Source organism: Serratia sp. 22278 (assembly GCF_052045405.1).
Lineage (GTDB): Bacteria > Pseudomonadota > Gammaproteobacteria > Enterobacterales > Enterobacteriaceae > Serratia > Serratia marcescens.
Genome location: NZ_JBQEOW010000001.1, coordinates 612,403 through 666,446 on the forward strand (window position 1 = coordinate 612,403; position 54,044 = coordinate 666,446).

Here is a 54,044-nt window from a genome sequence, read left to right on the forward strand (position 1 = left end):
GGCTGGCGGAACGCGAATTAAGCGATCGCGGCCGGGCGTTGCTGGCGGTCAGCCATACGCCGCACACCAGCCGCCAGGCTTCGCTGACGCCCTCGCTGGCGGATCTGCGGGCGTTTCCCATCGATTCATGGCTGCAGTGGGAAAAGCAGGCGCTGCGGCGCCACGGCGAGCGGCTGTTGGGGTATGCCGATCCGCAGGGCTTGCCGGAACTGCGCGCGGCGATCGCGCACTATTTGCAGCGGGAGCGGGGCGTCAAGGCGTCGGCGGAGCAGGTGATCGTGGTCACCAGCTCTCAGCAGGCGCTGGCGCTGTGCACCCAGGTGCTGTTCGATCCCGGCGATGCGGTATTCGTCGAAGAGCCGGGCTACCAGGGGGCGAAAAAGCTGGTGCAGTCGGCGGGGCTGCAGGCGCGGCCGATCGGCATCGATGAGCAGGGGATGGACGTCGGGCAACTGATGCACGCCACGGGCGGCGGGCGGGGCGTTTACATCACGCCGTCCCATCACTACCCGCTGGGGTATTCGCTGAGCCTCGAGCGGCGTCTGGCGCTGTTGCAGTGGGCCCAGCGTCGGCGGGCCTGGATCATCGAAGACGATTATGACGCCGAGTTCAACTACGATCGACAAACCAAGGCGGCGCTGCAGGGGCTGGACAGCGGCGGGCGCACGCTGTACATCGGTACCTTCAGCAAGACGCTGTTTCCGGGGCTGCGCATCGGCTTCATGATTGCGCCGCCGCAGCTGGTGCGGCCATTGGTCGCCGCCAGGCAGTTTCAGGACGGCTACACGTCGGCGCTGGCGCAGATGACGCTGTTCCACTGCTTGCATGAGGGCGGCTACGCCGAGCATCTGCGCAATATGCGCACGCTGTACAAGGCACGGCTGGATGTGCTGTACGACGCGGTGCAACGCCATCTCGCGCCCTGGACGCACCCGGCCTTGCCACAGGGTGGGCTGCAGCTGGTTTGCCCGTTGGCGGATGCGGCGACGGAGCGGCGGCTGGTGGCGGCGGCGGCCGAACGAGGAATACGGTTGTACGGCCTGGCGGATTTCTACACCGGCGCGCCGCAGCGCGGGGCGCTGGTGCTCGGTTTTTCGGCCTATACGCCGGACGAGATCGTGCGCTTTATCGCCACGCTGGCGCAGGTGTTCAACGCGCTGCCGCGGGAAAGCGGCGGTTAAAATTGGTCTGCTCGGCGTTTTGAATTGGTCCGTATTACGCCGCCGCTGCGCGGTGTATCCTGCCGCTATTCGGTTATTTCCCTAATGGAAATAATATGTTAACCCCGTGAGGCGCTATGAACCCATCAAATCGTGAAGTGACCATCCGCAGAATCAATGGCGACGACAGAGCGCAATGGCTGGCGTTGTGGCAGGGCTATCTCGACTTTTACCGCGCCGACGTGGCGCCGCAGGTGACCGATCGCACCTTCGAACGGTTGGGGCAGGATGAACAGGTGTACGGGCTGGTGGCGGAGGATGCCGACGGCCGGCTGCTGGGGCTGATGAACCTGGTATTCCATCCGTCCACCTGGAGCGCGATGGGCTATTGTTATATCGAAGATCTCTATGTGTCGCCGCAGGCGCGCGGCCATAAAGTGTCGGAAAAACTGTTCGAACAGGCGTATCGACTGGCGGAGGCGCGCGGCAGCGATCGGGTCTATTGGATGACTCAGGAGTACAACGCGCCGGCGCGTTCGCTGTACGACAAAATCGGCAGAAGAAGCTCGTTTATCGTTTATACCCGTTAACCGCAGGAGGCGCGTATGGCAATGAATCGTTATGGTCAGCCGATTGGCGAACCGATGCCGGATTGGCAGCCGGCTCGTCGCCCGGGCGGCGCAACGCTCGGCGGGCGTTTCTGCTCGCTGGCGCCGCTCGAGCCGCAGCGGGATTACGCCGCGCTGTACGACGCTTTCCAGCTGGCGCCGGACGGCCGCGACTGGACCTATCTGTCTATCGAACGGCCCGACACGCCGGCGGCGATGCTGCTGCATCTGGAGACGCTGCAGGCCAACCCGACGCTGGTCAATCTGACGGTGTTCGATGCCGCCAGCGACGCGCCGGTGGGGACGGTGGCGCTGATGCGCATCGACGAGGCCAACGGCGTGCTGGAGATCGGCCACGTCAGCTGGTCACCGTTGATGAAACAGCGTTCCAGCGCCACCGAGGCCATCGCGCTGCTGCTGCGTTACGCCTTCGACACGCTGGGCTATCGCCGCTGTGAGTGGAAGTGCGACAGCCATAACGCGCCATCGCGCCAGGCCGCGCTGCGCTTTGGCTTCCGTTACGAGGGCAACTTCCGCTTTGCGGTGATCGTTAAAGGGCGCAGCCGCGATACCGACTGGTTCGCCATCACCGCTGACCGTTGGCCTGCGGTGCGGCAGGCGTTTGAGCGCTGGCTGAGTGCGGACAACTTCGATGCGCAGGGGCGGCAGATTGCCCGGCTGCAGGTGTTGCGCGGCGAATAATAAGCAACAAGGCGGCCCGTGGGCCGCCTTGTCGTTGTGGGTCTAACGCGCTTACTTCAGCTCGTCGACCAGGGTAGTGGCGCGGCCGATGTAGTTGGCCGGGGTCATCGCCTTCAGACGGGTTTTCTCTTCTTCCGGCAGCGCCAGGCCATCGATGAACGCCTGCATGCCGGCGGCGTCCACGCGCTTGCCGCGGGTCAGTTCTTTCAACTTCTCGTAAGGCTTCTCGATGCCGTAGCGGCGCATCACGGTCTGGATCGGCTCGGCCAGCACTTCCCAGTTGTGATCCAGTTCGTCCAACAGGTGCGCCTGGTTGACTTCCAGCTTGCTGATGCCCTTCAGGGTGGCCTGATAGGCGATCAGCGCATAGCCCAGGCCCACGCCCAGGTTACGCAGCACGGTGGAGTCGGTCAGATCGCGCTGCCAGCGGGAAACCGGCAGTTTACCCGCCAGGTGGCCCAGCACGGCGTTGGCCAGCCCCAGGTTGCCTTCGGAGTTTTCGAAGTCGATCGGGTTGACCTTGTGCGGCATGGTGGAAGAGCCGATTTCGCCGGCGATGGTCTTCTGCTTGAAGTGGTTCAGGGCGATGTAGCCCCAGATGTCGCGGTCGAAGTCGATCAGAATGGTGTTGAAACGCGCTACGCAGTCGAACAGTTCGGCGATGTAGTCATGTGGTTCGATCTGCGTGGTGTACGGGTTCCAGGTGATGCCGAGCGAGGTCACAAACGCTTCGCTGAACTGATGCCAGTCCACTTCCGGGTAAGCGACGATGTGGGCATTGTAGTTGCCGACCGCGCCGTTGATTTTACCCATGATCTCCACGCGCTCCAGCTGGCGGTACTGGCGCTCCATGCGGTAAGCCACGTTGGCGAACTCTTTGCCGACGGTCGACGGGGTTGCCGGCTGGCCGTGGGTGCGCGACAGCAGCGGGATATCGCGGTATTCCTGCGCCAGCCCTTTCAGCGCGTCGATGATCTTGCGCCAGTAAGGCAACACCACGTCCTGACGGGCGCTTTGCAGCATCAGCGCATGCGACAGGTTGTTGATGTCTTCGGAGGTGCAGGCGAAGTGGATGAACTCGGACACCGCGTGCAGCGCAGGCACCGCCGCCACTTTTTCCTTCAGGAAATACTCGACCGCTTTCACGTCGTGGTTGGTGGTGCGTTCGATGGTTTTGATGCGCTGCGCGTCTTCTTCATTGAATTCCGCGACGATTTTGTCGAGGAAAGCGTTTGCGTCGGCGTCAAAAGCGGGAACTTCCTTGATTTCTGCGCAGGCGGCCAGTTTTTGCAGCCAACGTACTTCAACCTGTACGCGGAATTTCAGCAGACCGTATTCGCTGAAAATGGGGCGCAGTGCGCTGACTTTATCACCGTAGCGTCCATCAACGGGGGAAACGGCGGTCAGTGAGGATAATTCCATCGGTAGCAACTCCTGGGATCGATTAACAATGAGCAACGATATTTTGCGCCTGCTTGAACAGACGATTACGGGAAAACATTAACTGCAGGCGGCTGCCGCCGACCTGTTGCCACAGCACGGCGGCGCGAATGCCGGCCAGCAGCGTGGCGCGCACCTTGGCCTGCACCTGCGGATTCTGCAAGATCGCCGGCGAGCCGGTCACCTGAATGCGCGGCCCGAGCGGGCTGACCACGTCGACGTAAATGCCGGCCAGCGCGCTGATGATGGTGTCTGACTCAAGATCGAAGTGCGCCAACTGGCGCTCAAGCTGGCCGAGGCGTTCGCCGAGCGTGTTCATCGCCTGTTTGTTGGCGTTGAGCTTGCGCTCCAGCACCATCAGGCTGATGGTGTAGCGGGTCAGTTCCGCGCCCGGCCCTTTGTTGTTGGCATTCAGCACGCCCATCAGGGTTTCGAGGCCGACCATCAAATTGCGTTCTTCGCCGCCGAACACCGCCAGCGTGGAGGGCGGATCCATTTGCAGCAGGCTTTTCAGCGAGGTCTGAAACGCTTCGCGGTCGCATTGCCCTTCATGGGCCAACTGCTGAACCAAACGCGCCGACTGGCTGATGCCCGCCATGGCCAGCGTGATGTCATAATAATTCTTCGCCACGATGACTCCTGTAAACGCGGTGAACGGTACATGGCTTACTGCATAAGGTTGTGTGTATCGCAGGGGCAACGGCGGCGGCCGCGAACGGTAACGCTCGGGCGTGGCTGTAACAACGATGACAACGAATGCCGCGGATCATGCCACAAAATCGAGGGTAAACCCAGCGTCTAATACGTCTGTGACGAGGCGGAGGCGCCGTGCGGCGCAGAACTGCGCAATAAGGCGGCGAAAATCGCCAGCGCGGCGGCGCGAACTTATTGTTGCGGCGGCAAATAAAGTGCGGCGGCTGCATCTATACTGCCAACGTGAACCCTTAAATAAAGACCTTTATATGCACGTAAAAAACAAGCAGCCGCTGCCGGCGGTGACGCTGGCGGCCATCGGCGTGGTGTACGGCGATATCGGCACCAGCCCGCTGTATACCCTGCGCGAATGCCTGACGGCGGAGGAGGGCATCACCCTGACGCCGGCCTCGATTTACGGCTTTTTGTCGCTGATTTTCTGGCTGCTGACGCTGGTGGTGTCCATTAAATACATTTGTTTTGTGATGCGCGCCGACAACGACGGCGAGGGAGGCATTCTGACGCTGATGTCGCTGGCGATCCGCAAGCTGGATGCGCGCTGGGTGCCGGCGGCGGTGCTGATCGGGCTGGTGGGCGGCAGCTTCTTTTACGGCGACGGGGTGATCACCCCGGCCATTTCGGTGCTCTCGGCCATCGAGGGGCTGCAGATTATCGCCCCCGAGCTGGACAGCTTTATCGTGCCGCTGTCGCTGCTGGTGCTGACCGCGTTGTTCGCGATCCAAAAACGCGGCACCGGCAGCGTCGGCAAACTGTTTGCCCCGGCGATGGTTATCTGGTTCCTGACGCTGGCGCTGCTGGGCATCGGCGGCATTCTGCATCACCCCGGCGTGCTGCGGGCGCTGAACCCTTACTGGGCGGTGAATTTCTTCCTCGAATACAAGGCGGTGTCATTCTTTGCGCTGGGCATGGTGGTGCTGTCGGTCACCGGCGCAGAAGCGTTGTACGCCGATATGGGCCACTTCGGTAAAAAGCCGATCCGTCTGGCGTGGTTTACGCTGGTGGCGCCGGCGCTGGTGTTGAATTACTTCGGCCAGGGGGCGCTGCTGCTGGCCAATCCGGCGGCGATCAACAACCCGTTCTTCCTGCTGGCGCCGACCTGGGCGCTGATCCCGCTGCTGGTGATCGCCACGCTGGCGACGGTGATCGCCTCGCAGGCGGTGATCTCCGGCGTGTTCTCGCTGACGCGGCAGGCGGTGCGGCTGGGCTACCTGCCGCCGATGCGCATCATCTATACCTCCGATCAGGAGTCCGGGCAGATCTACATTCCGGTGGTGAACTGGCTGCTGTTCGCGGCGGTGCTGATCGTGATTATCAGTTTCAAACACTCCAGCAACCTGGCGTCGGCTTACGGCATCGTGGTGACCGGCACCATGCTGCTGTCGTCGATTTTGCTGAGCATCGTGGCGGTGAAAAACTGGGGCTGGCCGCGCGCGCTGGGCGGGTTGATGCTGCTGGTCATGCTGTGCATCGACGTGCCGCTGTTCGGCGCCAACCTGATCAAGCTGGCGACCGGCGGCTGGCTGCCGGTGGCGCTTGGGCTGACGATTCTGCTGATCATGCTGACCTGGAAGACCGAGCGTTCGCGCCTGATCCGCCGGTTGCGCGACAACCAGGAAGGGCTGAGCGCGCTGATCGAATCGCTGGAGAAGGCGCCGCCGAAGCGGGTGCCGGGCACCGCGGTGTTTATGGAGCGCACGCCGCATGCGGTGCCGCTGGTGCTGTTGCATAACCTGAAGCACAACAAGGTGCTGCACGAGCGCGTGGTGCTGCTGACCATCGTCACCACCGACATGCCGTACGTGCACAATGTGCAGCGGGTGGCGATCGAACAGCTGTCGGCGAGCTTTTGGCGGGTGGTGGCGAGCTACGGCTGGCGCGAGACGCCCAACGTGACGGATATCCTTTATCGCTGCGGGCTGGAGGGGATGAGCTTCACCATGAACGAGACCTCGTTCTTCATGTCGCGCGATACGCTGGTGCTGGGCAAGCGGCCCTGGTATCTGCGAGTGCGCGGCAAGGTGTTCCAGCTATTGCAGCGCAACGCGCTGCGGGCGCCGGATCTGTTCGAAATCCCGCCGAATCGGGTGATCGAGCTGGGCGCGCAGGTGGAATTTTGAATAAAAAAACGCTGCGGTAAACGCAGCGTTTTTCTTGGGCGGCAGGCGAATTACGCCAGGCGCTGTTCGATGATGCCGCCGCCGAGGCAGATTTCGCCCTGGTAGAACACCGCCGACTGACCGGGGGTGACGGCGGAGACCGGCTCGTCGAAACGCACTTCGATGCGTTCGTCGTCGAGCGGGGTCACGGTGCAAGGGATGTCCTGCTGGCGATAGCGGGTCTTCACCGTACAGCGGAACGGGCCGGTCAGCGGCAGACGATCCACCCAGTGCAGCTGCTGCGCGATCAGGCCGACGGACATCAGACGCGGGTGATCGTGCCCCTGCGCAACCACCAGCACGTTGTTGGCCACGTCTTTATCCACCACGTACCACGGATCTTCGCTGCTGTCTTTCAGGCCGCCGATGCCCAGCCCTTTGCGCTGGCCCAGGGTGTGATACATCAGACCCTGGTGTTCGCCGACGGTCTGGCCGTCGACGCTGACGATCGGGCCCGGCTGCGCCGGCAGGTAGCGGCCGAGGAAGTCGCGGAACTTGCGTTCGCCGATGAAGCAGATGCCGGTGGAGTCTTTCTTCTTGGCGGTGACCAGCTCCAGTTGCTCGGCGATGCGGCGCACCTCCGGCTTCTCCAGCTCCCCGACCGGGAACAGGCTCTGCGCCACCTGCTCGTGGCTCAGGGTGTAGAGGAAGTAGCTCTGATCTTTGTTGCCGTCGACGCCGCGCAGCAGGCGGCTTTTGCCGTCCACGTCCTGGCGGCGCACGTAGTGGCCGGTGGCGATGAAATCGGCCCCCAGATCTTCGGCGGCGAACTCCAGGAAGGCTTTGAATTTGATCTCTTTGTTGCACAGGATGTCCGGGTTCGGCGTGCGGCCGGCCTTGTACTCTTCCAGGAACAGCTCAAACACGTTGTCCCAGTATTCCGCCGCAAAGTTCACCGTGTGCAGTTCGATGCCCAGCTTGTCGCAGACCGCTTGCGCGTCGGCCAGATCGGTCGCGGCGGAGCAGTACTCTTCGTCGTCGTCTTCTTCCCAGTTTTTCATGAACAGCCCAGCGACCTGATAGCCCTGTTGCTGTAACAGATAGGCGGTAACGGAAGAGTCGACGCCGCCGGACATACCGACGATTACTTTTTTCTGGCTGTTGTCTGACATGGGGATCTCACGAACTTGAACACGAACCGTGCTGATAAAAACAAGCGCAGGATTTTACCACGTTGCCCGCGCCGGCGCACTGTTCATCTTGTGCTGCCCGGCGCCCTCAATGTGGCCAGGCGAAGCTGCCGACTAGCGACAGCGGGTAACGCTCCGGCTGCTGATAACTGCGAATGCTCTCGGCCACCAGCGCGGAACGCAGGTTGGGCGCCTGCAAAATCTCGTCGGCGCTCAACCACAGGCAGCGATCGATGTCGCTGTCGTGCGGCTCGGTCGGCAACGGCTGTTCCAGCTCGATGACGAAGCAAAAACGCAGGAACGGCGTGTGATCCGGCGCAATCCATTGGTGCAGGCGTAAAAACGCCTGCGGCGTGGCGCGGATGCCGGTCTCTTCCCACAGCTCGCGCTCGGCGGCCTGCACCAGCGTCTCGTCGGCCTCCAGGTGGCCGGCCGGCTGATTCCACAGCGCTTTGCCGTTGATGGTCTCTTCGACGACCAAAAATTTGCCGGCGGCGTGCACCACGCAGGCTACGGTGACGTGCGGTTTGAACATGCGGTCTCCTTACAGCGGTTTGTCGATGCGCCGGTAGATGTCGTCCAGCTCGGCGATGCGGGTGCGGTAACTTTGCAGCAGGCAGGCGGTGTCGCCGCCGCACCGCTGGCGTTTGGCCAGCCAGGCCTGCTGGCTGTCCTGCATCGCGCCGCGCGCGCCCATGGCGAACAGGCCGCGCAGGAATTGGTACTTGGTGGCCATTTGCACGTCCAGATCGTTCAGCGTGCGGTTGGCGCAGATGGTGCGTTCATCGCTGCCTGCCGCCTTGGCGCAGTCGAAGCTGGCGGCCGGGGCGGCGAACGGGGCCGCCAGAGCGGCGAGCAGCAGCGCGATCGGAGTAGATTTCATGGCGCCTCCATCAGTTATCGGTCTACAGGGAATCGATGGTTTTCCATTCACCGGGCTGCAGTGAACCCAGCGAAAGATTACCCATACTGTAGCGAATCAGGCGCAGGGTAGGGAACCCGATATGCGCCGTCATGCGACGCACCTGGCGGTTTCGCCCTTCATACAGGGTGATTTTCAGCCAACTGGTGGGGATGGATTTACGCTCGCGGATCGGCGGGTTGCGCGGCCACAGCCACTGCGGCTCGGCCACCAACTCAACACCGGCGGGCAGCGTCGGGCCGTCTTTCAGCGTGACGCCGCTGCGCAGCGGCGCCAGATCGCTCTCCTGCGGCGCGCCCTCGACCTGCACATAATAGATTTTGCCGGTGCGCTTGCCCGGCTGGGTGAGCTGCGCCTGCAGCTGGCCGTCGTTGGTCAGCACCAGCAGCCCTTCGCTGTCGCGATCCAGGCGCCCGGCGGCGTAAACGTCGGGAAAGGGGATGTATTCTTTCAGCGTGGCGCGGCCGGCTTCGTCGGTGAACTGCGGTAGCACGTCGAAGGGCTTGTTGAATAACACAATGCGGCGCGGCCCCTTCGGCGCGGCGGGTTTGGCGGCATTCGGCTTGCTGAATCGTTTAACGCTGTGATTTCTAACAGAGAATTTTTTCATAACGGTTGAGATTACGGATGATAAGCGCATTATAACCGAATCCGTTTCGGATTGGCGCGGACCGAATATTCAAGTAGTATCTACACGCATCTTACAAAGCATTAACAAAATTGCGCTTGAAGGAGAGGTTGATGGAAAGCAAAGTAGTTGTTCCGGCAGAAGGTAAAAAAATCACGGTTGACGCCCAGGGTAAACTGGTTGTTCCTCATAACCCGATCATCCCGTTCATCGAAGGCGACGGCATCGGCGTTGACGTGACTCCTGCCATGATCCACGTGGTTGATGCGGCCGTTAAAAAGGCTTACCACGGCGAACGTAAAATCTCCTGGATGGAAATCTACACCGGCGAAAAATCTACCCACGTTTACGGTAAAGACGTGTGGCTGCCGGACGAAACTCTGGACCTGATCCGCGACTACCGCGTCGCCATCAAAGGCCCCCTGACCACCCCGGTCGGCGGCGGCATCCGTTCTCTGAACGTGGCCCTGCGCCAGCAGCTGGACCTGTACGTGTGCCTGCGCCCGGTGCGTTACTACCAGGGCACCCCAAGCCCGGTGAAACAGCCTGAGCTGACCGACATGGTGATCTTCCGCGAAAACGCCGAAGACATCTACGCCGGTATCGAGTGGAAAGCCGGCTCCGCCGAAGCGGACAAAGTGATCAAATTCCTGCGCGACGAAATGGGCGTGAAGAAAATCCGCTTCCCAGAGCAGTGCGGTATCGGCGTGAAGCCATGCTCCGAAGAAGGGACCAAGCGTCTGGTGCGCGCGGCGATCGAATACGCCATCACCAACGACCGCGACTCCGTGACTCTGGTTCACAAAGGCAACATCATGAAGTTCACCGAAGGTGCCTTCAAGGATTGGGGCTATGAGCTGGCGCGCGAAGAGTTCGGCGGCGAGCTGATCGACGGCGGCCCATGGCTGAAGATCAAGAACCCGAACACCGGCAAAGAGATCGTGGTTAAAGACGTGATCGCCGACGCCTTCCTGCAGCAGATCCTGCTGCGCCCGGCGGAATACGACGTGATCGCCTGTATGAACCTGAACGGCGACTACATCTCCGACGCCCTGGCGGCCCAGGTAGGCGGCATCGGCATTGCGCCGGGCGCCAACATCGGCTCCGACTGCGCGCTGTTCGAAGCGACTCACGGCACCGCGCCGAAGTACGCCGGCCAGGACAAAGTGAACCCAGGCTCCATCATCCTGTCCGCAGAGATGATGCTGCGCCACATGGGCTGGTTCGAAGCGGCTGACCTGATCGTTAAAGGCATGGAAGGCGCCATCGCGGCCAAGACCGTGACCTACGACTTCGAACGCCTGATGGAAGGCGCTAAGCTGCTGAAATGTTCAGAGTTTGGCGACGCCATCGTTAAACACATGTAAGGGTGTTTGGCGTTAGAATGAGAACGGGAGCCTTAGGGCTCCCGTTTTTTTACTGTTCAAATATGAGTGAGGTGTCGGACAGGCTCACTGCGCGGCGTTAGCTGATTCACGCACGACCAGCACCGGGCAATTGGCGTGACGGACGACGGCGGTGGCATTGGAGCCGAGGAGATAAGTGATGGCAGAAGGGCGGTTGGAACCCATCACGATAATCTCCGCGTTGAGCGCATCGGCGAGCTCCAGGATCTGATCTTTGGGATCGCCGACGGCAACGTGCGTGGTCACTCTATCTTCAGGCACGCTGAATTCTTTGGCCGCTTTTGCCAGCCCCTCGGTTGCTACCGCAATGATTTCGTCTTTGGTTTCTATCGCCGCCGTGGCGGCAAAGCCGAAAGCGGCATAGGTGGCGCGCGACGGGATCACCGCCAGGAAATGGACGTGGGAGTCTTCGAGCCTGGCGAGCGCGTTGACATGCGGGATGACCTGCTGTGTTAATTCCGGCTCGGTAATATCCACGGGAACCAAAATAGTTTTGTACATACTCCCTCCTTATCGTTTTCAAAAAACTCCACTTTTTGGATTATAGCTGCTTGACGCCGAGAAAACGGCGATCGGTATGGCAGAACCAAAGAAATTGGCCGCCAAAAGGGAAAGTATGCAGAAACCGTTGTTGTGGCAATCGATTAGAAGCGGCTGATCTGGCTGTTAAAGGCATGGGAAGCGAACTGTTCAATGATCGCGCCGCTATTGTTAAGCGTGTATCAGTGTGTTTGGCGTTTGAGTAGAAAAGGAGCTCTCGGGAGCCTTCTTTGTTACAATCAGTAATATTGTTATCCAGTGAAAAGATAGTTTAAATGACCAAGAAAACCATTTCTGTTTTGATTTTGTCTTTATTTATTGGCGGGTGCACCACGCAAACTACCGATGAGCGAATGGCCAGGGCGAAAGCGAAGTACGCCGAATCAAACCCAGTCGCGCAAGCGCCTTCACCCTTGGTGCGTTTGGAATGCAATACGCAAGCAGGAACCCAAATCACGGCCATGATGAATGGCGCATCGCAAACCGTCACCATTAACAGCGCCGTATTCCGTTTTGTCGACCGGGACGACGTTCAGGGCATTGATACATTGAGCTTTGCCAGAACCGTTGACGGCGTAACCAGCTGGGTGTTCGTGAACATGGCATCCAGCGATCCGGTTTATCTCAGCATTGTGAGCCAAAAGACCGTGTTGAAATTTATGTGCAGTGCTTACAAAGGATGAGCGAAAACGTGTATGCCATCGCTGTCTATTCATACGTTATTCTGTCGAAAATCGGTGCGTCACTGCTGTTGTAATGACGGACTGCACAGCCCCTGGCGAAAGTTTTAATGTCACTAGCAGTGTATATTGATCCTGTATAACGTATTGGCCGGCGCTCTTTGCGTGGCCCAGCGTCAACTGATTTCACTACTGATAATTATCCATAAGGACAGGGATATGAAAATAACGCATTCAGGCTATAAAACCGGCGTTGCCACAGTATTGGCGGCGATGACCGCGCTGGCATTAACGGGGTGCGCCAAGAGCACGGCCCCCAGCCAAACCGATCCGGTAAATAAAGAGGTTGACGATATTTTCACCAACCTTGGCGGCCCAAAGACGTCGGCGCCGGGAAAAGAGAAAGAACACTATATCGCCCAGTTGCAGGCCGCGATTCAAAGCCATTTGAAAGATGCCGAAGCCTACTCAGGCAAGCGTTGCACATTGAGCATCAAGCTGGCGCCGGACGGTATGCTGATCAGCATTCGGGCTGAGCAAGGGGAACCGGAACTTTGCCAGGCCGCGATCAAGGCAATCACCAATGCGCGTCTGCCTAAGCCGCCAACGGCCGCGGTTTACGAAGCGGTCAAAAGCAGCGCGTTGGAATTTCGCCCGCAGTGAATAAACAACGCTGTTTCCGTGCAACGCTATCCCGGTCAAGGCCGGGATTTTTTATTGCCGTCACCCTGCGTTAATTGGTGAGAATCACTAAAGCCCTTGATGAAGGGTGACGATAACCCTTAAAAATCCTGATTATAAAAGAGTGGCCATGCGTTTTTTCTGGGGCAACATTGGTGGCAGCGTCGCGGAAGTTTTTAAGGGCGAATTCCTGTGGGCGCCGCAATATGGAATAAATAAGACTGGGAACATGTTTAAACCTGCCGGGTGGGAAACGGTCAAAAAAGTCAAAGAGGGTGACCTGATTTTTTGCCACAAGGGTAGGAAGATCATCGGCGTGGCGACAGCGGTACGCGATGCTTACTCTGCACCGCGGCCTGAGCATCGGGTCGCGGGACCGCCGCATATTGCGGGTACCCAAGTCGATTTGGCACTGACGCGTCTTGAACTACCTATTGATGTTTCCCTTTTTAATCAAGCGTTCACACGCATGCACAACCAGGCTTGCCTTCCGCGCGTTTTTAATAAGAAAGGCGGATGCACCGAAAACTATATGTGCGAGATCCCCGCGCCGGCAGCCGCGTTGATCGCCGGTTTTCTCTCGGAAAATCTCTCTATCAACTTCCATGCGGATACCGTCGAAATCACCAGAGAGGTCGGTGGTGAGCAAGAAAGGGTGATTCAGGCGCGGATTGGGCATGGTCCCTATCGCGATAAAATGTTTAAGCGGTGGGGAAACCGGTGCGCCGTCACGGGGATTGCGGAGCCGTCCATTCTCATTGCCTCTCACATCGTTGCCTGGTCGATTGCGACCCCAGAAGAAAAAGTGGATCCGCACAATGGTTTGCCGTTAATCCCCAATCTGGACAAGCTGTTCGATCGTGGCATGATCAGTTTTGCCGATGACGGACGTTTGCTGTATTCACGGACGATGAGCGGTTTGCTATGTGAGCTGAGGATCCCGTTGGACGCCAATATTAGCGGGTTGTCTGAAAAGAACAGAGCATACCTGCAACGGCATCGAGTGAAGTGGGGGTTTGAAACTGTGCCCTGATGCAGGTTTGCCAAATCTGAGCTGGGGCTCTTACCGATACATCATCGCGCTCACGCGTTCGCTCCGATCTTTAAAACCGTTGCTGCGCATCGTGACCACATAGTAGCGATAGTGATGTTTCTGTGCGTATTCGCGCACCAGATCTTCGGCGAACAGGCCGCTGAAGGTGACGGTGGTGACGAACGTCAGCCCTTTCACTTCGTAGGTGCTGATCTCCTGCGGGGCGCCGATATACGGCGGCGGGAACACGGTCTTGTGGAACTGGCAGCCCGCCAGCAGCAGGGTAAACAGCAGGGCGGCGGAGATTTGCGGTATTCTCATCGGGAAAAGCTTTCCTTCCTTGGCGTGTGTTTTAGTAACTCTATAATAGGATTACAAAATTCGGCGGGGATGTAAAAGTTATCCCGCTTCGGTTGCCGTTTCGTTGAAGCGGTGTCGCCGTATCCATCAGCATGAGGATTAAAACATGTTTGTTCGCCAGGCCACTGACAGCGATGTCGCAGCCCTGATCGCCCTCGACAGCGTCGCCGAACACGAACCGCAGCGCGCGGCGCAGATCCGGGCCTGGTGCGGGCAGGGGGAGTGCTATCTTGCCAAGGAACAGGACGTGGTGATGGGCTATGGCGTATTGCACTATCATTTCTTCGGCTGCGGCTTTATCGAGATGCTGATGGTCGGCGAGCGCTATCGCCGCCGGGGCGTCGGGCAGGCGTTGATTACGGCATTGAAGTCCCATTGCCGACACCCGAAGCTGTTCACTTCCACCAATCGTTCCAACCTGCCGATGCAGCGGCTGCTGCTGAACGCCGGATTTGTCGCCAGCGGCCAGATTGACAATCTCGATGACGGCGATCCGGAGCAGGTCTTTTTTATCCCGCTGCGCTAATACAGCCGGACATCGACCGCCTGCTGTTGCAGCCAGGTGCTGACGTAGCCGTAAGCGGCATAGAAGGCCAGCAGTGCGAAGAGCAGCACCGAAAGCGAGGCCAAAAACCTGACGTCGCCGTGCTTCGTCAACTGATAGGCACAATAGAGAAAGGCTAACAGGCACAGCAGAGTGAAGGCGATGGCCAGCATGGCGTAAAAAATAAGCATAACGAAATCCGTTCTTCCTTGTGAGCCTGGCAAGGATACCACAGACAAAAAAAGGGGCCCAAACGGGCCCCTGCGTGATTCGCTGCGGGAGGTTTACTCCACCGCGTCGGGATGGTTCTTGCCTTCCTCGATAAACTCTTCGTCGATCTCTTCGATGTTCTCCTCGCTGTCGCGGCCGGACAGAATGTTCCAGCAGGCGATGAACAGCGCGGCGATCAAGGGGCCGATGACGAAGCCGTTGATGCCGTAAATCTCCATGCCGCCCAGGGTGGAGATCAGGATCAGGTAGTCCGGCATTTTGGTGTCTTTGCCCACCAGCAGCGGGCGCAGGATGTTGTCCACCAGGCCGATCACCACCACGAAGAACACTACCAGGAAAATGGCTTTCCACAGCATGCCGGTGGCGAAGAAGTAGATCACCGCCGGCACCCAGATGATGGCGGAGCCCACGGCCGGGATGATCGACAGGAACGCCATCAGCGCGCCCCACAGCAGGCTGCCGTCGATGCCGGTAAAGTAAAACGCCAGCCCGCCGAGCGCGCCTTGCACCACGGCGACCACCACCGTGCCCTTGACGGTGGCGCGGGAAACGGCGGCGAACTTGACGAACAGATGGTGTTTCACGTGCTGGGAGAGCGGCAGCGCTTCGAGCGCCAGGTTCACCAGATAGGGGCCGTCTTTCAGCAGGAAGAACAGCAGGTAGAGCATCACGCCGAAACCGACGACGAAGTTGAAGGTGCCCTTGCCGATCAGGAACACGCTGCCCGCCAGATATTGCCCGCCCTTGAGCGCCACCTCGGAAAGCTGCTTTTGGATCTCGGCGGCGCTGTTGAGGTTATGCTCCGCCAGGAAGCGCTGCGCCCAGCCGGGCAGGTGGCGCATAAAGTCCGCCAGCATGGTCGGCAATTGGCTGTTGTTGGTCTGCAGCTTGGTGTAGATCACGTTGAATTCCATCGCCAGCGACGAGGCGATGATCGCCAACGGCGTGAACACGATCAGGCAGATCAGCGCCACCGTCAGCAGCGACACCACGCCGTTGCGTTCGCCGACGTACTGCTTCAACTTCTTTTTCACCGGATGGAAAATCACCGCCAGAATAACCGCCCACAGCACCGAGGAGTAATAAGGCCCCAGCACGTCGAGAAAGGCGGCGGTAACGATGAACAGGATCAGAATAAAGAATCCTTTGGAAATGCCTTTAGACATCATAGTCGTCCCTCAAAAGATGAATTTTCAGCATAGATGAACTGAATGAAAACAACACTATCATCACCTTTGCTTAACCGGTAGGGGATTTTTAGTGGCGTATTCCATAGGGTTATTAAGGGCAAGGCGGGCGCCGCACGGTGAACAGGCGGCGGCGAGAGAAAAGAAAGAGGGCTAAATAATTAAATAAATTTATCGATTGTGTTTCATTTTGTGAGCCGCACTTGCCGCCTGCGCCAGGCTTTCCTAGTTTTTAGGAGGGCGGCCGTTCGCCCGATATCTCGAAGGAGTATGCAAATGACTGAACACAAACGACTTGCCGTTATCGAAAAGGCATTGCTGATCGCTTTCGCCGGCGTGCTGGTTTATCTTGCCACGACCGGCGCCTTGTCATTATCGGGCCTTGATCACCACTGGCCTTATCCTTCGCGCTAAGCGTGCTTGGTCTCATCATGCAGGCCCGATAACGATAATGAGCGGCTGTACCCTACGACACGAGACTCACAGCATCAATCATCCGTTATTCGCCTCGTTCTTTGGCGCGCAGGGCGGTGACGCTCTCTCCGCCGACGCCCCAGTTGTCGGTGGCCACCTCGTCAATCACCACGAAAGTGGTGTGGCGTGGCTTATTCAGCACCCGCTCCAGCAGCGTGGTGACTCCCTCGATCAGCATGCGCTTTTGCGCGGCGCTGACCCCTTCGTCGGTCACTTTAATGTTGACGTATGGCATGGCGTTTTCCCCCGGTTTCACCAGACCCCGGCGGTGGCGCCGCCGTCAACCGCGAGCGCCGCGCCGGTAACGAAATTGGCGTCGGTCAGATACAGCACCGCATCGACGATGTCCTGCGGCTGGCCGACGCGGCCGGTTGGCGCCAGTTGCCGCATCTGCGCCAGACTCTGTTCATCATTTTGATGCATAGGTGTGGCGATGATGCCGGGCGCCACGGCGTTGACCATCACGTTGTGCGGCGCTAACTCCAATGCCAGTTCGCGCACGGCCTGATTCAGGCCGCCTTTGATCAGCACCGGCAGCAAGGCGGGTACTTTGCTGTTGGGCTGCATGGCGATCGACGCGGTGATGGCGACGATGTGGCCGGCGCCGCGTTGCTGCATATGCCGGGCGGCGGCCTGCGCCGGGTAGAAGAAGCCTTTCAGATTGGTTGCCACCATCGCGTCGACCTCCTCCGGCGTATAGTCGGCGATCGGCTTGGCGATAAATATGCCGGCGTTATTGATGAGAATATCTACCTGACCAAAAGCCTGTATCGCCAGGCTGAACAACCGCTCGGCGGTTTCCGGCAGCGCGATGTCTCCCGGCGCCAGCAGCAGATTGGCCGGGCGACCGAGTTTGTCCGCCGCCGCCTGCAGCCGTTCAAGCGAACGGGCGTTTGCGACAACCTGATAGCCGCGCGCCAGGTAGGCTTGCGCGATGGCGAAGCCCAAGCCGCTCGATGCGCCCGTGACGATGACCGTGTTTACTTTGCTCATTTTCTCTCCTCGACAGGATAGTGATTGATCTTAGGTGAACGGTAATCCATACCTGATGGTTGAAAAATGAGAGGGAAAGAATTTTAATTTATACCTGATGTAATGAATTGGCGGGGGAGAGACATGCAACGCCATTTTGACGACGTTCAGGTGGGCAGTATCGAGCTGTTTTGCCTGACGGTAGAAACCGGCAGTTTCACCGCAGCGGCCAATGCCGCCGGGATAACCCCTGCGGCGGTCAGCCGCTCGGTCGCGCGCCTGGAGATGCGATTGCAGGCGAAGCTGTTTATCCGCACCACACGCCAGATGCGCGTCACGGATGCCGGACAGCGTTATTACCTGGAATGTCGCCGGGCGCTGAGCCAGCTGATGGAGGCCGAGGCGAGAATTTCCGGCGAACGGGACAAACCGGTGGGGACGCTCAGCATCAGCGCGCCGACGCTGTACGCGCATTTTAGGCTGTTGCCGCGTTTGCCCGAGTTTGCGCATCGCTATCCCGATCTCAAGCTGAATCTGCACGTCAGCAATCAGAATATCGATTTCTCCGAAGATAAATTCGACGTCGCCATTCGCGGCAGCGAGCTGAACGATTCCGGCCTGGTATCGCGGCGATTGGAGGAGGCTGAACTGATCGTGGTGGCGACGCCGGGCTATTTGCAGCGTCATCCTGCGCCGCTCACGCCGGCGGATCTGGCCCGGCACGATTGCATTCAGTATGCGTTGCCCAGCACCGGCAGAAAAACCGCCTGGACGTTTAAGATTCAGGGCGAAAATAGCAAAGTGGACACTGCCGGACGCTGGCTTTGCCAGGAAGATTACCTCGCTACGCTGACGCTGGTGAAAAGCGGTGCCGGACTGATGCAGGTGTATCGCTTTACCGTCGAACAAGAGTTGAGCAACGGGGCGCTGGTCGAGGTTTTGAAAGATTATGCCGGCGCCTCGCGCCCCTTCATCCTGCTTTACCCTTATGCGCGCTTTGTCCCGCTGAAGGTGCGGAAATTCATCGATTTCCTGACGGAAGCGTAGCCGCCAGCGCCAATACGGCTCCTGACACCGCCGCCGCGAGCACCAGCCACGCCGGGGCCGCCCAGCCGGCCGCGGCCACGATGGCGCTCAGCGCGACCGGGCCGATCACCTGGCCGAGGTAGTTTCCCTGCATCACCAGCCCGAGGCTCAGCGGCAGCAGCGTCGGTTCCGGCGTCGCCGCCGGCGTGGCGGCCAGAATGGTGGCGGGCAGCATGCCGGCGATGGCGCAGAACAGGAAGCACAGCGGGATCAGCAGGCCGTTGGGCGTCATCGGCAGGAAAATGCCGACGCCGAAGACCCCGATCAACAGGCTGGTGGCGGCGAGCAGCGTTCTGGCGGGCAGCCCGCGCGACAGCAGCACGCCGGCGGCGAGGTTGCCGATGATGTTGGCCGCCACCGCCGCCGCGCTGATGCCGCCGGCGGCCGCGAGCGACAGGCCGATGCGCTGCATCAGAAAGATCGGCAAAAAGGTCATCACCGAGAAAAACTGCAGGTTGTAAGCGGTGAACATCAGCGCCAGCAACAGCGGCTGGCGCGCCCGCAACATCGCGCCCAGCGCTTGCCGCAGCGGCGCCGGCGGAACGTGCGCCTCGGCGGCGCGGCGGGACGTGGTCAACGGCAGCAGCAGGGCGGCCAGCAGCGTCAACGCCGCACCGGCCTGCCAACTCTGTTGCCAACCGGCGAGATGGGGGCCGAAAAACAGTGAAATGGCGATGCCCGCCGGCATGAAGGTGCTCCAGATGCCGAACACCAGGTTGCGCTGCGCCGGGGCGACGATGCGGTTCAGCACCGCCGGCGAGGCGACCACCACGATCACGAAGCCGAGGCCTTCGACAAAGCGGCTGACAATCAACCCGCTGAAGTCGTGCAGCGTGGCGCCGGCGAAGCTGGCGGCGCTGATGATCAGCAGCCCGAGCGCCAGCAGGCGCCGATCGCCCCAGCGGCGCACCAGCAGTCCGGCGGCGATGCCGCCGAACACCCCGACGAAAGGAAAGGCCGAAATGACCCAGCTTAGCGTCTCCAGTGAACGGCCAAACTCGGCCTGCAGCGCCGGCAACGCGATAGTGGCCTTACCCACATGCAGCGCCGCCGCGATGCCGGCGAACAGCACGTTGATGACGGCCAGCCAGGGCGTGGCGGCGGGGAGAACGCGGTCGATGGCGTCCGGTTTAATCGCGGTCATAACACTCTCCGGTGGCGGCAACGCCATCACTATGCCTCTGCGCTACAGCAAAGGCCGTTCAAATGCTGCGCTATCACGTGGGGAAACTGTTCATTTCGAGCTTTATTTTGCGCGCCGCGTTGTTTGGTTCGCCAGCGTGCCGCCCGGCGTGGACGCGGGTCCCCCCGCAGCGGTTTACTGTTCCGGCACGCAGCAGGCGTGTTGAATTCATTTTATAAGGAGCAGTGTATGTCAGAGATGATGAACGAGAGTGGGGCGCCGGCCATTGAATGGAGCTATGGCGGCCGGGGTGACGATATCAGCAGCAGCCTGAGCCTCGACACGGTTGAGGAACAGCCGCAGGGTTTCTTGATGACGGTCGATCGGCCGGTGCAGATCTTTAAAGAAGCGCTGTCGCCGATGATGGCCTTTGTCACGCTGCTGCGCCCGCTGTACGCCAAGACGAGCGAAGGCTTCCAGTATGTGCCGGTTTCCAACCCCTGGACCGACGTGCAGCGCCTGCCGGCCAGCGCAGGCTATTTGGGCGTACAGGTCAACGCCGGGCTGTTCTTCCATGGCGCCAAGCCGACGCACTATAAAGACCGCGACGGCCAGATGAAACCGATCGACGGCGGCACGCTTTTGCAGAACATCACCGTGCTGCATCAGGTGGCGCAGCCGCAGGGCCCGGGCGAAGGCGGGATCTGAGGCTGAAACGTTATCACGGGGCCGGACGCGGCCCTTATCTCGCCTTGAAAACCGCCCTTGGCTTGGGTAAAAAGGGTTGTCTATTCAAGGAGAAGAGTATGTACAGCGACAACGAGAAAAAATTCTACATCATCCTCAACCGCAACCACGAACCGGCCACGCTGTTTAACGCCTCCTGCCATCTGACGGCGGGCATCACCGATCTGATCGAACAGCGTGAGTTTCACCACTATCCGAGCAGCCTCGACGGCGTCAGCGCCAACATGAGCCACTACCCGATCGTCATCCTTCAGGCTAAAAACAGCAGCCAGCTCAGCAACCTGATCCTCAAATGCAAGGAGGAGGGCGTGCTGTCCAACTTCTTCACCACCACCATGCTGTCGCACTCCGCCGAGCAGCAGATCGCCGACACCGCCAATACCCCCTACGAGCAGCTGGATTTCGTGGCGGTGGCGCTCTACGGTGACACCGAGCAGCTTAAGCCGCTCACCAAGAAGTTCTCCGTCTACCGTTAATCGCGAACGGCGTCACATCAGGGGCGGCAACGGCTATGATATTTTTCCATCAAATCGTTGATGGAGATGAACATGAGCGGCAAGAAAACCACCATGGCGGCCATCGCCAGAGAGGCGCGGGTCGGCATCGCCACCGTCGATCGGGTGATCAACCAACGCGCGTCGGTGCGGCCCGCCACCCAGCGCCGGGTGATTGAGGCGGCGAAAAAGTTGGGGTTCGCGTTGGAGAAGTCCCACTGCCTGTCGGCGGTGCTGGGCAGGCCGGAGCGCCGCCTGAAAATGGGGTTTATCCTGCTGCGGCGCGAACACTCTTTCTATGCGCAACTGGCTGATGAACTGATGGCGCAAGCGGCGCCGTATCATGAGCCGGGTCAGCCGCCGCAGTTCATCTTCCACTCTCTCAATGCCATCGGCGACACCGCCGCCGCCATTAGCCAATTGAGCCGCCAGGTGGAAGCGATCGGCGTGCTGGCGCTGGATCACCCCCTGATCCACTATGCCGTAGAAGAAGCCGCCCAGGCGGGCATCAACGTTTTCGCGCTGCTGTCGGATTTATCGGTGCCCAGCCGCGCCGGCTACATCGGTCTGGATAATCAAAAAGCGGGCCGCACAGCCGGCTGGGCGGTGGATCGTCTGTGCCGGCGTCAGGGCGACGTCGGCGTGATCATCGGCGACAACCGTTTTACTTGCCAAGAAGCCTGCGAGATCGGTTTTCGCTCCTACCTGCGTGAGCAGATGAGCGGCCAGCGTGTGCTGGAACCGGTGCGCAGCCTTGAGGACGCGGAAACGGCGCGCCGGGTTACGCGTGAACTGCTGGCGAACCACCCGGAACTGGCGGCGCTTTACGCGCCGAGCGGCGGTGTGGAGGGCATTATTCAGGCGTTGCGAGAGAGCGGCCGGCAGCGCGACATCACGCTGGTGTGCCACGGCCCGGTGCAGGGCGGTGAAATGGCGCTGCTCGACGGCACGGTGGATCTGCTGCTGTGCCACCGCATTCCCGAATTGGCCGCCACGATCGTCGAGACGTTACTCGCCGCCGATGAACAACCGGGATTACGCCACATCATTAATCGCTTCGATGTGATCACCAAAGAAAACCTCTGACGGCCGCTGAGTGGTGTTTGCCGAGGTCAGGGCGCAGCCAGGCGCTGCCTGAATTTGATTGAAAAATATCAAATAATTTATCAAAAATAGCGCGATCTCTATCAAAAAATAAAATTTTCATTATTGATGGTTTTGGAATTTTTGTTTGATACTGCCGGCATTCCCCGCAAAAAAGGAGCCGTCGCCATGACTTTGCCTATCGCCAATGCGCCCTGCAGTTGGGGCGTGGATGATCCGAACAACCCCCATTTGCCGCCCTATGCCACGGTTCTGCAAGAAGCGTCGGCGGCCGGCTACCGCAGCATAGAGCTGGGGCCGTGGGGCTATCTGCCGACGCAGAGCGAGGCGCTGTGTGCCGCGCTGGAGCAGCATCGCCTGTCGCTGGTGGCCGGCACGATTTTTGACGATCTGGTCAGCGAGGCGAACATTGAGCGCCTGCTGGCCCTGACTCATCGGATATGCCGCAACCTCTCGCGGGCGCCCAGGGCGGAGCCGACCGAGGGCGATCGCGCCGCGCCGCCGTTCTTGGTGATTATCGATTTCGGCAATCCGCAACGCGCCAGGTTCGCCGGGCGTTCAGATTTAGCGCCGCGTTTGTCGCAGGCGGAGTGGCAGAGGATGATCGGGCACATTACGCGCATCAGTGAACTGGCCTGGCGGGAATACGGTGTGCGGCCGGTGGTGCATCCGCACGCCGGCGGCTGCATCGAGTTCGCCGACGAAATCGACCGGTTGGCGGCGGACATTCCGCATCACACCGCCGGATTGTGCCTGGATACCGGCCATCTGTATTACGCCGGGCTGGACCCGGCTGCCTGGCTGAGCAAGCACTTTGATCGTCTTGATTACCTGCACTTCAAAGACGTCGATCCGCAGGTGTTCCGCGAGGTGCTGGCGCGCGGCGTCGATTTTTTCACCGCCTGCGCCGAGGGCGTCATGTGCCCGTTGGGCAGCGGGGCGATCGATTATCCGCAGCTGCGTGCGCTGTTGGCCGAGCGCGGATATCGGGGCTGGATCACTATCGAGCAGGAGCGCGATCCGCGCAATGTGCAGGGCAGCCTGCAGGACGTCGCCGCCAGCTTGCGCTACTTGCGCGGCCTCGGCTTTTAATCAGGAGAAACACGATGATCAACGGCAGCAAACCTTTGGCGAGATCGTTGCGCTGGGGCATGGTCGGCGGCGGTGGCACCAGCCAGATCGGTTACATCCACCGTTCGGCGGCCTTGCGCGACGGCGCGTTTACTCTGTTGGCCGGCGCGTTCGACATTGACGCCGAACGCGGGCGTGATTTTGGCCGGAGTCTGGGCGTGGCGGCGGAGCGCTGTTATGCGGATTATGCCGAGATGTTCCGCGCCGAAGCCGCGCGGGCGGACGGCATCGAAGCGGTCTCGATCGCCACGCCGAACAACACCCATTACGCCATTTGCCGGGCGGCGCTGGAGGCGGGATTGCACGTGGTATGCGAGAAGCCGCTGTGTTTCAGCGTCGAAGAGGCGCAGGCGCTGGCGGCGCTGTGCGAGCGGCAGCGCAAAGTCATCGGCGTGACCTACGGCTATGCCGGGCACCAGATGATTTTGCAGGCCCGGCAGATGATTGCCGATGGCCGGCTGGGGGAAATTCGGCTGGTGAATATGCAGTTCGCCCACGGCTTTCACGCCGCGCCGGTGGAGCAGGATAATCCCAGCACTCGCTGGCGGGTCGATCCGCGCTTTGTCGGCCCCAGCTATGTGCTGGGCGATCTGGCAACCCACACGCTGTTCCTGGCGGAAACCATGGCGCCGCAGTTGAAGATCCGGCGGCTGATCTGCAGCCGGCAAAGCTTTGTGCCGTCGCGCGCGCCGTTGGAAGACAATGCCTATGTGCTGATGGAGTATCACAACGGCGCCGTCGGCTCCGTGTGGGCTTCGGCGGTCAACTGCGGTTCGATGCACGGCCAAAAGGTGCGCATTGTCGGTGAAAAGGCCAGCCTGGAGTGGTGGGATGAACAACCCAATCAGCTGCGCTTCGAAGTGCAGGGCGAGCCGGTGCGGATCCTGGAGCGCGGCATGCCGTATCTCGCCGCGTCGGCGCTGGCGGACGATCGCATCGGCGGCGGCCATGCGGAGGGGCTGTTTGAAGCCTGGTCGAATCTCTACCGCCGCTTCGCGCTGGCGATGGACGCCACCGATCGGCGCGACGCAGCCTTCCTGGCCGACTTCTGGTACCCGGACGTGCAGGCCGGCGCGCTGGGCGTGAAGTGGGTGGCGCGCTGCGTGCAATCCGCCGAAACCGACGCCGGCTGGGTCGCCTTCGACTGAGCGAGCGATTCGCTCAGACGCTGGCCCCGTCGTAGCTGTGGATCTGTAACGCATCCAGCGCGACGTCCGGCACGCAACGCAGGTTAACGGCGCACATCGCGGCGCCGTCTGGCGCGGTGCCGTAGGCGAAGGGCTGGGCTCCGCAGACTCGGCAGAACTGATGGCGGATCCTGTGGTGATTGAAAGTGTAGGTGCTGAGCTGGTCCTGACCGCTGTTGAGCGTGAAAGCGCTGATGGGGAAGAACGACAGCAGCAGCCCTTTGCGGCGGCAAATCGAACAGTTGCAGCTGAGGGCTTCGGTCGGCAGTTCGGCGTCCACGGTAAAGGTGACGGCGCCGCAGTGGCAGCTTCCCTGGAATGACATGGCGATGATCCTGTAACAGGGGAGAGTGTTTGCCCAGTATAGTGCAATTTATCGTCACTCGGCCGCGCCCGGCCTGGTTTCCTTAGTAAATGCACGGTTTTCTGGTAGGTTAGAGGTTAACGTCATCAAAAGGAGATCGCGATGTTAGAACATTACTATCCGGCCAATATGGGCGCCGAACCGGTCACGGACGAACAGCACAAACGGCTGGTGGCGGTGCAGGCGGCGCTGGAACTGATCAAGGCCACGCTGTCGGATACCAACGACGGCAACGGCGTGGACTTCCAGCTGAAGGCGGCGGAAAAGCACATCGGCCCGATGGCCGACGCCATTCAGGAAGCCCTGAAGTAACGGTTCGCCGTCACGTCAACCGCCCGTCTCGGGCGGTTTTTTTTGCGCTGATTACTGCGATTTTTTTAGTGGCGCATTGCCTTTTTCCCGGCTGGTGCCGTGAGCGGCGCGATCCTACTCTAGCGATCCGAGTCCTCATCAGGGTCATGCTCATGTTCCGCTTCAGCTTCTTTTCTTTCTTATTGCCGCGCCGCCGACGCGTCACCCAGTTGGCCGGCGCAGCGCTGTTGTTCAGCGGCGTTATGCAGGCGCAGGCCACGCAACGCATCGAGTTTTCGCCGAACCCTGCCGGCGCCTACCCTGAGGGCATCGCCTGGAATGCACGCGCCGGTGCGTTCCTGATTTCCTCTCTGCGCGGCGGGCAGCTTGGCCTGGTCTACCCGGATGGCCGCTATCGGCGGTTTTCCACCGGCAAGGGGCTTATCACCACCTCCGGCATGCTGGTGGACGCCGAGCGCAACCGGGTGCTGGTGTGCAACGAAGACGTGGGCGTGTCCCGCAACTCTGCCGCTGGCACGCGCAATCGCGTGGCGCAGGTGCTGGAGTTCAATCTCGATACCGGCGCGCTGCAGCAGACGTACGATCTTTCATCGCTAAGCCATGGGCCGACGCTGCCCAACGATCTGACGCTCGACGCGCAGGGCAATATCTACGTGACCGACAGCTTCCAGCCGCAGATTTACAAGATCGACCAGACAACGCGCCAGGCGTCGATTTTGGTGCGCTCAGCGCGCTTGATGCCGGCCGACGCACCCGCCGCTGCGCAGGGCTCGCGGCCTTATCTCAATGGCGTGGTGTATCACCCGGATGGCTACCTGATTGCCGCGGACTACACCCGCGGGCTGCTGTGGAAGGTGACGTTGGAGAACGCGCCGGCGGTCAGTGAAATCAGGCTGCCGCAGCGGCTGAAAGGGCCGGACGGGCTGCGGCTCAAAAATGCCCATGAATTGGTGATCGTACAGTCTTTTCCGGATGAAAAGGGGAGCATGTCCGGCGACGTGTCACTGCTCTCCTCGACCGACGGCTGGGCCAGCGCGCGTATCGCCGCGGTCGCCGCGCCGCCGGGATTGGATGGGCCGACCGGCGCCGCGCTGCGGGATGGCGAGGTGTGGGTCGTCAACTCCCGTTACCCCCGGCTGTTTGCCGACGTCGCTCAGGCGGAAAGTACCAAGACGTTCAGTATCGTCAAGGTGGCGTTCAAACCGGCCGCGGCGGATGGCCGCTGATCGACGGCGATTGCCAACCGCGCCGGAATAGGATTAAATGCGCAGTGACTGTATAAATAAACAGGTGTGCTGCGATGAGTCTGATGTTGAAGGGTGAAAAGATTGACCGTAACCGCTTTACCGGCGAGAAGATTGAAAACGGCAGCTTTATGCTGTGCGATTTTTCGGGCGCCGATCTGACCGGTACCGAGTTTATCGGCTGCCAGTTTTACGATCGCGACAGCCGACAGGGCGGCAATTTCAGCCGCGCGATACTGAAAGACGCCAGCTTCAGAAGCTGCGATTTGTCGATGGCCGACTTCCGCCATGCCAGCGCTCTGGGGGTGGAGATCCGCGAATGCCGCGCGCAGGGCGCCGATTTTCGCGGCGCCAGCTTTATGAACATGATCACCAGCCGCACCTGGTTTTGCAGCGCCTATATCACCAAAAGCAACCTGAGCTATGCCAACTTCGCCAAGGTGGTGCTGGAGAAATGCGAGCTGTGGGAAAACCGCTGGCACGGCGCGCAGGTGCTAGGTGCCAGTTTCAGCGGTTCCGATCTGTCCGGCGGCGAATTCTCCGGTTTCGACTGGCGTGCCGCCGATGTCACCCAGTGTGATTTGAGCAACGCGGAACTGGGCGAGTTGGATTTGCGTACCACCGATCTGCAGGGCGTCAAAATGGACAGCCACCAGGCCGCGCAGCTGCTGGAGCGGCTGGGGATCGCGATCATCGGCTAAGGGAATGGCTAACGGGACGGTTGGGCAAATAAGCGCTTGAAGGCTTTCTCTGCGTCCACGGGAATGCGGCGTTGCATTACCGGGATAGTGAAACGCGGATCCTGGGAGAGGTGGCGAGCCTGCTCGTTGAGCGGCACGACGGCGATCGCCAGATTGTCGTTAGCCTGCATGACGCCTTCCTGTTCGAACAGGGCGAACACCGGCGTGTCGCGCGCGTTACCCAATGAGCAAGCCGAAATCCAATAATCGCCGTCTTGGGCAAATTTGCACTGCGCCGCTTGCGGGCCAATCGCGCTGATTTGTTTGGCAATCAAGGCATTCGCGTTTTCCACATAGCTTGGCGGTGCCGGCTGGCAGCCTGCCAAACTGAGCGTCAGTGCAGCAAGCGTCAGTGTTCTTTTGCCCATCATAGCCATCCTTGAGGTCATTTCCTGTAAAGTAAAATAATTATCCTAACAACGATAATGCGCCAGTGTCGAGAACAGATTGATTTATTAAGCTTTTATTTCTCTTTCATGACGATTAAGCGGTTTTCTTCAGTGTTATAGCAGGGAGTAGTTTCGCGTGAAGGGAAGAGCAGAACGCGGAATCGGCGGCTGTTTGCGCGTTCATGATCGGCCCCGGCGCGGCGAGTCCAATCGTTCGTTATTTTTCACCCCGAACGCCGCGCAGATAACCCTGAGCTGGCGGCAGATGCAGACGGTGCTTTGCGGTAATAAATTTATGAGGCAGATGAATATAATTTAAAATATATCTTGCTTAAATAATTTAGCTGTGTGTAAATAGCGTCATCGGTTTGTAGTACAGACCTTATGAAAGCAGTTTTAGTAAAGCAGTTCTCAGTATTAGCGATATCCCTCAGATACCTCTTCTTCCGCGAATTCTCTTCTCTAGTGCCCCATAAGCTTCCAATAAAAACAGACCTCTATCGCCCTATGGCGTCGCAAAAATATAAAGGAAATATCTCTATGTCCAATAAAATGACGGGTTTGGTAAAATGGTTTGATGCAGGTAAAGGCTTTGGCTTTATCACCCCGGCAGACGGCGGCAAAGATGTGTTCGTACACTTCTCCGCTATCCAGAGCAACGATTTCAAAACGCTGGACGAAGGCCAACAGGTTGAGTTCACTATCGAAAATGGCATGAAGGGGCCTTCTGCCGGCAACGTGGTCGCGTTATAATTTTCGGCCGAGGTGCAATTTCTTACGACAGCGATGATGGTTTAAGCCGGAGCAGTTAAGCAATGAAATCCTCAGCCTGAATAAACTCCGGGTTCGCCCGGAGTCTTTCTCGATACGTCATTAGCTCAGCAGGAAGAGCGGCAGCGAAATTATTCGTTGGCGGACTGGGGTTCGATTCCTCGATGACGTTCCAATAATTAATGATTATTGGCAACAGAAAAACAGATTGCCGCAGAATTAATAACGCCGCGTTTCAGTCTATTTTTCTGTTGTGAAAAAGTCGCGCTTAGGCTGCGTAATGTTGGAGTGTGGGATGGACGCTTACGCCATAACATGACAGCCGGGAAAGTCACCGGCACACGATTAATAGCCCCGGCCTTGGCCGGGGTTTTTTATGCCCGCGATCTTAACGCTGCGAGTCCAGCAGTTCGTTGTTTTTCACCACGTCCTGCGCTTTGAGGTAGCTCTCGATCAGCAGCTGATAGGCCGGGAAGATTTTGGTGTAGACCTCGGCCCATTGCTGAGCGTCGGCGCGGTTCCAGCTGCCCTGCAGCTCCGAGGCCACGCCGGCGGTGTCGATCGGCACCACGCCGGCCTGCACCACACGCGCCAGGGTGATTTCCTGCGCCATTTTCGAGTAGGTGCCGGAGGCGTCGATTACCGCGAACACTTTATAGCCTTCGGCCACCGCACTGATGGACGGGAAGGCCATGCAGACGCTGGTGATGGTGCCGGCGATGATCAGGGTCTTGCGGCCGGTGGCCTTGACCGCCGCCACGAAGTCCGGGTTGTCCCAGGCGTTGATTTCCCCTTTACGGGCGACGTATTGCGCGTGCGGTGCATTCTGGTGAATTTCCGGGATCAGTGGGCCGTTGGGGCCCTGCGGCACCGAGGCGGTGGTGATCACCGGCAGTTTACTGAGGGTGGCGATGCTGGCCAGGGCGGCGGCGCGGGCGCGCAGTTCGGTCATCGGCATATCGGCGACGGTCTGGAACAGGCCGCTCTGGTGATCAATCAGGAGCATGACCGCGTCATTGGCATCAATAACAGGACGCTGGCCGTTGAAATTGGCTGGAGTGCTCATGGTGTTTTCCCTTTCTCGTCGTGAGGTCAGTGGGTATCTTCTTTGATTGATAAGGCTGAAACTCAGCACTTGCCTACAGTGTAGGGAGAAGAGAGAAATCCGGTAGAGCCTGAAGTCGGGATGCATCGTTCCATAAATGGAACGATTTTGACGCAGGCGAGCGGCCCGGCGCTGGGCTAAACTTAAGATGCATAAGAAACATGCGGCAAGGAGCGCCATCCTGTTTACGGATCTGACGAGGAGGGCCGCCATCATGGCTTACCGGCATATCGTTGTCGCCACGGATCTCAGCGAAGACGCCGAGTTCCTGCTGGGCAAGGGCGCCAGACTGGCCGCCGCGCTCAATGCCAAACTTTCCCTGATCTATATCGACATTCATCGCGCCGGTTATTACGTCGATCTGGGCGTGGGAGATTACAACTACACCGATCGCACATTTTCGGAGCGGGTGAAGAATATGCTCAATGCGATCAAAGGGCAGTCGTCGTATCCGGTGGAAGAGGTGATCGTCAGCCGCGGCGCGTTGACGGAAGAGCTGAACCGGGTGGCGAAGGAAAAAGGGTTCGATCTGGTGATCTTCGGCCATCATCATGATGTCTGGAGCCGACTGGTCTCTTCGGCGCGTCAGGCGATCAACGAGCTGAACGTTGATCTGCTGGTTGTTCCCATCGAGAAAAAATAGTCGCGGCCGCCTGCGGGCGGCTGCCGTTTTCCATTCGCATCGCTTATCTCCGGGTGAAGATAACCGCATACCTGCAATAATTCCGCTTGCTGACAATCCGCCCGAAAAATAGTGACTGCCTGGAATTTTATTTTCTCCATCAATATGTTGGCCAAAATCCGATAAAGGTTAATCCAGCGCATTGAAATCACTGTCATACCTCCTTTTGGTTAATAAACCGCACGTTTTGACTGGCTCTCCGCGAAGAGGCGTCTTATCCTCGGGGTAATGAGATTTGTATGACTTATATAAATACGTTCACATGGAGGAGGTCTCATGCGTTTTGACAATAAAGTCGTGGTTATCACCGGTGCGGGCAATGGCATGGGGGAAGCGGCGGCGCGGCGTTTCTCCGCCGAGGGCGCGATCGTGGTGCTGGCCGACTGGGCCAAGGAAGCGGTGGACAAGGTCGCCGCTTCGCTGCCGAAGGGCCGGGCGATGGCGGTGCATATCGACGTTTCCGATCACGTCGCGGTTGAAAAAATGATGAACGAGGTGGCGGAAAAACTGGGCCGCATCGACGTCCTACTGAACAACGCCGGCGTACACGTGGCGGGCAGCGTGCTGGAAACCAGCGTCGACGACTGGCGTCGCATCGCCGGGGTTGATATTGACGGCGTGGTGTTCTGCTCCAAATTCGCCTTGCCGCACCTGCTGAAGACCAAGGGCTGCATCGTCAATACCGCGTCGGTGTCCGGCCTGGGCGGCGACTGGGGCGCGGCCTATTACTGCGCGGCGAAAGGCGCGGTGGTCAACCTGACGCGCGCCATGGCGCTCGATCACGGCGGTGACGGCGTGCGCATCAACTCGGTCTGCCCGAGCCTGGTCAAAACCAACATGACCAACGGCTGGCCGCAGGAGATCCGCGACAAGTTCAATGAGCGCATCGCGCTGGGGCGTGCGGCAGAGCCGGAAGAGGTGGCGGCGGTGATGGCGTTCCTGGCCAGCGACGACGCCAGCTTTATCAATGGCGCCAACATTCCGGTCGATGGCGGGGCGACCGCCTCGGACGGCCAACCGAAGATCGTCTAAGCGTTAACGCGCAGGCCCGGCCAGGATGACCGGGCCTGTTGTTTTTAGACGCCGATGCGGTCGCGCAGCGTGTAGTAGGCCGCGCCGATGGCGGTGAACGGGATCTGCAGATTGCGTCCGCCGAAGAACGGCAGGTGCGGCAGTTTGGCGAAGGCGTCGAAGCGTTCGGCGTCGCCGCGCATCAGCTCGGCGATCAGCTTGCCCGCCAGATGGGTGCAGGTCACGCCGTGGCCGCTGTAGCCCTGCATGTAGTACACGTTATTCTCCAGCCGGCCGAACTGCGGCATGCGCGACAGCGTCAGCAGGAAGTTGCCGGTCCAGCGATAGTCGATACGCACCCCTTTCAGCTGCGGGAAGGTCTTCAGCAGCTTCGGCCGGATCAGGTTATCGATATCGTCCGGATCGCGCGCGCCGTACACCACGCCGCCGCCGTACAGCAGGCGATGATCGGCGGTGATGCGGTAGTAATCCAGCAGGTAGTTGCAGTCCTCCACGCAGTAGTTCTGCGGGATCAGCGCCTGCGCGATCTCCGGCGCCAGCGGTTCAGTGGTCACCACCTGAGTGCCGCACGGCATGCTGCGCTTGGCCAGCCGCGGCTCCAGCTTATCGCCCAGATAGGCGTTGCCGGCGACGATGACGAAACGCGCCTTCACCTGGCCGTTGGCGGTGCTGATGAGCGCCGGTTCGCCGTGGCGGATGTTCGTCACCGCCGATTGCTCGAAGATGCGCCCGCCCTGCAGGCGGATCGCCTCGGCTTCGCCCAGCGCCAGATTGAGCGGATGGATGTGGCCGCCGCTGTGATCGAGCAGCGCGCCGACGTAACGATCGCTGGCGATCTCCTGGCGCACCCGGTCTGCGTCGAGCAGCTCAAGCTGGGTATTGCCGTAGCGCTCCCAGTTGCGTTTTTGCTCGATCAGCGCATGGAACTGCTTGTTGTTCAGGGCGGCGAAGATGCCGCCGGGGCGGTAGTCGCAGTCGATGGCGTAGCGGCTGATGCGGCTGCGAATGATCTCCGCGCCTTCGAACATCATGCTGCCGAGCAGGCGGGCGCTTTCCGCGCCGTAACGCTCTTCAATCACATCGATGTCGCGGCTGTAAGAGTTGACCAACTGGCCGCCGTTGCGGCCGCTGGCGCCGAAACCGATGCGCGCCGCTTCCAGGACCACCACGTCGTAACCGGCTTCCACCAGGAACAGCGCGGAGGAGAGGCCGGTATAGCCGCCGCCTATCACGCAGACGTCGCATTCGATCGATTCATTCAGTTGCGGATAGGGCTGATGTGCGTTGGCCGTGGCCGCATAGTAGCTTTTTACGTGTTCAGTCATGAGATAAGCCCTTATTCCAGCGAGATCCAGGTGGTTTTCAATTCGGTGAACTTGTCCAGCGCATGCAGCGATTTGTCGCGGCCGTTGCCGCTCTGCTTGTAGCCGCCGAACGGCACGGTCATGTCGCCGTCGTTGTAGTTGTTGACGAACACCGTGCCGGCCTTCAGTTGGCGCGCCATGCGGTGCGCGCGCGCCAGATCGCGGGTCCAGACCGCGGCGCCGAGGCCGTAGTCGCTGTCGTTGGCCAGCTGCAGCGCCTGTTGCTCGTCGTCGAAGGCGGTCACCGCCAACACCGGGCCGAAGATTTCATCGCGCGCCACGCTCATGGCATTGTCCACCTGGGTGAGGATGGTCGGCCCCAGATAGCCGGCGTGGTCGCCCTGCGGATGGTCGCGCCCGTCGAGGAACAGCGCGGCGCCCTGGCTCAGCCCCCGATCGATATAGCCGGCCACTTTCTCGCAGTGGCCGCTGTCGATCAGCGTGCCCATCACCGTGTCGGGATCGAGCGGATCGCCGGGCATGAAGGTCGCCGCGTGTTTGCGCAGCGCCTGCAGGAACGCTTGCTCAATGCTCGCTTCGACCAGCAGGCGAGTGCCGGCGATGCATACCTGCCCCTGATTATAGAAGATGCCGGCGGCGGCGCTGCGGGCGGCCTGATCCAGATCCGGGCAGTCGGCGAAGACGATGTTGGCGCTTTTGCCGCCGGCCTCCAGCCAGACGCGCTTCATGTTCGATTCGCCGGCGTAAATCATCAGCTGTTTCGCCACCAGGGTGGAGCCGGTAAAGGTGAGGGCGTCGACGTCGCGGTGCAGCGCCAGCGCCTTGCCGGCGTCGTGGCCATAGCCGGGCACCACGTTCAGCACGCCGTCCGGCAGTCCGGCCTGCTGAGCCAATTTGCCGAGCAGGATGGCGCTCAGCGGCGATTTTTCGGAGGGTTTAAGCACCACGCTGTTGCCGGCGGCCAGCGCCGGGCCGAGTTTCCAGCAGGCCAGCAGCAGCGGGAAGTTCCAGGGCACGATGGCGCCGACCACGCCGATCGGCTCGCGCTCGATCAGCGCCAGCGCCTCGCGACCGGTGGGGGCGATTTCGCCGTACACCTTATCGATCGCTTCGGCGTACCAGCGGATGCAGCGGATGGCGCCCGGCACGTCGTCGCGCAGGCTGTGACGAATGGGTTTGCCGGTGTCCAGCGTTTCCAGCAGCGCCAGCTCTTCATGATGCTGTTCCATCAGATCGGCGAAGCGCAGCAGCGTGGTTTTGCGCTGCGCCGGGGCGGCCTGGGCCCAGTCGCCGCGTTCAAAGGCGGCGCGCGCCGCGCTGACTGCCCGATCGATGTCGGCGGCTTCGCCGCGCGCGACCTGCGCCAGCTCGCGGCGGCCGGCGGGATCTTCCACGGCGAAACGTTTCCCCGCGGCGGCCGGCTGGTAGCGGCCGTCGATAAACAGCTGGTGCTCAATCTTCAGGGCCTGCGCCCGTTGTTGCCAATACTGCAAATGGTGAAAGTTCATGCCTGGCTCCGTTGATCAGAATGTCGTCGGCGTATGGGCGCTGATAATCCGGCAAATGCGCGCCGACGTGTTGCTGAAACTGTGGGGGATGCCGGTATTGATGGCGTAGCTCTGCCCGGCCAGCAGGTGATAGCTCTGGCCGTTGACCTGCAGCACCACTTCGCCCTCCAGCAGCGTGCCGATCTCTTCCCCTTGGTGTTTGATGCGCTCGCCGGTGGTGGTGCCCGGTTCGTAGGTCTCGATCATCATCGCCAGCGTGCGGTTCGGGTCGCCGTTGTGGATCAGCTTCATCGAAACGCCCTGGCTGCCGATTTCGATCAGGTCGTCGCTGTCTATCACGATCTGCGGCTCAGCCGGTTTTTCCGGCTCGGCGAAAAACGCCGACAGCGACAGACCGTACACCGTCAGCAGCTTTTGCAGCGTGCTGATGGCCGGGCTGACCTTGTCTTGCTCGATAGTACTGATGGCGCTGTGGGTTAACCCAGACAGTTCGGCGACCCGGCGCTGCGACAACCCTAATTGTTGACGGATCTGCGACAGACGTTTTCCCGGTGCCAAGCTGACGTCGCTCATGGGCGTTTTTCCTTTTGATAGTTCCGACAGGCGGTGATGAAACCATCAAACAACAGGCGCGACAGGGCGTACTCGTCGCTGTTCCACTCCGGGTGCCACTGCACGCCGAGCGCGAAGGGCTGATCGCGCACGCTGATCGCCTCCACCAGCCCGTCAGCGGCGTGCGCCTCGATGCGAACGCTCGCGCCCAGGGTTTTGGCGCCCTGGCCGTGCAGCGAGTTCACCCAGAATCTGTTGCAATCCGGTATCAGTTGCGAAAGCAGCCCCCCTTCCTGAACGATGACCTCGTGGGCGGGGGCGTATTGCTGTTCCAGCGGCAGGTCGTGATCTTCACGATGCTCCAGCAGCTCGGGCAGTTCATACAGGCGGCGATGCAGGGTGCCTTGAGTGGCGACCACCATTTCCTGCATGCCGCGGCAAATGGCGAAAAGGGGAATGCGCCTGTCGAATGCCTGGCGGATCAGCGCCAGGCTCAACGCGTCTCGGCCAGGATCGGCGTCAGGCTCATCGCCGTTTTCACCATAAAGGTGCGGCTGCACATTACTGGGGCTGCCCGGCAGCAAAATGCCGTCGAGGCGCGGCAGCAGTTCCGCCAGCATTTCCGGCTCCGCCAGCGCGTGTGGCAGGGCGATCGGCAAGCCGCCGGCGGTGATAACGGCATTCAGGTACTTTTCTTGCAAGGTCTGTGTGAGGTGCCCGTTTAACCTATACCTGCACATGACGACGCCAATGACTGGTCTGTTAAATATATTGTCCATGCTATCCCCTTGGTACGTTCGAAATTATGAACGATAAGCTTGTCCACCGCCGATTTCGTTCAATATTCTATAAATCTAGCAGTCGATTGGGCAATATTCAAACCAAAAGTAACACTTGCAAAACAAATTTGTTTCATCTACGTTTCATTTGTGGGCATTATATTGAACAAGACGGTCAATAAACATCGACGACAGCAAAACACAAACGGCGGGTGAACCATGCAGACCAACATCGTAGAAGTGGAAAACTTTGTTCAGCACAGTGAAGAGAGACGAAGTAGCGCGTTCCAGCGCGAAGTGAAGAAGTATTTGGAACGTTATCCGTTAACCCAACATGTCGACGTACTGTTGACCGATCTGAACGGCAGCTTCCGCGGCAAACGCATCCCGGTCGGCGGCCTGAACAAACTGGAGAAGGGTTGTTACTTCCCGGCGTCGGTATTTGCGATGGATATTCTCGGCAACGTGGTGGAAGAGGCCGGGCTGGGGCAGGAGTTGGGCGAGCCGGATCACGTGTGCGTGCCGGTGCCGGGCACGCTGACGCCGTCGGCGGCGGACCCGCAATATATCGCGCAGGTGCTGCTCACCATGCTGGATGAAGATGGCACTCCCTTTGACGTTGAACCGCGCAATGTGCTGAACCGAGTATGGCAGCGTTTGCGTCAGCGCGGGCTTTCCCCCGTGGTAGCGGTAGAGTTGGAGTTCTATCTCATCGATCGTCAACGCGACGCGGAAGGCTATCTGCAGCCGCCGTGTGCGCCGGGAACCCAGGAGCGCAACACCCAAAGCCAGGTGTACTCCGTCGATAACCTGAACCATTTCGCCGATGTGCTGAGCGAAATCGACGAGCTGGCGCGTTTGCAGGGCATTCCGGCGGACGGCGCGGTGGCGGAGGCGTCGCCGGGGCAGTTCGAAGTCAACCTGCACCATACCGATGATGTGCTGCAGGCCTGCGACCATGCGCTGGCGCTGAAACGGCTGGTGCGCATGGTGGCCGAGAACCACAACATGCAGGCCACCTTTATGGCCAAGCCGTATGAAGAGCACGCCGGCAGCGGCATGCACGTGCACATCAGCATGCTGAATGCGCAAGGCGACAATGTGTTCGCCGACGACGACGGCGAGGATTCGGCGCTGCTGAAACAGGCGCTGGCGGGCATGATCGCCCTGATGCCGTCCTCGATGGCGCTGCTGGCGCCGAACGTCAACGCCTATCGCCGTTTCCAGCCCGGCATGTATGTGCCGACCCAGGCTTCCTGGGGGCATAACAACCGCACCGTGGCGCTGCGCATTCCCTGCGGCGATCGCGACAATCACCGCGTGGAGTATCGCGTGGCGGGCGCCGACGCCAACCCTTATCTGGTGATGGCGACCATTCTGGCGGGCATCGTCTACGGCCTGGAAACCGCATTGCCGCTGCCTGAGCCGGTGACCGGCAACGGGCTGGAGCAGGACGGGCTGCCGTTCCCGATCCGCCAGAGCGACGCGCTGTACGAGTTTGAACATCAGCCGGTGCTCAATGCGTTGCTGGGCGAACGCTTCAGCCATGTCTACCTGGCCTGCAAAACCGACGAACTGGTGCAGTTCGAGCGCCTGATCACCGAAACCGAAATCGAGTGGATGCTGAAAAACGCCTGATCCCGCTCACCCAACGACTACCGCGCGCGCCCGGCGCATTTCATCGGCTCTCCTGTAGCCCGTGAGGCTGCGCGCTGCGGTACAGCATTTCTTCTATCACGGCGTACAGGACGCCGACGAGGAAATAACCATGACTCAGCCATTCCCATGCGCAGACGTTTGCCTGTGCCGCAGTGCCTACGGGCCGGTCGCCGGCCGCCCGACAGTGACCCCAACCCGCTTTCCCCGCCGCCTGAGCAGCAGTTTCCCCGCGGCCTCTCTGAATGACGTTGCACGGTTGACAGCAGAGGACCAAAAGGGGAAACGCCATGACGATTAAAACCATCGACGGCGGTCCGGCGGGCAAACCGCAACTGCGCAAATCCCTCAAGCTGTGGCAGGTGGTGATGATGGGCCTGGCCTATCTGACGCCGATGACGGTGTTCGACACCTTCGGCATCGTCTCCGGCCTTACCGACGGCCATGTGCCGACCTCCTATCTGCTGGCGCTGGCCGGCGTGTTGTTCACCGCCATCAGCTACGGCAAACTGGTGCGCCAGTTTCCCACCGCCGGTTCCGCCTACACCTATGCGCAGAAGGCGATTAACCCGCACGTCGGTTTTCTGGTGGGGTGGTCATCGCTGCTTGATTATCTGTTCCTGCCGATGATCAATACGCTGCTGGCGAAGATTTACCTGACCGCGCTGTTTCCGGAAGTGCCGCCCTGGGTGTGGGTAGTGGGCTTCGTGATCCTGATCACCGCCATCAACCTGAAAAGCGTCAATCTGGTGGCCAACTTCAATACCCTGTTCGTGCTGGCGCAGGTGGCGATCATTCTGGTATTTATCTACCTGGTGGTGCGCGGCCTGCACAACGGCGAGGGGATGGGCACGGTGTGGAGCCTGCGGCCGTTCCTCAGCGAGAATGCGCACCTGCTGCCGATCATTACCGGCGCGACCATCCTGTGCTTCTCGTTCCTCGGTTTTGACGCGGTCACCACGCTGTGCGAGGAGACGCCCGACGCCGCCAAGGTGATCCCGCGCGCCATCTTCCTGACTGCGCTGTACGGCGGGGTGATCTTTATCAGCGTGTCGTTCTTTATCCAGCTGTTTTTCCCGACCATTCAACGCTTTCACCAGCCCGACGCCGCGCTGCCGGAGATCGCGCTGTACGTCGGCGGCAAGCTGTTCCAGTCGATCTTCCTGTGCGTGACCTTTATCAACACGTTGGCCTCCGGCCTGGCGTCGCACGCCAGCGTGTCGCGCCTGCTGTATGTGATGGGGCGTGACAATGTGTTCCCGGAGAAATTCTTCGGCTATATCCACCCCAAATGGCGTACGCCGGCGCTGAACGTACTGATGGTCGGGCTGGTGGCGTTGTCGGCGCTGTCATTCGATCTGGTGACCGCCACGGCGCTGATCAACTTCGGCGCGCTGGTGGCCTTTACCTTCGTTAACCTGTCGGTGATCAGCCACTTCTTTATTCGCGAAGGGCGCAACAAAAGCTGGAAGGATCGCTTCAACTTCCTGTTCCTGCCGTTGGTGGGGGCGCTGACGGTGGGGGTGCTGTGGCTGAACCTGGAGAAAAGCTCGCTGACCATGGGGCTTATCTGGGCGACGCTGGGCTTCGGCTATTTGGCCTGGCTGACCCGACGCTTTCGCCAGCCGCCGCCGCAGTTGGAGCGGCAACCGCAGCAATAAATTCACAGGCGGGAGTTTCCCGCCTTTCTTTTTGGTACGTGCGGCAGTAGAGTGAAAAACCTGATAAAAAATAACCTATTGGACCTGCCTTATGCCCGCTTTGCCCTCGCGTACCCGCGCCACGTTGTTCGGTTTATTGGCCATTGTGCTGTGGAGCAGCGTGGTCGGCCTGATTCGCAGCGTCAGCGAAGGGCTGGGGCCGATCGGCGGTGCGGCGATGATCTACAGCGTCAGCGCGGTGTTTTTGCTGGTGGCGCTCGGCGTGCCGAAATGGCGCAGCTTTCCGCGGCCTTATCTCATCGTCGGCAGCCTGCTGTTCGTCAGTTACGAGATCTGTCTGTCGCTGTCGCTCGGCTACGCCAATACCCGCCTGCAGGCGATAGAAGTGGGCATGATCAACTACCTGTGGCCCTGTTTCACCGTGCTGATGGCGCTGGCGATCAACGGCCAAAAGGCGAAATGGTGGCTGCTGCCGGGGCTGCTGCTGTCGCTGTTCGGCATCGGCTGGATCATGAGCGGCGAGGGCGGCTGGTCACCGGCGCAGATGCTGGCCAACGTGCGCAGCAACCCGCTCAGCTACGCGCTGGCCTTCAGCGGCGCGGTGATTTGGGCGCTGTATTGCAACCTGACCAAGAAGATTGCCCGGGGCAGCAACGGCGTGGTGCTGTTTATCGTGCTGACCGCGCTGGCGCTGTGGCTGAAGTACGCCTTCAGCGCGGAAAGCGGCATGCAGTTCAGCGTCGGCGTGACCGTGACGCTGCTGTGCGCCGGGGTGGCGATGGGGGCGGGGTATGCCGCCTGGAACGTCGGCATTCTGCACGGCAACATGACGCTGCTGGCGACCGTCTCCTATTTTACCCCGGTGCTCTCGGCGGTGTTCGCCGCGCTGGTGCTGCACACCTCGCTGACCGCCAGTTTCTGGCAGGGCGTAGCGATGGTCACACTCGGCTCGCTGATCTGTTGGCGGGCAACTCGCGGAAATTAACGGAAATTATCCGCTGTCGTCGCAATGTTGAACTAGAATTTAACTAGCCATGTTGCCTGAAGGAACGACGACGATGAGAAGCGACATTCAATTTATTCAACAGCCTGAAATCGACGTGCATCACTATGAGCGCGGCGATACCGTTCGCCTGACCACGGCGAATTTGCGACATGAATATCAGCTCGACGTTTATATTTTGCGCCGCGACGATAAGCTGATTTACGGCTCGGTCGTCGCGGCGGCGCCCAAGACCGATATTCCGGTCGCCAGTTGGGAGGTGAAAAACGGCGAAGAGGTGGCGTTCCGCCAGGAAAACATCGCCAAGGCGGTGCCGGCGGTGAACTGACGCGCAGCGATTATGGCGCGATTACGCTGAATAAATTAAAGAAATCAATTTATTGTTTCCACTGGCTGCGCTTTTTGAAGATGAGAAAGCGTTTTATTTGCCATTAGGAGACCTTTGAAATTATTGGTAACATATGCGGGTTATATAGCGTGTTATAGGGATATATTTTATGACTCCACCTGCGGATGTTGCGCGAGTTTTTATCGGGTGTGATCCAAATGATTGCGATTTGGAACAGATGATGGTTTTGGAGTACAGCTTGCGTAAGCATGCTTCAATACCTGTTCAAATTGAGTGGATGCGTTTGTCGCGAGACCCTGCCAGTCCCTGGTATTCTCAAAGTGGCGGCGAAGGTTGGACCACCGAGCGTTGGGCAACGCCGTTCTCTGCATTTCGCTGGGGCATTCCCGCTTTCTGTAACTTCCAGGGGCGGGCATTTTACTCCGATGCGGACGTGCTGTATCTCTGTGATATCGCAGAGATTTGGCATCATCCGATGAAGGAGGGTACTGCCATTTTGGCCGCGGGTTCCGGCAACGATCTGCGCTTGGGGGAAATGCTGTGGGATTGCGAGGCAGCGGCGCGATTCTTGCCGCCGCTGGATGAGTTGCGCCGTGATCCATTGGGGCATAAAAAAATGCAGCGGTTCTTTGAAGAACATCCCGAGTTCGTTGAGCCGTTGAAACCGGAATACAGCAATCTGGATGGTGACGATTTGCCGTTGGAAGCATTGAAGGCGTTGCATTACTCGGATATGAGCAGCCAATTTTCCCACCGTTATTCGCTTCCCAGACTGCGGGCTGAAAGCCGCAAGCATTGGTTTGATGGCAAGATCCGCAGCCATTATCGCGATGATCTGCGCGAGCTGTTCGAACAATACTATCGCGAAGCGCTGCAGGCCGGTTATACCCTGGAACGGTACCGGAATGTGCAGTTATTCGGCGGTTTCAATAAGCAATCTCAGAAAAAATATGACGGCAATCCGATTACGCGCAAGAAACAACCTTTTTTGCGCCGCGTCTTGAGCGGTTTGCTGGATTAGTCGATCTTTCCCTCCCAGGGAGTTTGTCGCGCGCTGGCGCCTGAGGGTGTTTTTTGCGTTCACTATTCTGCGGGCTGTGGCGTTAATCGCCGCGGCCCATCTTTTATGACTTTCAGCGGGTTTCCCCGCCGTCTACCAGCGGGTTACATTTGCTGCAATTTTCGGCTGAAAAATGCTTTACATGACAAAAATCACAGCGAATGTGAATTTGCATGAAACATAATTTGACAAATGTGAACGCAATCGATTACCTATTCGCGAAATGCGTAACTGGATCACAGATTCTTACAGTCAGTGGTTTCTATAATGCGCGCGTCATCCGAGTTTCTGTGTGAAGACAACGCCAGGTGTCGGCAGACTCATTGTCATCTTTTCTAAACGGGCAGGAAATGGCCCTTTAAGCATGTGGTAATAAAATGAAAAAAATAGCTCTCGCAGCAGGTGTACTGCTCGCAGCGTCTTACAGTGCATCATCAATGGCTGATAGCAAAGACAGTCAATATGTCTCCGACTGGTGGCACCAGAGCGTCAACGTGGTGGGCAGCTACCACACCCGCTTCGGGCCACAGCTGAATAACGACGTGTATCTCGAATACGAAGCCTTCGCCAAGAAAGACTGGTTCGATTTCTACGGTTACGTTGACGTGCCGAAATTCTTCGGCGTGGGCAATACCCCGGATCGCGGCATCTGGGACAAAGGCTCCCCGATGTTTATGGAGATTGAACCGCGTTTCTCCATCGACAAACTCACCGGCACCGATCTGAGTTTCGGTCCGTTCAAAGAGTGGTACTTCGCCAACAACTACATCTATGATCTGGGCCACAACGCCGATGGCCGTCAAAACACCTGGTACATGGGTCTGGGCACCGATATCGACACCGGTCTGCCGATGAGCCTGTCGATGAACATCTATGCCAAATACCAGTGGGAAAACTACCAGGCCGCCAACGAGAACAGCTGGGACGGTTACCGCTTTAAGGTGAAATACTTCGTGCCGCTGACCCAGGTGTGGGGCGGCAACCTGAGCTACATCGGCTTCACCAACTTCGACTTCGGTTCCGATCTGGGCAAGGACAGCCATTGGGTTGACGGCACCGGCAAACAGGTGCGCACCAGCAACTCGATCGCCTCCAGCCATATTTTGGCGCTGAACTACGATCACTGGCACTATTCTTTCGTGGCGCGTTATTTCCACAACGGCGGTCAGTGGCAGGATGGCGCGGATATCGGCACCCCGCAGGGCCCGATCAAGTCTACCGGTTGGGGTTATTACCTCGTGGTCGGCTATAACTTCTGATTTTCCGTGCTATCAGAAACAGAAAACCCCGCCTGGCGGGGTTTTTTTTCGTCATCACTGGGCTTGTTCAACCGGGAGATGCTTCACCGGCATAAACAGTCTGCCTTTGATCACGTGACATTCATTATTTATCCAACTAATGATTTGTTCACGGCTGACGCCTTCCGACTGCGCGTACCGATGAAGATCGCCATTAAAGTGCCGAGTGATGTATTCCATGAGGGTCATTTGCACGTCTTTTGCTCCTGAACGCCCACCCGTTGCCAGCCTGGCCACCGCGGGAGGTTGAGGTTTCTCAGACAGCGAATGTAAATTATCGGCAACCAAATCTCAACATAAAGCACCAGATTGGGGCGACAGCGGTGTGAAAAAGAATCCCGCACGGAGAGGCGGGAAATGTTCGCTATTATCATTATGGATGATAAGAATAAGATTTGAGGTGCGACGAAAAAGAGCACGCTAACTCTTTTTTGTTACCTTCCCACGCTAGCGTAAGGCTTATTTTTCTTCAAGAAAAATCTGAGACAAGCATCGGCATTTTCGAGGCATTTTGCGTTGAGACAAGGTTTGAAAGCGAATGCCGTAAAAGCGCACCGTTATCTCGGAGTTTTCCTTATACTTTGTCTGGAAAAGGCTGGCTATAGTCAACAGAGTCACCCACGCAGGAATACACAACATGAACAAACGTCGTACGACTCTCACGGTGTTGGCGCTGATTGCATCGCTGGGGTTGTCATCCGCCCCGGCCTTGGCCGACAAAGGCGGCAATGGTAACGGCAACGGGAACGGCCATGGTAACAGCGGCAATCACGGCAATAACGGTAACCATGGCAACAACGGCAATCACGGCAACAAAGGCAATAAAGATAAAGGCGGCTATAGGAACGACGATAATCTGGTCTCCGTCAGCCTCTCGCGCGACCGCGCCCGTTCGCTGGCGCACAACTATGGCCTGACCGGCTACAGCTCGCTGCCACCGGGCATCGCCAAAAATCTGGCGCGCGGTAAACCGCTGCCGCCGGGTATCGCCAAAAAAGTGGTGCCTTACTCGATGCTGCGTGAGTTGCCGCAGTACCCGGGTTATGAGTGGCGTATCGCCGGCGACGACCTGGTGCTGGTCGCACTCAGCACCGCGATTGTGGCCTCCGTGATCAATGGCGTTTTCGACTAACGTTTGTCGAGCGTTATCGGGCCTCGCTGCGGCGGGGCCTTTTTATTTGCCAGCGCGGGGCGGACGTGGTGAACTTTGGGCCTGACATTTTCACTGCATCATAAGGGAGGCGCCATGTTCAGGGCGTTATTGATAGCCTGCTGTTTGACCAGTTTTCCGGCGTTGGCAGATGGCGCCGCCGCCATCGGCGAGCTGGTGAACCAACGGCTGTCGTTGATGAAAGACGTTGCCGGTTACAAGGCGCAGCAGCATTTACCGATCGAAGACCTGGCGCAGGAGGCGAAGGTGTTGGCCAGCGCGCAGGCGGAGGCGGGGCGTTTGGGGCTGGAGCCGGCGTCGGTACGGCCTTTTATCGCCGCGCAGATGGACGCCGCCAAGGCGATTCAGTACCGCTATCGCGCCGACTGGCTGGCGAGCCCGGAGCCCGGCTGGCAGCCGCGGCCGTTGGCGCAGGTGCGCCCGCAGATCGCGCAACTGAGCAGCCAGATATTGCAACGCCTGGCGGAGCGGCTGCGTGCCGGCCCGCTCGGCGAGGCGGATCGGGCGGCGTTTATGGCGTCGGTGGATCAGGTGAATCTCAGCGCCGCCGACAAGCGGCGGCTGGCGGATGCGCTGCTGGCGGTCAAAACCGGCAGCGCACGCTGAGCGTCAGTCGCGGCCGACGGTGCTGCGGCGGAAGGTCAGCATCCGGCTGCGGTTGGCGATGAGATCCACGTTGTAACCGCGGAAATAGAGGCAAAAGCGTTTTAACCACGGGCCGTCCTGGCACTCCACCAGCATGCGGCCCTGGCCGAGCGGGCTGAGCGTGCCGGTCTGCGCCGCCGGACCGACGCCAATATGCACCCGATCGCCGCGAATTTCAAAGGCGGTGCGATAGTGCGGGTGATACCACAGCCCCTGCACATGCTTCAGGCAGTCGCCGTTAGCCGTGACCGGCAGAAAACGGCGCGCCACATGCCCGACTTCGCCCTCGATCGCTTCACCGGTCCATTTCAATTTGAGCGGCATATGGGCGGACAGCGACACGGCGTACCCGTCCTCGCCCTGATACAGCGGTTCATCGCTGCCCAGATAGGCCAGGTTGCCATCTTTGACCTCCAGCCAGTGCGGCTCCGCCAGCGTGGCGTAGAGGCCGTCGGGGATCGCCGTGCTGCGCTGCGGCAGCGGTTCGCCGAGCAGCGCCGCCATCACCTGCAAAGCCATCCCGAAACTGTCGCAGTCTTCGCGATTGGCCACCAGCGCGACGCCGGCCTGACGGTCGGGCGCCAGCAGGAAATAGGTTTTGTAACCGGCGTGGGAACCGCCGTGGCCGAGCAAGCGGCGGCGGCCCAGCGGGGTTTGCGCCAGACCCAGGCCATAAGCGCTGAGCTGGCCCTGATTGAGACGGCGCGGTGCGCCGAGTTGCGCCAGCACGCCCTGGCCGGGGCCCTGGTCGGCCAGCAGCGTCTGCAGCCAGCGGGTGAGGGCGTTGAGGCTGCCGGTCAGGTTGCCGGAGGCGGAAAGGTGCAGGCCGGCGCTGGCGTGTTGCCAGCCCTGCGGCGCACGCCAGTAACCCGGCACCAATCCCGGCACCACGTCGAACCAGCTTTCCGGCGCCCGCATCTGCACCTGCAGCGGCCGGGCGATGTGCTGTTGCACCAGTTGGTCGAAATCATACCCTTTGCTGCGCAGCGCGGCCTCCAGCAGCCGATAGCCGGTATTGCTGTAGGCGATCTCGCTGCCGGCTTCGTAGTTCAATTTCTCCAGCCCCTCGACAAACCGCATCACCGGCTGCGCCTCGCTGACGGCGTGCAGCGAGATGCCCAGCAGGCCGAGCGTCTCGCGCACGTCGGGCAGGCCGCCGGTCATGTCCAGCGCCTGGCCGACGGTAACGTCCGCCAACGCGGGCTGCAGGGCGGGGAGCAGTTCACCCAGACGTTGCTCCAGCCGAATGGCGCGATCGGTGGCGTTCAGCGCCAGCGCTGCGAAGATATGCTTGGTCACTGAAGCATAACGCACCACGCTGTCGGCGGTGAAGGGGGTGTTCTGCGCCAGATCGGCCAGGCCGGCGCAGGCGGTGGCGCGGCGTTGTTGGGCGTCAAACAGGGTGATGGCGCCGCCGGGTTCGCCATGCCGTTGCCAGCCGGCCAGCAGTTGTTCGGCCAAGGCGCCGGCAGCGCGCCAGTATAACGGTGTTACAGACATAGGGCCTCCAGAGAGTATTCGAAACGGGCCAGCTGGCCACACGCCGCCCGGCGCTGAGCGCGGGCTTTTGGGCTGATTGTGGCGCAGTGCGTTTTTCGTCGGCCGCTGTTTTGTGCGCTGTTTAGACCAGTTAGCGGGGAATCACGCGAAACTTTGATATAGCGCGCAGATTGCTGCTGGCGTTGCGGTTAGAGGCGGGAGAAAAACAGGCGCGCGGCGGCGCCTGTAAAGGGGGATCAATTCAGTCTGGCGGCGCCGTCCAACAGGCTTTCAATCATCTGCTTGAGCAGGCGCTGCAGCGAGGCGGCGCGCTGGGGCTCGAACGCGAAAGGATACTGTTCGGACATGTAGTTGACCTGCGCCAGTTCGAGCTGGATCGCATGCTGTTGTTGCTGCGGCTGACCATAAGCGCGGGTGATATAACCGCCCTTAAAGCGACCGTTGAGCACGTGGGTGTACTGCTGTTGCTGCTCGCAGCAGGCGACCAGCCGATCGCTCAGCGCCTGGGCGCAACTTTCACCGCCGTTGGTGCCGAGATTGAGATCCGGCAGTTGGCCGTCGAACAGCCGCGGGATCACTGAGGCGATGGAGTGCGCGTCGAACAGCAGCGCATAGCCATGGCGCGCTTTGAGGCGCGCCAGTTCGTTCTGCAGCTGCTGATGATAAGGTTGCCAAATTTGCTGCAGGTAGGCGGCGCGTTCTTCGTCCGTCGGCGCTTTGCCCGGCAGGAAGCTTGGGCGACCGTCGAACAGCACGTCGGGATACAGGCCGGTGGTGGCGGTGGTGTACAGCGGCTTGTCGTCCGCCGGGCGGTTCAAATCGATGACGAAGCGCGAATAGTTGCCGACCAGCATGCTGGCGCCCATCGCCCGGGCGAAGTCGTACAGCTGCGGAATGTGCCAGTCGGTATCGGGCAGCGGGCGAGCGTCGTCGGTCAGCCCGGCCTCGACCGCCGGCGTCAGTTGCGTGCCGGCGTGCGGAATGCTGATCAGCAGCGGCAGGCTGCCGGTCTGGAAGCTAAAAGGATCGCGAATGGTCATTGACGTACTTCTCCTCGGAAAATCACCGTACAGGGCAGTTGACCGCCCAACCAATAAGCCAGTTCCGCCGGCCGCGACAGCGGCCAGTGAACGAAGTCCGCCACCTTGCCGGTTTCCAGCGTGCCGTGGCTGTGCTGCAGCCCCAGCGCTTTGGCGGCGTGGGTGGTGACGCCCGCCAGCGCCTCTTCCGGCGTCAGGCGGAACAGCGTGCAGGCCATGTTGATCATCAGGCGCAGCGACAGCGCCGGCGAGGTGCCGGGGTTGGCGTCGCTGGCGATCGCCATCGCCACGTGGTGCTTGCGGAACAGCGCTACCGGCGGGCACTGAGTTTCACGCAGCAGGTAGTAGGCGCCCGGCAGCAGCACCGCCACGGTGCCGGCGTCGCCCATGGCGCGGGCGTCTTGCTCGGTGGCGTATTCGAGGTGGTCGGCGGAGAGCGCGTGGTGGCGCGCCGCCAGCGTGCTGCCGCCGAGGGCGGAGAGCTGCTCGGCGTGCAGCTTGACCGGCAAACCGGCGGCTTCGGCGGCGGCGAAGACTCGCTCCACCTGCGCCGGTGAGAACGCCAGATGCTCGCAGAAGGCGTCGACCGCATCCGCCAGGCCGGCGGCCGCCGCCTGCGGGATGATGGTGTCGCAGACCAGATTAATGTAGTCGTCGGCGCGGTTGGCGTATTCCGGCGGCAGCGCATGGGCCGCCAGACAGGTGGTTTTCACCTCGACCGGCAGCAGCTCGCCCAACTTGCGCGCCACCCGCAACATTTTCAGTTCGCTCTCCGGGCTGAGGCCATAGCCGGACTTGATCTCCACGCAGGTGACGCCTTCCGCCAGCAGCGGCCGCAGGCGGAACAGCGCCTGCTCCAGCAGCAGCGCTTCGTCGGCCTCGCGGGTGGCTTTCACGGTGGAGATAATGCCGCCGCCCTGTGCGGCGATGTCGGCGTAGCTTACACCGTTCAGCCGCTGTTCGAACTCGCCGCTGCGGTTGCCGCCGAACACCAGGTGCGTGTGGCAGTCAACAAAGCCGGGGGTGACGATGCCGCCGTCGAATTTCACCGTTTCGTCCGCGATCAGGCCGGGCGGCAACGCCGCATGTTCGCCAATCCAGACGATCTTGCCGTCGCGCACGGCGATCGCGCCGTCGGTCAGGGTGTGATATTTGCCGTCGCGCATGGTGACGATATCGGCGCCGTGCCACAGGCTGTCACAGTGAATCTCAGACGTCATTGCTTTCCTCCGCCGGAGCCGCAGCTCCCACATGGTTGTATATACAATTAAAAACAACCTAACGCATTCACCGGGATGTCACAAGAGGCGGGAGAGATTTTGTTATCAGGATGTGATCGACCGCGGAGATGCGGGCGCAGGGGCGCCCGCCGGGGATCAGACTTCGCTGGTGAAGCGGCCGAACAGTTGATAACGGCTGCCGGGGTACAGCAGCCGGGCCGAGGTGACCACGGTTTTGCCGGACCAGGTGCGGCGATGGATCAGCAGGCCGGGTTCGTGGTCCTCCAGCTGCAGCAGCTCGCGCTCGCGCCGGGTGGGGATCACCGCTTCGACGATGTGTTCGCCGGCGGTCAGCGGCGCGGCCTGCGTCAGATAGGTATAGGGCGTGACGCGGTCGAAATCCTGCTTCAGGTAATCCGGCGCCACCAGTGGGTTGACGCAGCGGTCTTCCACCTGCACCGGCACGTCGTTTTCGTAATGCACGATCTGGGAGTAGAACAGCCGTTGGCCGGGCTGAATGCCCAGCGCCGTCGCTTCTTCCTCGCTGGCCGGGCGGGCCTTCAGCTCGAGGATTTTACTGCTGTGGTGATGACCTCGCGCGGCGATCTCATCGGCGATGTTGTGCACTTCCAGCAGTGCGGTATGCGCCTTGGCTTCGGCGACGAAGGTGCCGACGCCCTGCATGCGAATCAAAAAACCTTCGCTGGTCAGCTCGCGCAGCGCGCGGTTGATGGTCATGCGGCTGACGCCCAGTTCCGCCACCAGTTCACTTTCGGAGGGCACGCGCTGGTGCGGTTGCCAATGCCCCGCACGGATTTGATTCACGATCGCCTGTTTGACCCGTTGGTAGATCGGGGCGGGGGCATCGCTCATTGCAGCCGCCAGTTGTAACACGGTCTGTTGTTCAGCCACGACGTTAACCTCGTCAAATAAAAAAATAATAACACCAGTTTACTGTTGATGTCGGCGTATGTATATGTATATACAACTAGTGGCCGTCGCGCCAGAAACTTGCCGGCGACCGCCAAAAATTCCTTAAGACGCGCCACCGCCGCGCCTTATTCGCCGTTACATTAACCGTGGAATACTGCCATGCCTGCTTATTTTGCCCCACGCGCTTTGCTCCCAGAGGGCTGGGCGCATAACGTCCGGCTGGACGTCGATGCGCAAGGTTATCTGACTCAAGTTACCGCCAACGCTGAGCCGCAAGGCTGCATTCGGCTGCACGGCGATGCGGTGCCGGGCATGCCGAACCTGCACTCCCACGCTTTCCAGCGCGCGATGGCCGGGCTGGCGGAAGTGGCGGGCAACCCGCAGGACAGCTTCTGGACCTGGCGCGATCTGATGTACCGCCTGGTGCAGCGTCTGACGCCGGAGCAGGTGGAGGTGGTCGCCCGTCAACTGTATATCGAAATGCTCAAGGGCGGATACACTCAGGTGGCCGAATTCCACTACCTGCATCACGACGCCGACGGCAAGCCTTACGCCGATCGCGGTGAGATGACTGGCCGCCTCAGCGAGGCCGCACATCAGGCCGGCATTGGCATGACGATGCTGCCGGTGCTTTACAGCTACGCCGGTTTCGGCGCCCAGCCGGCCCAGCCGGGGCAGAAACGGTTTATCCAGGACACCGAAAGCTATCTGCATCAGCAGCAGGTGATTGCCCGTCAGCTGGCGGATCGCCCGTTGCAGAATCAGGGGCTGTGTTTCCACTCACTGCGTGCGGTGGAGCTGGGGCAGATGCAGCAGATTTTGGCCGCGTCGGATCGCACCTTGCCGGTGCATATTCATATCGCCGAGCAGCAAAAAGAGGTGAACGACTGTCTGGCGTGGAGCGGGCAGCGCCCGGTGGCCTGGCTGTATGACCATCTGCCGGTGGATCAGCGCTGGTGCCTGGTGCACGCCACCCATCTGGATCGCGACGAGCTGGAAGCGCTGGCGCGCAGCCGCGCGGTGGCCGGCCTGTGTCTGACCACCGAAGCCAACCTCGGCGACGGCATTTTCCCCGGCGACGCTTACCTGCAGCAGCAGGGGCGCTGGGGCATCGGTTCCGACAGCCACGTTTCGCTCAACGTGGTGGAAGAGCTGCGCTGGTTTGAATACGGCCAGCGGCTGCGCGATCAGCGTCGCAATCGCCTAACGACACCGGAACAGTCGGCGGTAGGCGATGTGCTGTACCTGCAGGCGCTGCAGGGCGGCGCGCAGGCGTGCGGCGCGCCGATCGGTCGGCTGCAGAGCGGCTATCGCGCCGACTGGCTGGTACTGGACGGCGACGATCCGTATCTGGCGGCGGCGCCGGACGCCTCGATCCTCAATCGCTGGCTGTTCGCCGGCGGCAAGGAGCAAATTCGCGACGTGTTCGTCGGCGGCCGGCAGGTGATCGAGCAGGGGCGGCACGCGCTGCAGCAGCAGAGCAGCGCCGAGTTCCTGCAGGTGCTGAAAACCTTTCAGCAGGAGGCGTAATGAGCCTGAACCGTTTTAACTTCGCCGCGCTGCCGGTCAGCCCGTGGCGCAACGGCGGTGGGGAAACCCGTGAAATCGTCAGCTGGCCGCCGGGCGCGCAGGATTTTGACTGGCGCGCCAGCATCGCCACCATCGCGCAGGACGGGCCGTTTTCCGCCTTTGCGGGCATCGATCGTTCGATCACCCTGCTGGAAGGCGACGGCGTGCGGCTGTTCAGCGCCGGGCATATCGACCATCAGTTGGCGCGCGTCGGGGAGCCGTTCGCGTTTTCCGGCGACGTGGCGCTGGAAGCGACGCTGCTGGGCGGCGCCAGTCAGGATTTCAACATCATGACACGCCGCGGCCGGCAGGCGGCCGAGGTGCGGCGCAGTACGGTGCCCGTCACCCTGTCACCCAACCGGGCGGGCGTGCTGTATGTGCTGGGCGGCGTTTGGTCGCTGCCGGAGGGCGGCGAACTGCGGGCGCGCGAGGGTGTCTGGTGGACGGCGGCGGGTGGCGAAGTGACGCCGCTGACGGCCGACGGCGCGATCCTGTGGGCGAACATCACAGCCTGCTAACGCAGAGTAGAGTCCTGCGCCCGGTTATGGGATTATTCACTTTTCCCCATTAATCATAAAGAAGGGCGCATGGCTTCGCTGAAAGACGTCGCAAAACTTGCCGGAGTCTCGTTGATGACGGTGTCCCGCGCCATCAATGAACCCGGCAAGCTGCGGCCAGAAACCTATCACCGCGTCAAACAGGCGATCGACCAGTTGGACTATGTGCCGGATCTGTCAGCGCGGCGTATTCGCGGTGACGGAAATCGCGTACAGACGCTCGGCGTGCTGGCGCTGGACACCGCCACGACGCCGTTCTCGGTGGACATGATCCTGTCGATTGAAAAAACCGCGCGTGAGCGCGGCTGGAACAGCTTCGTCGTCAACCTGTTTGCCGACGACAACGCTGAACAGACCGTCGATCTGCTGTTGGCGCATCGACCGGACGGCGTGATCTTCACCACCATGGGGCTGCGTCAGGTGGATGTGCCGGCCAAACTGTTGGACAAAAGGCTGGTGCTGGCCAACTGCGTCAGCCCGGCGCACGCGATCGCCAGCTACATTCCTGATGATGAGCAAGGGCAGTATGACGCCACGCGCACGCTGATCGCCAAAGGCTATCGTTCGCCGCTGTGCATACATTTACCGGCGGATACGCTGGCGGCGGGGCTGCGCCGTCGCGGTCTGGAGCGCGCCTGGCGCGAAGCGGGGCGCGATGTTGAACAACTGCGGCAGTATCATCTCGATCTGAGCGGCGGCGATCAAGGCTATCGCGACTGCGTCGCGGTGCTGGCGCGGCATTTCTCTGCCGGCCGGCGCGATTGCGATGTCGTGGTATGCGGGAACGATCGGATAGCGTTTCTGGTGTATCAGGTATTGCTGGCGCAAGGATGGCGGATACCGCAACAGGTGGCGGTGCTGGGCTACGACAACATGGTTGGCATCGGCGAGCTGTTCCTGCCGGCGTTGACGACGGTGCAATTGCCGCACTATGCGCTGGGTCGCCTTGCGGCGCTGCATGTGATCGAGCAGCGGGAACAGCGTGATACGGTGAAAGTGCCTTGCCCGCTGTTGGCGCGTGGTTCGCTGTAACCGCACCGGGTGCGTCGCTGCGCGCCCGGTGCTCATTCCCATTACCCCCAGATGCTCGCCAACTGCCATCCCTCGATTGACTCGAACTGCGCCCGGCCGCCTTCGGCGAACAGGCTGAGACGGCGATCGCCCGCCGTCGGATAGAAGCGGCTGGTCAGGCAGGCCTCTCCCTGATTAACGAAGATTTCCAGCGAGGAGCGGTCAATAAAGATCCGCAGCGACACGGTGTCACCTTCCGGCAGCGGCACACTGCGGCAGGCGCACAGCGCCGGATGTTCATTAAAACGCTCCAGCACCAGTCGGTGTGACTGATTGTCGACGTACAGCCGCGCCGCACTCCCAATGGCCAGCCCGTAACGCTCGGCGTCGCTGTCGGTCGGTCTCAACGTCAGGATGAGCTCCTGCATATCGTTCGCCAGCGGCAGTTGCTGATTGGTCAGCGTCTGCGCCGACAACGTGTGTGACTCTCGACGCAGCGCCGCCAGTTCACGCGCCGGGTTCATGCGGACGCTGCCGTCGGCGGCCAGCGTCAGCTCGCGCGGCAGGGTGAGGGCGCCGGCCCAGCGGTGCGCTTTGCTGGGCATCGGTGATTCCCACATATCCATCCAGGCAAACAGCAGCCGACGGCCGTCGGCGGCGGTGAAGGTCTGCGGCGCATAGAAATCGTGGCCGGCATCCAGCTCACAGAAAGGCTGGGTCACCGTAAAGTCGCTATCAGGCCGCCAGTGGCCAAGCAGATAGCCGCTCTGGAAGCGATTGCGGTAGCGGTAGCCCTGCGCCGCAAGTCCTTGCGGCGAGAACAGCAGCAGGTGTTGTTCCCCCAGCGGGAAGAAATCCGGGCATTCCCACATATACCCTTGATGCGCCGTTTGCGCGCCGGCCAGCACCCGATCGAAGCGCCAGGCGCGCAGGTCGGCAGAACGGTACAGGCGCACCTGGCCCAGGCCGTTTTCTTTGGCGCCGACCACCAGCCACCATTCGCCGTTCTCGCGCCAGACTTTCGGATCGCGAAAATGCTGAATGCCGTCCGGCGGGGCCAGCACCAGCCCGTGCTTGACGAAGCGTATGCCGTCTTCGCTGGTGGCCAGACATTGCACTTCCCGCACCTGACTGTCGTCACCGGGTTCTCCCAGCCACACGTGGCCGGTGTAAATCAGCGTCAGCACGCCGTTGTCATCCACGGCGCAGCCGGAAAAGCAACCGTCTTGGTCATAGGGCGCATCGGGCGCCAGGGCGATGGGCTGATGCTGCCAGCGTATCAGGTCGCGGCTGGTCGCGTGCCCCCAGTGCATGGGGCCCCAGTGCTCGCTATAGGGGTGATGCTGGAAGAAGGCATGATAGACGCCGTCAATACAGATCAGGCCGTTGGGATCGTTGATCCAGCCGGCGGGCGGCGCGAGATGGAACTGCGGATAATAATCGTCTCGGCGTTCTGCGCGCAGGGCTTCGACCGCATGGTCGGCTTGAGCTAAGGCAGTATTCATTGGACAGACTCACTTGATTTAATGGCGGATGGAAAGGGCGTTGCCGTGGCGGAGCGTTCGCCGCGCAGCAGGAAACAGGAGACAAGCGTGGTGGCGGCGACCGCGCAGCCCATCAGCAGATAGGTGTCGGCAAAGCCGATGCGGTCATAACCGTAGCCCGCCAGCGGTGACAGGAAGCTGGCCATCACCTGGGTGATGAACTGGAAACCGACCAGGTACAGCGTGGAGGAGAGCCGGCTGTCAAAGCGGCTCGCGATGTATTTGAAAATAGCGATCAGCAGGATTGGCAACTCTACGGCGTGCAGCAGTTTCATGGCGGAGATCATCAAGGCGCCGCTGACCAAGCCGGAGCCGAACATGCGCAGCGCCATTACGCCACCGGCTAGCAACAGTCCCTGTTTGGCGCCGATGCGGTTCACCAGTAGCGGGGCCAGGAACATGCCGCCTGCCTCGAGGAAGACCTGCAGCGAGTTGAGAAAACCGTACATCTCGTTGCCCTGTGCGCGAGAAGCGAACTGTGAAGCGAAGTAGACCGAAAATTGCTGATCGAAAACGTTGTATACGCTGATCCCCAGCACAAACACCACCAGCGCCCAGAAGCCGGGCATGCGCAGCAGCGCCAG

60 protein-coding genes and 1 pseudogene (2 of these 61 only partly in view) are annotated in these 54,044 nt (G+C 60.4%); 34 read left to right on the top strand and 27 right to left on the bottom strand.

All coding sequences use genetic code 11. The features are described from left to right. The 3 genes from pdxR to ACTJJ6_RS03090 form a co-directional block, all read left to right on the top strand. Positions 1-1,181, top strand: the 3' portion of a protein-coding gene (gene pdxR / locus ACTJJ6_RS03080; protein WP_049300650.1) for a MocR-like pyridoxine biosynthesis transcription factor PdxR. Its footprint begins 334 nt before the window's first position; only the last 1,181 of its 1,515 coding nucleotides appear in the window; the start codon falls outside the window, past its left edge; the stop codon is at positions 1,179-1,181. Positions 1,182-1,297: 116 nt separating this feature from the next. After that, positions 1,298-1,750, top strand: coding sequence for a GNAT family N-acetyltransferase (locus tag ACTJJ6_RS03085; protein WP_049300649.1), 453 nt, complete (start codon positions 1,298-1,300; stop codon positions 1,748-1,750). 15 nt (positions 1,751-1,765) lie between these two features. After that, positions 1,766-2,470 (top strand): GNAT family N-acetyltransferase, encoded by a 705-nt coding sequence (locus ACTJJ6_RS03090; protein ID WP_028128046.1) that lies wholly within the window; start codon positions 1,766-1,768, stop codon positions 2,468-2,470. Positions 2,471-2,521: 51 nt separating this feature from the next. Here ACTJJ6_RS03090 and purB read toward each other — a convergent pair whose 3' ends face one another. Continuing rightward, a complete protein-coding gene (gene purB, locus ACTJJ6_RS03095; protein WP_016928069.1) occupies positions 2,522-3,892 on the bottom strand; it encodes an adenylosuccinate lyase in 1,371 nt (456 codons plus the stop codon). Between the two features lie 22 nt (positions 3,893-3,914). Then, the gene (gene hflD / locus ACTJJ6_RS03100) at positions 3,915-4,541 is read right to left on the bottom strand and encodes a high frequency lysogenization protein HflD (protein WP_016928068.1); all 627 of its coding nucleotides are present in this window, start codon (positions 4,539-4,541) and stop codon (positions 3,915-3,917) included. Positions 4,542-4,872: 331 nt separating this feature from the next. Between hflD and kup the strand changes: the two genes are divergently transcribed. Then, complete coding sequence (kup, locus tag ACTJJ6_RS03105) at positions 4,873-6,741, top strand: low affinity potassium transporter Kup (protein ID WP_016928067.1); 1,869 nt, start codon at positions 4,873-4,875, stop codon at positions 6,739-6,741. A 50-nt stretch (positions 6,742-6,791) separates the two neighbouring features. On the opposite strand, the gene mnmA is transcribed toward kup, so the two are convergent. The 4 genes from mnmA to rluE all read right to left on the bottom strand — a co-directional run bounded on the left by mnmA (position 6,792) and on the right by rluE (position 9,442). Beyond that, complete coding sequence (gene mnmA, locus ACTJJ6_RS03110; protein ID WP_016928066.1) at positions 6,792-7,892, bottom strand: tRNA 2-thiouridine(34) synthase MnmA; 1,101 nt, start codon at positions 7,890-7,892, stop codon at positions 6,792-6,794. Positions 7,893-7,998: 106 nt separating this feature from the next. Beyond that, positions 7,999-8,445, bottom strand: coding sequence for an NUDIX hydrolase (locus ACTJJ6_RS03115; RefSeq protein WP_049300648.1), 447 nt, complete (start codon positions 8,443-8,445; stop codon positions 7,999-8,001). A gap of 9 nt (positions 8,446-8,454) precedes the next feature. Beyond that, entirely contained in the window at positions 8,455-8,793 is a 339-nt protein-coding gene (locus ACTJJ6_RS03120) for a lysozyme inhibitor LprI family protein (RefSeq protein WP_033640599.1), read from the bottom strand. Positions 8,794-8,815: 22 nt separating this feature from the next. Then, on the bottom strand, positions 8,816-9,442 hold the full coding sequence (gene rluE, locus ACTJJ6_RS03125; RefSeq protein ID WP_049300647.1) for a 23S rRNA pseudouridine(2457) synthase RluE: 627 nt from the start codon (positions 9,440-9,442) through the stop codon (positions 8,816-8,818). A gap of 131 nt (positions 9,443-9,573) precedes the next feature. On the opposite strand from rluE, the gene icd reads away from it, so the two are divergent. Then, positions 9,574-10,827 carry an NADP-dependent isocitrate dehydrogenase gene (gene icd / locus ACTJJ6_RS03130; RefSeq protein ID WP_015377612.1) on the top strand — a complete coding sequence of 418 codons (1,254 nt, stop codon included), beginning with the start codon at positions 9,574-9,576 and terminating at the stop codon, positions 10,825-10,827. An 84-nt stretch (positions 10,828-10,911) separates the two neighbouring features. Here icd and uspF read toward each other — a convergent pair whose 3' ends face one another. After that, entirely contained in the window at positions 10,912-11,367 is a 456-nt protein-coding gene (uspF, locus tag ACTJJ6_RS03135; RefSeq protein ID WP_016928063.1) for a universal stress protein UspF, read from the bottom strand. Positions 11,368-11,681: 314 nt separating this feature from the next. Here uspF and ACTJJ6_RS03140 point away from each other — a divergent pair, with 314 nt between their 5' ends. The 3 genes from ACTJJ6_RS03140 to ACTJJ6_RS03150 all read left to right on the top strand — a co-directional run bounded on the left by ACTJJ6_RS03140 (position 11,682) and on the right by ACTJJ6_RS03150 (position 13,800). Then, on the top strand, positions 11,682-12,089 hold the full coding sequence (locus ACTJJ6_RS03140) for a hypothetical protein (RefSeq protein ID WP_060445305.1): 408 nt from the start codon (positions 11,682-11,684) through the stop codon (positions 12,087-12,089). A 126-nt stretch (positions 12,090-12,215) separates the two neighbouring features. Continuing rightward, positions 12,216-12,749: a cell envelope integrity protein TolA gene (gene tolA / locus ACTJJ6_RS03145; RefSeq protein ID WP_239505761.1), complete on the top strand. Its 534-nt coding sequence runs from the start codon at positions 12,216-12,218 to the stop codon at positions 12,747-12,749. Positions 12,750-12,897: 148 nt separating this feature from the next. After that, complete coding sequence (locus ACTJJ6_RS03150; RefSeq protein WP_164052976.1) at positions 12,898-13,800, top strand: HNH endonuclease; 903 nt, start codon at positions 12,898-12,900, stop codon at positions 13,798-13,800. Between the two features lie 30 nt (positions 13,801-13,830). Here the strand turns inward: ACTJJ6_RS03150 and ACTJJ6_RS03155 are convergent, their stop codons facing one another. After that, positions 13,831-14,121, bottom strand: coding sequence for a hypothetical protein (locus ACTJJ6_RS03155; RefSeq protein ID WP_016928059.1), 291 nt, complete (start codon positions 14,119-14,121; stop codon positions 13,831-13,833). A gap of 145 nt (positions 14,122-14,266) precedes the next feature. Here ACTJJ6_RS03155 and ACTJJ6_RS03160 point away from each other — a divergent pair, with 145 nt between their 5' ends. Then, positions 14,267-14,686: a GNAT family N-acetyltransferase gene (locus ACTJJ6_RS03160; protein WP_079449334.1), complete on the top strand. Its 420-nt coding sequence runs from the start codon at positions 14,267-14,269 to the stop codon at positions 14,684-14,686. Here the strand turns inward: ACTJJ6_RS03160 and ACTJJ6_RS03165 are convergent. Together ACTJJ6_RS03165 and ACTJJ6_RS03170 are read right to left on the bottom strand one after the other, a co-directional pair. Continuing rightward, the gene (locus ACTJJ6_RS03165) at positions 14,683-14,895 is read right to left on the bottom strand and encodes a hypothetical protein (RefSeq protein ID WP_033640592.1); all 213 of its coding nucleotides are present in this window, start codon (positions 14,893-14,895) and stop codon (positions 14,683-14,685) included. The two genes, ACTJJ6_RS03160 and ACTJJ6_RS03165, sit on opposite strands and share 4 nt — an antisense overlap. A 93-nt stretch (positions 14,896-14,988) precedes the next feature. After that, the gene (locus tag ACTJJ6_RS03170) at positions 14,989-16,104 is read right to left on the bottom strand and encodes an AI-2E family transporter (RefSeq protein WP_033640590.1); all 1,116 of its coding nucleotides are present in this window, start codon (positions 16,102-16,104) and stop codon (positions 14,989-14,991) included. 294 nt (positions 16,105-16,398) lie between these two features. Between ACTJJ6_RS03170 and ACTJJ6_RS03175 the strand changes: the two genes are divergently transcribed. Further along, complete coding sequence (locus ACTJJ6_RS03175; protein ID WP_162838161.1) at positions 16,399-16,536, top strand: hypothetical protein; 138 nt, start codon at positions 16,399-16,401, stop codon at positions 16,534-16,536. A gap of 85 nt (positions 16,537-16,621) precedes the next feature. On the opposite strand, the gene ACTJJ6_RS03180 is transcribed toward ACTJJ6_RS03175, so the two are convergent. Beyond that, positions 16,622-16,831, bottom strand: a complete 210-nt coding sequence (locus ACTJJ6_RS03180) for a tautomerase family protein (protein ID WP_049300697.1) — start codon at positions 16,829-16,831, stop codon at positions 16,622-16,624. Positions 16,832-16,848: 17 nt separating this feature from the next. Beyond that, entirely contained in the window at positions 16,849-17,589 is a 741-nt protein-coding gene (locus tag ACTJJ6_RS03185; RefSeq protein WP_151254706.1) for an SDR family NAD(P)-dependent oxidoreductase, read from the bottom strand. Between the two features lie 123 nt (positions 17,590-17,712). Between ACTJJ6_RS03185 and ACTJJ6_RS03190 the strand changes: the two genes are divergently transcribed. After that, positions 17,713-18,615: a LysR family transcriptional regulator gene (locus tag ACTJJ6_RS03190; protein WP_049300640.1), complete on the top strand. Its 903-nt coding sequence runs from the start codon at positions 17,713-17,715 to the stop codon at positions 18,613-18,615. Here the strand turns inward: ACTJJ6_RS03190 and ACTJJ6_RS03195 are convergent. Continuing rightward, positions 18,590-19,798 carry an MFS transporter gene (locus ACTJJ6_RS03195; protein WP_049300639.1) on the bottom strand — a complete coding sequence of 403 codons (1,209 nt, stop codon included), beginning with the start codon at positions 19,796-19,798 and terminating at the stop codon, positions 18,590-18,592. The two genes, ACTJJ6_RS03190 and ACTJJ6_RS03195, sit on opposite strands and share 26 nt — an antisense overlap. Positions 19,799-20,026: 228 nt before the next feature. Here ACTJJ6_RS03195 and ACTJJ6_RS03200 point away from each other — a divergent pair, with 228 nt between their 5' ends. The 5 genes from ACTJJ6_RS03200 (at position 20,027) to ACTJJ6_RS03220 (ending at position 24,401) form a co-directional block, all read left to right on the top strand. Next, positions 20,027-20,485 carry a hypothetical protein gene (locus tag ACTJJ6_RS03200; protein ID WP_079449331.1) on the top strand — a complete coding sequence of 153 codons (459 nt, stop codon included), beginning with the start codon at positions 20,027-20,029 and terminating at the stop codon, positions 20,483-20,485. 98 nt (positions 20,486-20,583) lie between these two features. Next, positions 20,584-21,000, top strand: a complete 417-nt coding sequence (locus ACTJJ6_RS03205) for a DUF2000 domain-containing protein (protein WP_004941246.1) — start codon at positions 20,584-20,586, stop codon at positions 20,998-21,000. Between the two features lie 72 nt (positions 21,001-21,072). Next, positions 21,073-22,104, top strand: a complete 1,032-nt coding sequence (locus tag ACTJJ6_RS03210; RefSeq protein ID WP_016928053.1) for a LacI family DNA-binding transcriptional regulator — start codon at positions 21,073-21,075, stop codon at positions 22,102-22,104. A gap of 186 nt (positions 22,105-22,290) precedes the next feature. Next, entirely contained in the window at positions 22,291-23,214 is a 924-nt protein-coding gene (locus tag ACTJJ6_RS03215; protein ID WP_049300636.1) for a TIM barrel protein, read from the top strand. 14 nt (positions 23,215-23,228) lie between these two features. After that, positions 23,229-24,401: a Gfo/Idh/MocA family protein gene (locus ACTJJ6_RS03220; RefSeq protein WP_049300635.1), complete on the top strand. Its 1,173-nt coding sequence runs from the start codon at positions 23,229-23,231 to the stop codon at positions 24,399-24,401. 13 nt (positions 24,402-24,414) lie between these two features. Here the strand turns inward: ACTJJ6_RS03220 and ACTJJ6_RS03225 are convergent, their stop codons facing one another. Beyond that, entirely contained in the window at positions 24,415-24,765 is a 351-nt protein-coding gene (locus ACTJJ6_RS03225; RefSeq protein WP_016928050.1) for a GFA family protein, read from the bottom strand. A gap of 141 nt (positions 24,766-24,906) precedes the next feature. Between ACTJJ6_RS03225 and ACTJJ6_RS03230 the strand changes: the two genes are divergently transcribed. From ACTJJ6_RS03230 to ACTJJ6_RS03240, 3 genes are all read left to right on the top strand, one after another. Further along, positions 24,907-25,116, top strand: a complete 210-nt coding sequence (locus tag ACTJJ6_RS03230; RefSeq protein ID WP_004941260.1) for a hypothetical protein — start codon at positions 24,907-24,909, stop codon at positions 25,114-25,116. Positions 25,117-25,268: 152 nt separating this feature from the next. Beyond that, on the top strand, positions 25,269-26,342 hold the full coding sequence (locus ACTJJ6_RS03235) for an SMP-30/gluconolactonase/LRE family protein (protein WP_049300696.1): 1,074 nt from the start codon (positions 25,269-25,271) through the stop codon (positions 26,340-26,342). Between the two features lie 74 nt (positions 26,343-26,416). After that, complete coding sequence (locus ACTJJ6_RS03240) at positions 26,417-27,061, top strand: Qnr family pentapeptide repeat protein (protein WP_015377630.1); 645 nt, start codon at positions 26,417-26,419, stop codon at positions 27,059-27,061. Positions 27,062-27,069: 8 nt separating this feature from the next. Here the strand turns inward: ACTJJ6_RS03240 and ACTJJ6_RS03245 are convergent, their stop codons facing one another. Continuing rightward, positions 27,070-27,471, bottom strand: a complete 402-nt coding sequence (locus tag ACTJJ6_RS03245; RefSeq protein WP_033645933.1) for a hypothetical protein — start codon at positions 27,469-27,471, stop codon at positions 27,070-27,072. A 558-nt stretch (positions 27,472-28,029) separates the two neighbouring features. Between ACTJJ6_RS03245 and cspE the strand changes: the two genes are divergently transcribed. Both cspE and ACTJJ6_RS03255 read left to right on the top strand, forming a co-directional pair. Beyond that, complete coding sequence (gene cspE, locus ACTJJ6_RS03250) at positions 28,030-28,242, top strand: transcription antiterminator/RNA stability regulator CspE (protein ID WP_004941268.1); 213 nt, start codon at positions 28,030-28,032, stop codon at positions 28,240-28,242. A gap of 114 nt (positions 28,243-28,356) precedes the next feature. Then, positions 28,357-28,435: pseudogene (locus tag ACTJJ6_RS03255) on the top strand. 213 nt (positions 28,436-28,648) lie between these two features. Here ACTJJ6_RS03255 and ACTJJ6_RS03260 read toward each other — a convergent pair. Further along, the gene (locus ACTJJ6_RS03260) at positions 28,649-29,326 is read right to left on the bottom strand and encodes an isochorismatase family protein (RefSeq protein ID WP_016928046.1); all 678 of its coding nucleotides are present in this window, start codon (positions 29,324-29,326) and stop codon (positions 28,649-28,651) included. Between the two features lie 253 nt (positions 29,327-29,579). Between ACTJJ6_RS03260 and ACTJJ6_RS03265 the strand changes: the two genes are divergently transcribed. Both ACTJJ6_RS03265 and ACTJJ6_RS03270 read left to right on the top strand, forming a co-directional pair. Beyond that, the gene (locus ACTJJ6_RS03265) at positions 29,580-30,008 is read left to right on the top strand and encodes a universal stress protein (RefSeq protein ID WP_033633267.1); all 429 of its coding nucleotides are present in this window, start codon (positions 29,580-29,582) and stop codon (positions 30,006-30,008) included. A 315-nt stretch (positions 30,009-30,323) separates the two neighbouring features. Beyond that, positions 30,324-31,079, top strand: coding sequence for an SDR family NAD(P)-dependent oxidoreductase (locus ACTJJ6_RS03270; protein ID WP_025302549.1), 756 nt, complete (start codon positions 30,324-30,326; stop codon positions 31,077-31,079). Between the two features lie 44 nt (positions 31,080-31,123). Here the strand turns inward: ACTJJ6_RS03270 and ACTJJ6_RS03275 are convergent, their stop codons facing one another. Genes ACTJJ6_RS03275 through puuD form a run of 4 tightly spaced genes read right to left on the bottom strand, consistent with a single transcriptional unit; the run spans position 31,124 to position 35,243 of the window. Beyond that, the gene (locus ACTJJ6_RS03275) at positions 31,124-32,404 is read right to left on the bottom strand and encodes an NAD(P)/FAD-dependent oxidoreductase (protein WP_016928043.1); all 1,281 of its coding nucleotides are present in this window, start codon (positions 32,402-32,404) and stop codon (positions 31,124-31,126) included. 11 nt (positions 32,405-32,415) lie between these two features. Next, entirely contained in the window at positions 32,416-33,912 is a 1,497-nt protein-coding gene (puuC, locus tag ACTJJ6_RS03280; RefSeq protein ID WP_060445309.1) for an aldehyde dehydrogenase PuuC, read from the bottom strand. A 15-nt stretch (positions 33,913-33,927) separates the two neighbouring features. Beyond that, positions 33,928-34,485, bottom strand: coding sequence for an HTH-type transcriptional regulator PuuR (puuR, locus tag ACTJJ6_RS03285; RefSeq protein ID WP_016928041.1), 558 nt, complete (start codon positions 34,483-34,485; stop codon positions 33,928-33,930). Next, on the bottom strand, positions 34,482-35,243 hold the full coding sequence (gene puuD / locus ACTJJ6_RS03290; RefSeq protein ID WP_025302552.1) for a gamma-glutamyl-gamma-aminobutyrate hydrolase: 762 nt from the start codon (positions 35,241-35,243) through the stop codon (positions 34,482-34,484). Before puuD ends, puuR begins: the two co-directional genes overlap by 4 nt. Positions 35,244-35,462: 219 nt before the next feature. Between puuD and ACTJJ6_RS03295 the strand changes: the two genes are divergently transcribed. The 6 genes from ACTJJ6_RS03295 (at position 35,463) to ACTJJ6_RS03320 (ending at position 42,231) form a co-directional block, all read left to right on the top strand. Further along, a complete protein-coding gene (locus tag ACTJJ6_RS03295; RefSeq protein WP_015377637.1) occupies positions 35,463-36,881 on the top strand; it encodes a glutamine synthetase family protein in 1,419 nt (472 codons plus the stop codon). Between the two features lie 308 nt (positions 36,882-37,189). After that, the gene (locus ACTJJ6_RS03300) at positions 37,190-38,560 is read left to right on the top strand and encodes an APC family permease (RefSeq protein ID WP_016928039.1); all 1,371 of its coding nucleotides are present in this window, start codon (positions 37,190-37,192) and stop codon (positions 38,558-38,560) included. 91 nt (positions 38,561-38,651) lie between these two features. Continuing rightward, entirely contained in the window at positions 38,652-39,545 is an 894-nt protein-coding gene (gene yddG, locus ACTJJ6_RS03305) for an aromatic amino acid DMT transporter YddG (RefSeq protein WP_016928038.1), read from the top strand. 73 nt (positions 39,546-39,618) lie between these two features. Beyond that, complete coding sequence (locus tag ACTJJ6_RS03310; RefSeq protein WP_004941292.1) at positions 39,619-39,891, top strand: hypothetical protein; 273 nt, start codon at positions 39,619-39,621, stop codon at positions 39,889-39,891. Between the two features lie 169 nt (positions 39,892-40,060). Beyond that, complete coding sequence (locus tag ACTJJ6_RS03315; RefSeq protein ID WP_028128053.1) at positions 40,061-40,933, top strand: glycosyl transferase; 873 nt, start codon at positions 40,061-40,063, stop codon at positions 40,931-40,933. Positions 40,934-41,349: 416 nt separating this feature from the next. Beyond that, positions 41,350-42,231: a nucleoside-specific channel-forming protein Tsx gene (locus ACTJJ6_RS03320; protein ID WP_028128054.1), complete on the top strand. Its 882-nt coding sequence runs from the start codon at positions 41,350-41,352 to the stop codon at positions 42,229-42,231. Positions 42,232-42,285: 54 nt separating this feature from the next. On the opposite strand, the gene ACTJJ6_RS03325 is transcribed toward ACTJJ6_RS03320, so the two are convergent. Continuing rightward, a complete protein-coding gene (locus ACTJJ6_RS03325) occupies positions 42,286-42,465 on the bottom strand; it encodes a hypothetical protein (RefSeq protein ID WP_025160261.1) in 180 nt (59 codons plus the stop codon). A gap of 442 nt (positions 42,466-42,907) precedes the next feature. Here ACTJJ6_RS03325 and ACTJJ6_RS03330 point away from each other — a divergent pair, with 442 nt between their 5' ends. Next, positions 42,908-43,402 carry an anti-virulence regulator CigR family protein gene (locus ACTJJ6_RS03330; protein ID WP_033640576.1) on the top strand — a complete coding sequence of 165 codons (495 nt, stop codon included), beginning with the start codon at positions 42,908-42,910 and terminating at the stop codon, positions 43,400-43,402. 114 nt (positions 43,403-43,516) lie between these two features. Continuing rightward, the gene (locus tag ACTJJ6_RS03335; protein WP_033640575.1) at positions 43,517-44,047 is read left to right on the top strand and encodes a chorismate mutase; all 531 of its coding nucleotides are present in this window, start codon (positions 43,517-43,519) and stop codon (positions 44,045-44,047) included. A 3-nt stretch (positions 44,048-44,050) separates the two neighbouring features. On the opposite strand, the gene ACTJJ6_RS03340 is transcribed toward ACTJJ6_RS03335, so the two are convergent. The 4 genes from ACTJJ6_RS03340 to hutC form a co-directional block, all read right to left on the bottom strand. After that, entirely contained in the window at positions 44,051-45,586 is a 1,536-nt protein-coding gene (locus tag ACTJJ6_RS03340) for a serine hydrolase domain-containing protein (protein WP_440802093.1), read from the bottom strand. 236 nt (positions 45,587-45,822) lie between these two features. Continuing rightward, a complete protein-coding gene (gene hutG / locus ACTJJ6_RS03345) occupies positions 45,823-46,626 on the bottom strand; it encodes an N-formylglutamate deformylase (protein WP_176063328.1) in 804 nt (267 codons plus the stop codon). Continuing rightward, positions 46,623-47,846, bottom strand: a complete 1,224-nt coding sequence (gene hutI, locus ACTJJ6_RS03350) for an imidazolonepropionase (protein WP_016928030.1) — start codon at positions 47,844-47,846, stop codon at positions 46,623-46,625. Before hutI ends, hutG begins: the two co-directional genes overlap by 4 nt. 156 nt (positions 47,847-48,002) lie before the next feature. Continuing rightward, the gene (hutC, locus tag ACTJJ6_RS03355; RefSeq protein ID WP_028128056.1) at positions 48,003-48,758 is read right to left on the bottom strand and encodes a histidine utilization repressor; all 756 of its coding nucleotides are present in this window, start codon (positions 48,756-48,758) and stop codon (positions 48,003-48,005) included. Positions 48,759-48,938: 180 nt separating this feature from the next. Here hutC and ACTJJ6_RS03360 point away from each other — a divergent pair, with 180 nt between their 5' ends. From ACTJJ6_RS03360 to ACTJJ6_RS03370, 3 genes are all read left to right on the top strand, one after another. Continuing rightward, complete coding sequence (locus ACTJJ6_RS03360; protein WP_049300630.1) at positions 48,939-50,309, top strand: formimidoylglutamate deiminase; 1,371 nt, start codon at positions 48,939-48,941, stop codon at positions 50,307-50,309. After that, the gene (locus tag ACTJJ6_RS03365) at positions 50,309-50,866 is read left to right on the top strand and encodes a HutD/Ves family protein (protein ID WP_049300629.1); all 558 of its coding nucleotides are present in this window, start codon (positions 50,309-50,311) and stop codon (positions 50,864-50,866) included. Before ACTJJ6_RS03360 ends, ACTJJ6_RS03365 begins: the two co-directional genes overlap by 1 nt. 69 nt (positions 50,867-50,935) lie before the next feature. Further along, entirely contained in the window at positions 50,936-51,937 is a 1,002-nt protein-coding gene (locus ACTJJ6_RS03370; protein ID WP_028127390.1) for a LacI family DNA-binding transcriptional regulator, read from the top strand. Between the two features lie 41 nt (positions 51,938-51,978). On the opposite strand, the gene ACTJJ6_RS03375 is transcribed toward ACTJJ6_RS03370, so the two are convergent. Further along, positions 51,979-53,421, bottom strand: coding sequence for a glycoside hydrolase family 32 protein (locus ACTJJ6_RS03375; protein WP_440802096.1), 1,443 nt, complete (start codon positions 53,419-53,421; stop codon positions 51,979-51,981). Next, positions 53,418-54,044, bottom strand: the 3' end of a protein-coding gene (locus ACTJJ6_RS03380) for an MFS transporter (RefSeq protein ID WP_033640564.1). 633 nt of this gene lie beyond the right edge of the window; only the last 627 of its 1,260 coding nucleotides appear in the window; its start codon lies off the right edge, out of view — the gene reads right to left on this strand; its stop codon occupies positions 53,418-53,420. Before ACTJJ6_RS03380 ends, ACTJJ6_RS03375 begins: the two co-directional genes overlap by 4 nt.

Coding starts and splice junctions, on each gene's coding strand:
- ACTJJ6_RS03085 (WP_049300649.1), top strand. CDS start 1,298: ATGAACCCATCAAATCGTGAAGTGACCATCCGCAGAATCAATGGCGAC.
- ACTJJ6_RS03090 (WP_028128046.1), top strand. CDS start 1,766: ATGGCAATGAATCGTTATGGTCAGCCGATTGGCGAACCGATGCCGGAT.
- purB (WP_016928069.1), bottom strand. CDS start 3,892: ATGGAATTATCCTCACTGACCGCCGTTTCCCCCGTTGATGGACGCTAC.
- kup (WP_016928067.1), top strand. CDS start 4,873: ATGCACGTAAAAAACAAGCAGCCGCTGCCGGCGGTGACGCTGGCGGCC.
- mnmA (WP_016928066.1), bottom strand. CDS start 7,892: ATGTCAGACAACAGCCAGAAAAAAGTAATCGTCGGTATGTCCGGCGGC.
- ACTJJ6_RS03115 (WP_049300648.1), bottom strand. CDS start 8,445: ATGTTCAAACCGCACGTCACCGTAGCCTGCGTGGTGCACGCCGCCGGC.
- ACTJJ6_RS03120 (WP_033640599.1), bottom strand. CDS start 8,793: ATGAAATCTACTCCGATCGCGCTGCTGCTCGCCGCTCTGGCGGCCCCG.
- rluE (WP_049300647.1), bottom strand. CDS start 9,442: ATGAAAAAATTCTCTGTTAGAAATCACAGCGTTAAACGATTCAGCAAG.
- icd (WP_015377612.1), top strand. CDS start 9,574: ATGGAAAGCAAAGTAGTTGTTCCGGCAGAAGGTAAAAAAATCACGGTT.
- uspF (WP_016928063.1), bottom strand. CDS start 11,367: ATGTACAAAACTATTTTGGTTCCCGTGGATATTACCGAGCCGGAATTA.
- ACTJJ6_RS03140 (WP_060445305.1), top strand. CDS start 11,682: ATGACCAAGAAAACCATTTCTGTTTTGATTTTGTCTTTATTTATTGGC.
- ACTJJ6_RS03150 (WP_164052976.1), top strand. CDS start 12,898: ATGCGTTTTTTCTGGGGCAACATTGGTGGCAGCGTCGCGGAAGTTTTT.
- ACTJJ6_RS03155 (WP_016928059.1), bottom strand. CDS start 14,121: ATGAGAATACCGCAAATCTCCGCCGCCCTGCTGTTTACCCTGCTGCTG.
- ACTJJ6_RS03160 (WP_079449334.1), top strand. CDS start 14,267: ATGTTTGTTCGCCAGGCCACTGACAGCGATGTCGCAGCCCTGATCGCC.
- ACTJJ6_RS03165 (WP_033640592.1), bottom strand. CDS start 14,895: ATGCTTATTTTTTACGCCATGCTGGCCATCGCCTTCACTCTGCTGTGC.
- ACTJJ6_RS03170 (WP_033640590.1), bottom strand. CDS start 16,104: ATGATGTCTAAAGGCATTTCCAAAGGATTCTTTATTCTGATCCTGTTC.
- ACTJJ6_RS03175 (WP_162838161.1), top strand. CDS start 16,399: ATGACTGAACACAAACGACTTGCCGTTATCGAAAAGGCATTGCTGATC.
- ACTJJ6_RS03180 (WP_049300697.1), bottom strand. CDS start 16,831: ATGCCATACGTCAACATTAAAGTGACCGACGAAGGGGTCAGCGCCGCG.
- ACTJJ6_RS03185 (WP_151254706.1), bottom strand. CDS start 17,589: ATGAGCAAAGTAAACACGGTCATCGTCACGGGCGCATCGAGCGGCTTG.
- ACTJJ6_RS03190 (WP_049300640.1), top strand. CDS start 17,713: ATGCAACGCCATTTTGACGACGTTCAGGTGGGCAGTATCGAGCTGTTT.
- ACTJJ6_RS03195 (WP_049300639.1), bottom strand. CDS start 19,798: ATGACCGCGATTAAACCGGACGCCATCGACCGCGTTCTCCCCGCCGCC.
- ACTJJ6_RS03200 (WP_079449331.1), top strand. CDS start 20,027: ATGTCAGAGATGATGAACGAGAGTGGGGCGCCGGCCATTGAATGGAGC.
- ACTJJ6_RS03205 (WP_004941246.1), top strand. CDS start 20,584: ATGTACAGCGACAACGAGAAAAAATTCTACATCATCCTCAACCGCAAC.
- ACTJJ6_RS03210 (WP_016928053.1), top strand. CDS start 21,073: ATGAGCGGCAAGAAAACCACCATGGCGGCCATCGCCAGAGAGGCGCGG.
- ACTJJ6_RS03215 (WP_049300636.1), top strand. CDS start 22,291: ATGACTTTGCCTATCGCCAATGCGCCCTGCAGTTGGGGCGTGGATGAT.
- ACTJJ6_RS03220 (WP_049300635.1), top strand. CDS start 23,229: ATGATCAACGGCAGCAAACCTTTGGCGAGATCGTTGCGCTGGGGCATG.
- ACTJJ6_RS03225 (WP_016928050.1), bottom strand. CDS start 24,765: ATGTCATTCCAGGGAAGCTGCCACTGCGGCGCCGTCACCTTTACCGTG.
- ACTJJ6_RS03230 (WP_004941260.1), top strand. CDS start 24,907: ATGTTAGAACATTACTATCCGGCCAATATGGGCGCCGAACCGGTCACG.
- ACTJJ6_RS03235 (WP_049300696.1), top strand. CDS start 25,269: ATGTTCCGCTTCAGCTTCTTTTCTTTCTTATTGCCGCGCCGCCGACGC.
- ACTJJ6_RS03240 (WP_015377630.1), top strand. CDS start 26,417: ATGAGTCTGATGTTGAAGGGTGAAAAGATTGACCGTAACCGCTTTACC.
- ACTJJ6_RS03245 (WP_033645933.1), bottom strand. CDS start 27,471: ATGATGGGCAAAAGAACACTGACGCTTGCTGCACTGACGCTCAGTTTG.
- cspE (WP_004941268.1), top strand. CDS start 28,030: ATGTCCAATAAAATGACGGGTTTGGTAAAATGGTTTGATGCAGGTAAA.
- ACTJJ6_RS03260 (WP_016928046.1), bottom strand. CDS start 29,326: ATGAGCACTCCAGCCAATTTCAACGGCCAGCGTCCTGTTATTGATGCC.
- ACTJJ6_RS03265 (WP_033633267.1), top strand. CDS start 29,580: ATGGCTTACCGGCATATCGTTGTCGCCACGGATCTCAGCGAAGACGCC.
- ACTJJ6_RS03270 (WP_025302549.1), top strand. CDS start 30,324: ATGCGTTTTGACAATAAAGTCGTGGTTATCACCGGTGCGGGCAATGGC.
- ACTJJ6_RS03275 (WP_016928043.1), bottom strand. CDS start 32,404: ATGACTGAACACGTAAAAAGCTACTATGCGGCCACGGCCAACGCACAT.
- puuC (WP_060445309.1), bottom strand. CDS start 33,912: ATGAACTTTCACCATTTGCAGTATTGGCAACAACGGGCGCAGGCCCTG.
- puuR (WP_016928041.1), bottom strand. CDS start 34,485: ATGAGCGACGTCAGCTTGGCACCGGGAAAACGTCTGTCGCAGATCCGT.
- puuD (WP_025302552.1), bottom strand. CDS start 35,243: ATGGACAATATATTTAACAGACCAGTCATTGGCGTCGTCATGTGCAGG.
- ACTJJ6_RS03295 (WP_015377637.1), top strand. CDS start 35,463: ATGCAGACCAACATCGTAGAAGTGGAAAACTTTGTTCAGCACAGTGAA.
- ACTJJ6_RS03300 (WP_016928039.1), top strand. CDS start 37,190: ATGACGATTAAAACCATCGACGGCGGTCCGGCGGGCAAACCGCAACTG.
- yddG (WP_016928038.1), top strand. CDS start 38,652: ATGCCCGCTTTGCCCTCGCGTACCCGCGCCACGTTGTTCGGTTTATTG.
- ACTJJ6_RS03310 (WP_004941292.1), top strand. CDS start 39,619: ATGAGAAGCGACATTCAATTTATTCAACAGCCTGAAATCGACGTGCAT.
- ACTJJ6_RS03315 (WP_028128053.1), top strand. CDS start 40,061: ATGACTCCACCTGCGGATGTTGCGCGAGTTTTTATCGGGTGTGATCCA.
- ACTJJ6_RS03320 (WP_028128054.1), top strand. CDS start 41,350: ATGAAAAAAATAGCTCTCGCAGCAGGTGTACTGCTCGCAGCGTCTTAC.
- ACTJJ6_RS03330 (WP_033640576.1), top strand. CDS start 42,908: ATGAACAAACGTCGTACGACTCTCACGGTGTTGGCGCTGATTGCATCG.
- ACTJJ6_RS03335 (WP_033640575.1), top strand. CDS start 43,517: ATGTTCAGGGCGTTATTGATAGCCTGCTGTTTGACCAGTTTTCCGGCG.
- ACTJJ6_RS03340 (WP_440802093.1), bottom strand. CDS start 45,586: ATGTCTGTAACACCGTTATACTGGCGCGCTGCCGGCGCCTTGGCCGAA.
- hutG (WP_176063328.1), bottom strand. CDS start 46,626: ATGACCATTCGCGATCCTTTTAGCTTCCAGACCGGCAGCCTGCCGCTG.
- hutI (WP_016928030.1), bottom strand. CDS start 47,846: ATGACGTCTGAGATTCACTGTGACAGCCTGTGGCACGGCGCCGATATC.
- ACTJJ6_RS03360 (WP_049300630.1), top strand. CDS start 48,939: ATGCCTGCTTATTTTGCCCCACGCGCTTTGCTCCCAGAGGGCTGGGCG.
- ACTJJ6_RS03365 (WP_049300629.1), top strand. CDS start 50,309: ATGAGCCTGAACCGTTTTAACTTCGCCGCGCTGCCGGTCAGCCCGTGG.
- ACTJJ6_RS03370 (WP_028127390.1), top strand. CDS start 50,936: ATGGCTTCGCTGAAAGACGTCGCAAAACTTGCCGGAGTCTCGTTGATG.
- ACTJJ6_RS03375 (WP_440802096.1), bottom strand. CDS start 53,421: ATGAATACTGCCTTAGCTCAAGCCGACCATGCGGTCGAAGCCCTGCGC.